Origin of the sequence: Pseudomonas sp. 22085 (genome assembly GCF_052045815.1) — a bacterium.
Taxonomy (GTDB): domain Bacteria; phylum Pseudomonadota; class Gammaproteobacteria; order Pseudomonadales; family Pseudomonadaceae; genus Aquipseudomonas; species Aquipseudomonas glycinae.
This window is the reverse complement of sequence record NZ_JBQEQA010000013.1, coordinates 115,344-171,083: the sequence shown is the minus strand read 5'-3', so window position 1 is coordinate 171,083 and position 55,740 is coordinate 115,344. Positions and strand designations below refer to the sequence as shown.

At 61.1% G+C, this 55,740-nt stretch carries 54 protein-coding genes (2 of these 54 running past the window's edge); 26 read left to right on the top strand and 28 right to left on the bottom strand.

The genetic code is table 11. The features are described from left to right. The 3 genes in view from ACTJK7_RS17780 to ACTJK7_RS17770 are tightly spaced (each overlapping or abutting the next) and all read left to right on the top strand, a layout consistent with a single transcriptional unit that may run on beyond the window. Positions 1–505 carry the final stretch of a COX15/CtaA family protein gene (locus ACTJK7_RS17780; protein ID WP_440779329.1) on the top strand. The gene continues 575 nt to the left of window position 1, outside the view, so the window shows 505 of its 1,080 coding nt (coding positions 576–1,080); the start codon falls outside the window, past its left edge; it ends in the stop codon at positions 503–505. Continuing rightward, the gene (gene cyoE, locus ACTJK7_RS17775; protein WP_007953992.1) at positions 493–1,392 is read left to right on the top strand and encodes a heme o synthase; all 900 of its coding nucleotides are present in this window, start codon (positions 493–495) and stop codon (positions 1,390–1,392) included. The genes ACTJK7_RS17780 and cyoE overlap by 13 nt, the downstream gene beginning before the upstream one ends. Beyond that, on the top strand, positions 1,389–2,024 hold the full coding sequence (locus ACTJK7_RS17770) for an SCO family protein (RefSeq protein WP_007953994.1): 636 nt from the start codon (positions 1,389–1,391) through the stop codon (positions 2,022–2,024). The genes cyoE and ACTJK7_RS17770 overlap by 4 nt, the downstream gene beginning before the upstream one ends. A 157-nt stretch (positions 2,025–2,181) precedes the next feature. On the opposite strand, the gene ACTJK7_RS17765 is transcribed toward ACTJK7_RS17770, so the two are convergent. The 3 genes from ACTJK7_RS17765 to ACTJK7_RS17755 all read right to left on the bottom strand — a co-directional run bounded on the left by ACTJK7_RS17765 (position 2,182) and on the right by ACTJK7_RS17755 (position 4,711). Next, positions 2,182–2,955, bottom strand: coding sequence for a MetQ/NlpA family ABC transporter substrate-binding protein (locus ACTJK7_RS17765; RefSeq protein WP_323150467.1), 774 nt, complete (start codon positions 2,953–2,955; stop codon positions 2,182–2,184). Between the two features lie 74 nt (positions 2,956–3,029). Beyond that, on the bottom strand, positions 3,030–3,704 hold the full coding sequence (locus ACTJK7_RS17760) for a methionine ABC transporter permease (protein WP_011331789.1): 675 nt from the start codon (positions 3,702–3,704) through the stop codon (positions 3,030–3,032). Then, positions 3,704–4,711, bottom strand: a complete 1,008-nt coding sequence (locus ACTJK7_RS17755) for a methionine ABC transporter ATP-binding protein (protein ID WP_011331788.1) — start codon at positions 4,709–4,711, stop codon at positions 3,704–3,706. The genes ACTJK7_RS17760 and ACTJK7_RS17755 overlap by 1 nt, the downstream gene beginning before the upstream one ends. Positions 4,712–4,971: 260 nt before the next feature. On the opposite strand from ACTJK7_RS17755, the gene katE reads away from it, so the two are divergent. Then, entirely contained in the window at positions 4,972–7,113 is a 2,142-nt protein-coding gene (gene katE / locus ACTJK7_RS17750; RefSeq protein WP_108558925.1) for a catalase HPII, read from the top strand. Positions 7,114–7,221: 108 nt separating this feature from the next. Here the strand turns inward: katE and ACTJK7_RS17745 are convergent, their stop codons facing one another. The 4 genes from ACTJK7_RS17745 to zur are packed head-to-tail and all read right to left on the bottom strand — an operon-like array spanning position 7,222 to position 10,021. Further along, complete coding sequence (locus tag ACTJK7_RS17745) at positions 7,222–7,935, bottom strand: PA5502 family lipoprotein (RefSeq protein ID WP_064379567.1); 714 nt, start codon at positions 7,933–7,935, stop codon at positions 7,222–7,224. Between the two features lie 37 nt (positions 7,936–7,972). Then, a complete protein-coding gene (gene znuB / locus ACTJK7_RS17740; protein ID WP_085647186.1) occupies positions 7,973–8,761 on the bottom strand; it encodes a zinc ABC transporter permease subunit ZnuB in 789 nt (262 codons plus the stop codon). Then, positions 8,754–9,539, bottom strand: a complete 786-nt coding sequence (znuC, locus tag ACTJK7_RS17735) for a zinc ABC transporter ATP-binding protein ZnuC (RefSeq protein WP_064379570.1) — start codon at positions 9,537–9,539, stop codon at positions 8,754–8,756. Before znuC ends, znuB begins: the two co-directional genes overlap by 8 nt. Next, on the bottom strand, positions 9,539–10,021 hold the full coding sequence (gene zur, locus ACTJK7_RS17730; RefSeq protein ID WP_064379572.1) for a zinc uptake transcriptional repressor Zur: 483 nt from the start codon (positions 10,019–10,021) through the stop codon (positions 9,539–9,541). Before zur ends, znuC begins: the two co-directional genes overlap by 1 nt. 57 nt (positions 10,022–10,078) lie before the next feature. Here zur and ACTJK7_RS17725 point away from each other — a divergent pair, with 57 nt between their 5' ends. Beyond that, a complete protein-coding gene (locus ACTJK7_RS17725; RefSeq protein ID WP_064379574.1) occupies positions 10,079–11,008 on the top strand; it encodes a zinc ABC transporter substrate-binding protein in 930 nt (309 codons plus the stop codon). Positions 11,009–11,049: 41 nt separating this feature from the next. Here ACTJK7_RS17725 and ACTJK7_RS17720 read toward each other — a convergent pair whose 3' ends face one another. Both ACTJK7_RS17720 and ACTJK7_RS17715 read right to left on the bottom strand, forming a co-directional pair. Then, the gene (locus ACTJK7_RS17720) at positions 11,050–12,003 is read right to left on the bottom strand and encodes a homoserine kinase (RefSeq protein ID WP_064379575.1); all 954 of its coding nucleotides are present in this window, start codon (positions 12,001–12,003) and stop codon (positions 11,050–11,052) included. Between the two features lie 61 nt (positions 12,004–12,064). Beyond that, positions 12,065–12,361, bottom strand: coding sequence for a DUF2782 domain-containing protein (locus tag ACTJK7_RS17715; RefSeq protein ID WP_323150468.1), 297 nt, complete (start codon positions 12,359–12,361; stop codon positions 12,065–12,067). Between the two features lie 74 nt (positions 12,362–12,435). On the opposite strand from ACTJK7_RS17715, the gene polA reads away from it, so the two are divergent. Next, the gene (gene polA / locus ACTJK7_RS17710; RefSeq protein WP_440779333.1) at positions 12,436–15,243 is read left to right on the top strand and encodes a DNA polymerase I; all 2,808 of its coding nucleotides are present in this window, start codon (positions 12,436–12,438) and stop codon (positions 15,241–15,243) included. A 284-nt stretch (positions 15,244–15,527) separates the two neighbouring features. Here the strand turns inward: polA and yihA are convergent, their stop codons facing one another. Then, positions 15,528–16,172 carry a ribosome biogenesis GTP-binding protein YihA/YsxC gene (gene yihA, locus ACTJK7_RS17705; RefSeq protein WP_011331778.1) on the bottom strand — a complete coding sequence of 215 codons (645 nt, stop codon included), beginning with the start codon at positions 16,170–16,172 and terminating at the stop codon, positions 15,528–15,530. 191 nt (positions 16,173–16,363) lie between these two features. Between yihA and ACTJK7_RS17700 the strand changes: the two genes are divergently transcribed. The 7 genes from ACTJK7_RS17700 (at position 16,364) to ACTJK7_RS17670 (ending at position 23,705) form a co-directional block, all read left to right on the top strand. After that, entirely contained in the window at positions 16,364–16,669 is a 306-nt protein-coding gene (locus ACTJK7_RS17700) for a c-type cytochrome (protein WP_045121721.1), read from the top strand. 32 nt (positions 16,670–16,701) lie between these two features. Continuing rightward, positions 16,702–17,313 carry a c-type cytochrome gene (locus ACTJK7_RS17695; protein ID WP_039764863.1) on the top strand — a complete coding sequence of 204 codons (612 nt, stop codon included), beginning with the start codon at positions 16,702–16,704 and terminating at the stop codon, positions 17,311–17,313. A 200-nt stretch (positions 17,314–17,513) separates the two neighbouring features. Continuing rightward, entirely contained in the window at positions 17,514–18,155 is a 642-nt protein-coding gene (locus tag ACTJK7_RS17690; protein WP_039764866.1) for a thiol:disulfide interchange protein DsbA/DsbL, read from the top strand. A gap of 14 nt (positions 18,156–18,169) precedes the next feature. Beyond that, on the top strand, positions 18,170–19,048 hold the full coding sequence (locus ACTJK7_RS17685; RefSeq protein ID WP_064379577.1) for an endonuclease/exonuclease/phosphatase family protein: 879 nt from the start codon (positions 18,170–18,172) through the stop codon (positions 19,046–19,048). Next, positions 19,045–21,135 (top strand): diguanylate cyclase, encoded by a 2,091-nt coding sequence (locus tag ACTJK7_RS17680; RefSeq protein WP_440779335.1) that lies wholly within the window; start codon positions 19,045–19,047, stop codon positions 21,133–21,135. Before ACTJK7_RS17685 ends, ACTJK7_RS17680 begins: the two co-directional genes overlap by 4 nt. Before the next feature lie 101 nt (positions 21,136–21,236). Continuing rightward, positions 21,237–22,016, top strand: coding sequence for an N-acetylmuramoyl-L-alanine amidase (locus ACTJK7_RS17675; protein ID WP_108558917.1), 780 nt, complete (start codon positions 21,237–21,239; stop codon positions 22,014–22,016). 72 nt (positions 22,017–22,088) lie between these two features. Next, positions 22,089–23,705 carry an EAL domain-containing protein gene (locus ACTJK7_RS17670; protein WP_011331772.1) on the top strand — a complete coding sequence of 539 codons (1,617 nt, stop codon included), beginning with the start codon at positions 22,089–22,091 and terminating at the stop codon, positions 23,703–23,705. On the opposite strand, the gene ACTJK7_RS17665 is transcribed toward ACTJK7_RS17670, so the two are convergent. Then, on the bottom strand, positions 23,702–25,492 hold the full coding sequence (locus tag ACTJK7_RS17665; protein WP_064379583.1) for a KinB sensor domain-containing domain: 1,791 nt from the start codon (positions 25,490–25,492) through the stop codon (positions 23,702–23,704). The genes ACTJK7_RS17670 and ACTJK7_RS17665 overlap by 4 nt on opposite strands. A gap of 10 nt (positions 25,493–25,502) precedes the next feature. Then, positions 25,503–26,849, bottom strand: a complete 1,347-nt coding sequence (gene algB / locus ACTJK7_RS17660; RefSeq protein ID WP_007954049.1) for a sigma-54-dependent response regulator transcription factor AlgB — start codon at positions 26,847–26,849, stop codon at positions 25,503–25,505. 427 nt (positions 26,850–27,276) lie between these two features. On the opposite strand from algB, the gene ACTJK7_RS17655 reads away from it, so the two are divergent. The 5 genes from ACTJK7_RS17655 (at position 27,277) to ACTJK7_RS17635 (ending at position 31,735) form a co-directional block, all read left to right on the top strand. After that, positions 27,277–27,561, top strand: coding sequence for a hypothetical protein (locus ACTJK7_RS17655; RefSeq protein ID WP_323150471.1), 285 nt, complete (start codon positions 27,277–27,279; stop codon positions 27,559–27,561). A 67-nt stretch (positions 27,562–27,628) separates the two neighbouring features. Further along, the gene (locus ACTJK7_RS17650) at positions 27,629–27,793 is read left to right on the top strand and encodes a DUF1328 domain-containing protein (RefSeq protein ID WP_003177151.1); all 165 of its coding nucleotides are present in this window, start codon (positions 27,629–27,631) and stop codon (positions 27,791–27,793) included. Between the two features lie 2 nt (positions 27,794–27,795). Then, a complete protein-coding gene (locus ACTJK7_RS17645) occupies positions 27,796–28,260 on the top strand; it encodes an inhibitor of vertebrate lysozyme family protein (protein WP_064379586.1) in 465 nt (154 codons plus the stop codon). A 697-nt stretch (positions 28,261–28,957) separates the two neighbouring features. Beyond that, positions 28,958–30,289, top strand: coding sequence for a glutamate/aspartate:proton symporter GltP (gene gltP, locus ACTJK7_RS17640; protein WP_064379587.1), 1,332 nt, complete (start codon positions 28,958–28,960; stop codon positions 30,287–30,289). 216 nt (positions 30,290–30,505) lie between these two features. Next, entirely contained in the window at positions 30,506–31,735 is a 1,230-nt protein-coding gene (locus ACTJK7_RS17635) for a nucleoside recognition domain-containing protein (protein WP_064379589.1), read from the top strand. Positions 31,736–31,738: 3 nt separating this feature from the next. On the opposite strand, the gene ACTJK7_RS17630 is transcribed toward ACTJK7_RS17635, so the two are convergent. The 9 genes from ACTJK7_RS17630 to ACTJK7_RS17590 all read right to left on the bottom strand — a co-directional run bounded on the left by ACTJK7_RS17630 (position 31,739) and on the right by ACTJK7_RS17590 (position 42,014). Next, on the bottom strand, positions 31,739–32,365 hold the full coding sequence (locus tag ACTJK7_RS17630; RefSeq protein ID WP_064379590.1) for an ABC-type transport auxiliary lipoprotein family protein: 627 nt from the start codon (positions 32,363–32,365) through the stop codon (positions 31,739–31,741). Continuing rightward, on the bottom strand, positions 32,362–33,300 hold the full coding sequence (locus ACTJK7_RS17625; RefSeq protein ID WP_108558913.1) for an MlaD family protein: 939 nt from the start codon (positions 33,298–33,300) through the stop codon (positions 32,362–32,364). The genes ACTJK7_RS17630 and ACTJK7_RS17625 overlap by 4 nt, the downstream gene beginning before the upstream one ends. A 1-nt stretch (position 33,301) precedes the next feature. Next, positions 33,302–34,105 carry an ABC transporter ATP-binding protein gene (locus ACTJK7_RS17620; RefSeq protein ID WP_108558911.1) on the bottom strand — a complete coding sequence of 268 codons (804 nt, stop codon included), beginning with the start codon at positions 34,103–34,105 and terminating at the stop codon, positions 33,302–33,304. Next, positions 34,102–35,250, bottom strand: coding sequence for an ABC transporter permease (locus ACTJK7_RS17615; RefSeq protein WP_064379597.1), 1,149 nt, complete (start codon positions 35,248–35,250; stop codon positions 34,102–34,104). Before ACTJK7_RS17615 ends, ACTJK7_RS17620 begins: the two co-directional genes overlap by 4 nt. A gap of 55 nt (positions 35,251–35,305) precedes the next feature. Beyond that, positions 35,306–36,334 (bottom strand): DUF5924 family protein, encoded by a 1,029-nt coding sequence (locus ACTJK7_RS17610; protein ID WP_085690406.1) that lies wholly within the window; start codon positions 36,332–36,334, stop codon positions 35,306–35,308. Positions 36,335–36,410: 76 nt separating this feature from the next. Beyond that, positions 36,411–37,802, bottom strand: a complete 1,392-nt coding sequence (locus tag ACTJK7_RS17605) for a M16 family metallopeptidase (protein ID WP_064379600.1) — start codon at positions 37,800–37,802, stop codon at positions 36,411–36,413. A gap of 192 nt (positions 37,803–37,994) precedes the next feature. Then, positions 37,995–39,653: a Na/Pi cotransporter family protein gene (locus tag ACTJK7_RS17600; RefSeq protein ID WP_108558906.1), complete on the bottom strand. Its 1,659-nt coding sequence runs from the start codon at positions 39,651–39,653 to the stop codon at positions 37,995–37,997. Between the two features lie 214 nt (positions 39,654–39,867). Then, on the bottom strand, positions 39,868–40,635 hold the full coding sequence (locus ACTJK7_RS17595; protein WP_011331759.1) for a TerC family protein: 768 nt from the start codon (positions 40,633–40,635) through the stop codon (positions 39,868–39,870). A gap of 71 nt (positions 40,636–40,706) precedes the next feature. Then, positions 40,707–42,014 carry a CitMHS family transporter gene (locus ACTJK7_RS17590; protein ID WP_007954069.1) on the bottom strand — a complete coding sequence of 436 codons (1,308 nt, stop codon included), beginning with the start codon at positions 42,012–42,014 and terminating at the stop codon, positions 40,707–40,709. A 416-nt stretch (positions 42,015–42,430) separates the two neighbouring features. Between ACTJK7_RS17590 and ACTJK7_RS17585 the strand changes: the two genes are divergently transcribed. Genes ACTJK7_RS17585 through ACTJK7_RS17575 form a run of 3 tightly spaced genes read left to right on the top strand, consistent with a single transcriptional unit; the run spans position 42,431 to position 44,367 of the window. Then, on the top strand, positions 42,431–43,444 hold the full coding sequence (locus tag ACTJK7_RS17585; RefSeq protein WP_108558904.1) for an AAA family ATPase: 1,014 nt from the start codon (positions 42,431–42,433) through the stop codon (positions 43,442–43,444). Continuing rightward, positions 43,441–43,947, top strand: coding sequence for a hypothetical protein (locus ACTJK7_RS17580; RefSeq protein WP_159085192.1), 507 nt, complete (start codon positions 43,441–43,443; stop codon positions 43,945–43,947). Before ACTJK7_RS17585 ends, ACTJK7_RS17580 begins: the two co-directional genes overlap by 4 nt. A gap of 18 nt (positions 43,948–43,965) precedes the next feature. After that, on the top strand, positions 43,966–44,367 hold the full coding sequence (locus ACTJK7_RS17575) for a GFA family protein (RefSeq protein ID WP_108558900.1): 402 nt from the start codon (positions 43,966–43,968) through the stop codon (positions 44,365–44,367). Here ACTJK7_RS17575 and ACTJK7_RS17570 read toward each other — a convergent pair whose 3' ends face one another. Beyond that, complete coding sequence (locus tag ACTJK7_RS17570; RefSeq protein WP_108558898.1) at positions 44,368–44,694, bottom strand: DOPA 4,5-dioxygenase family protein; 327 nt, start codon at positions 44,692–44,694, stop codon at positions 44,368–44,370. It lies immediately after the preceding gene. Positions 44,695–44,779: 85 nt separating this feature from the next. Here ACTJK7_RS17570 and ACTJK7_RS17565 point away from each other — a divergent pair, with 85 nt between their 5' ends. Beyond that, positions 44,780–45,439, top strand: coding sequence for an NAD(P)-dependent oxidoreductase (locus ACTJK7_RS17565; protein WP_108558896.1), 660 nt, complete (start codon positions 44,780–44,782; stop codon positions 45,437–45,439). A gap of 4 nt (positions 45,440–45,443) precedes the next feature. On the opposite strand, the gene ACTJK7_RS17560 is transcribed toward ACTJK7_RS17565, so the two are convergent. Continuing rightward, on the bottom strand, positions 45,444–46,394 hold the full coding sequence (locus ACTJK7_RS17560; protein ID WP_108558894.1) for a choline sulfate utilization transcriptional regulator: 951 nt from the start codon (positions 46,392–46,394) through the stop codon (positions 45,444–45,446). Between the two features lie 114 nt (positions 46,395–46,508). Here ACTJK7_RS17560 and betC point away from each other — a divergent pair, with 114 nt between their 5' ends. From betC to ACTJK7_RS17545, 3 genes are all read left to right on the top strand, one after another. Then, a complete protein-coding gene (gene betC / locus ACTJK7_RS17555; RefSeq protein ID WP_108558892.1) occupies positions 46,509–48,023 on the top strand; it encodes a choline-sulfatase in 1,515 nt (504 codons plus the stop codon). 16 nt (positions 48,024–48,039) lie between these two features. Further along, positions 48,040–48,957 (top strand): choline ABC transporter substrate-binding protein, encoded by a 918-nt coding sequence (gene choX / locus ACTJK7_RS17550; RefSeq protein WP_108558890.1) that lies wholly within the window; start codon positions 48,040–48,042, stop codon positions 48,955–48,957. A gap of 102 nt (positions 48,958–49,059) precedes the next feature. Beyond that, complete coding sequence (locus tag ACTJK7_RS17545) at positions 49,060–50,628, top strand: SulP family inorganic anion transporter (RefSeq protein ID WP_108558888.1); 1,569 nt, start codon at positions 49,060–49,062, stop codon at positions 50,626–50,628. A 92-nt stretch (positions 50,629–50,720) separates the two neighbouring features. Here the strand turns inward: ACTJK7_RS17545 and aroE are convergent, their stop codons facing one another. Together aroE and hemF are read right to left on the bottom strand one after the other, a co-directional pair. Then, positions 50,721–51,542, bottom strand: coding sequence for a shikimate dehydrogenase (gene aroE / locus ACTJK7_RS17540; RefSeq protein ID WP_108558886.1), 822 nt, complete (start codon positions 51,540–51,542; stop codon positions 50,721–50,723). Between the two features lie 9 nt (positions 51,543–51,551). Next, on the bottom strand, positions 51,552–52,466 hold the full coding sequence (gene hemF, locus ACTJK7_RS17535) for an oxygen-dependent coproporphyrinogen oxidase (protein WP_007954079.1): 915 nt from the start codon (positions 52,464–52,466) through the stop codon (positions 51,552–51,554). A gap of 147 nt (positions 52,467–52,613) precedes the next feature. Here hemF and ACTJK7_RS17530 point away from each other — a divergent pair, with 147 nt between their 5' ends. Continuing rightward, entirely contained in the window at positions 52,614–53,591 is a 978-nt protein-coding gene (locus tag ACTJK7_RS17530) for an NADPH:quinone reductase (protein ID WP_064379618.1), read from the top strand. A gap of 41 nt (positions 53,592–53,632) precedes the next feature. Here ACTJK7_RS17530 and ACTJK7_RS17525 read toward each other — a convergent pair whose 3' ends face one another. From ACTJK7_RS17525 to ACTJK7_RS17515, 3 genes are all read right to left on the bottom strand, one after another. Then, on the bottom strand, positions 53,633–54,190 hold the full coding sequence (locus ACTJK7_RS17525) for an L-threonylcarbamoyladenylate synthase (protein ID WP_011331748.1): 558 nt from the start codon (positions 54,188–54,190) through the stop codon (positions 53,633–53,635). A 54-nt stretch (positions 54,191–54,244) separates the two neighbouring features. Continuing rightward, a complete protein-coding gene (gene dprA / locus ACTJK7_RS17520; RefSeq protein WP_108558885.1) occupies positions 54,245–55,345 on the bottom strand; it encodes a DNA-processing protein DprA in 1,101 nt (366 codons plus the stop codon). Positions 55,346–55,423: 78 nt separating this feature from the next. Further along, a protein-coding gene (locus ACTJK7_RS17515) for a LysM peptidoglycan-binding domain-containing protein (RefSeq protein WP_011331746.1) crosses the window boundary here: on the bottom strand, positions 55,424–55,740 show its 3' end. Its footprint extends 709 nt past the window's final position; only the last 317 of its 1,026 coding nucleotides appear in the window; its start codon lies beyond the right edge, outside the window — the gene reads right to left on this strand; its stop codon occupies positions 55,424–55,426.

Sequence of the window (55,740 nt, the reverse complement as noted above, 5' to 3'; positions counted from 1 at the left end):
TTCCAACTACGCGGCGGTGGCCTGCATCGACTTCCCGACTTGCCACGGCCAATGGCTGCCGCCGGCGGATTTCGCCAACGGCTTTCACCTGGCTCAACACATCGGCCCCAATTACCTCGGCGGGCAACTCGACAGCGATGCACGCACGGCGATTCACCTGACTCACCGCATCGGCGCGTTGCTGGTGACGATTGTCCTGCTCGGTCTGGCCTGGCAACTGAAAGTGGTGGGCATGACCCGACTGGCCGGCCTGGTGCTGATCGCCCTCGCCGCGCAGATCACCCTCGGCATCAGCAACGTGCTGTTCCATCTGCCGCTGCCGGTGGCCGTGGCGCATAACGCCGGCGGTGCCGCGCTGCTGCTGACGATGGTGCTGGTCAACTATCACGCGCGAACCAGTCTGGTTCGGGTCCGGCAGCCGATGATCGCGCGCTGGCGCCTCAGCCCGCGCAAACACTCGGCGGCGCCCATCACTATTAAAGGAGAGACGCCATGGCGATTCTGATCGGCGAACGTCCGGCGCAGGCGCTGTGGCGTGATTACCTGGAGCTGACCAAACCGAAAGTCGTGGTGCTGATGCTGATCACCTCGCTGGTGGGCATGTTTCTCGCGACCCGCGCCGGGGTGCCGTGGACGGTGCTGGTGTTCGGCAATCTGGGGATCGCGTTGTGTGCCGGTGGCGCGGCGGCGGTCAATCATGTGGTGGACCGGCGCATCGATGCGGTCATGGCCCGCACCCATAAACGGCCGCTGGCCGAGGGCCGGGTTTCGCCCACGGGCGCACTGACCTTTGCGCTGGTGCTGGCACTGCTCGGCCAGGCCCTGCTGCTGACCTTCACCAATCCGCTGACTGCGTGGCTGACCCTGGCCTCGCTGCTCGGCTACGCGGTGATCTACACCGGTTTCCTCAAACGCGCGACGCCGCAGAACATCGTCATCGGTGGCCTTGCCGGCGCCGCGCCGCCGCTGCTCGGCTGGACCGCCGCGACCGGCCACGTCAGCGCCGAACCGTTGCTGCTGGTGCTGATCATCTTCGCCTGGACCCCGCCGCACTTCTGGGCGCTGGCCATCCACCGCAAGGAGGAATACGCCAAGGCCGATATTCCGATGCTGCCGGTCACTCATGGCGAGCACTACACCAAGGTGCACATTCTGCTGTACACCTTCGCCCTGCTGGCGGTCAGTCTGCTGCCGTATGTGATCCACATGAGCGGCCTGCTGTACCTGATCTGCGCGCTCGGTCTGGGCGCCAGGTTTCTGCAATGGGCCGTGGTGCTGTACCGTGGCACTCGGCCGCACGCGGCGATCAACACCTTCAAGTACTCTATCTGGTACCTGTTTCTGCTGTTCATCGCCCTGCTCGTAGACCACTACTTACTGTTGAACCTATGACTCGAACCCAGAAAACCGTCTTCATCCTCGTCGCCGTGATCGCGCTGATCCTCGGCCTGACCGTCAACAAAGTGCTGAGCGGCAAGGGCCAGGGCGACCCGACCGCACTGATCGACGCCGGCATCATCCTGCTGCCGCAGAGCCGCAACCTGCCGGACGTGACGATGACCAATCAGGACGGCCAGCCGGTCACGGTCAACGAGCTCAAGGGCAAGTGGAGCCTGCTGTTCTTCGGCTACACCTTCTGCCCGGACATCTGCCCGACCACCCTCGCCCAGCTGCGCCAGATCAAAAGCGAACTGCCGAAGGATGCTGTGGATAAATTGCAGATCGTGCTGGTCAGCGTCGATCCGAACCGCGACAACCCCGCGCAGTTGAAGCAGTACCTGGGCTACTTCGATCCACAGTTCATCGGCCTGACGCCGAAATCGATCGACGAGCTGCAGAAGGTGGCGAACGCAGTGAGCATTCCGTTCATTCCGGCGGACACCAGCAAGCCGAATTACACGGTGGATCACAGCGGGAATCTGGCGGTGATCGGGCCGGACGGAACACAGCGCGGGTTTATTCGCGCGCCGTTGAATAATGCCAAGCTGGTTGCGCAGTTGCCGGTGATGTTGAACCGCAAGTAAGAACAGCACTGTTCCAATGTGGGAGCGGGCTTGCTCGCGAATGCGGTGTGTCAGTCGNCCCACCGCTTTCGCGGGCAAGCCCGCTCCCACAGGGGATGTGTTTTGGGGACAAAAAAGGGGACGCCAGTGGCGTCCCCTTTTCGTTGCGGCGTCCGAATCAGAACGCCGGCAATACCGCGCCTTTGTATTTCTCGGTAATGAATTTCTTCACTTCCGGGCTGTGCAGGGCAGCGGCCAGTTTCTTCATGGCGTCGCTGTCCTTGTTGTCCGCGCGGGACACCAGGATGTTCACGTAAGGCGAGTCGCTGCCTTCGATGACCAGCGCATCCTTGGACGGATCGAGCTTGGCTTCCAGCGCGTAGTTGGTGTTGATCAGCGCCAGGTCGACCTGGGTCAGCACGCGCGGGATGGTCGCGGCTTCCAGTTCACGGATCTTCAGGTCTTTCGGGTTCTGGGCGATGTCCTTGACGGTCGACAGGATGTTGGTCGGATCCTTCAGGGTGATCACGCCGGCCTTGGCCAGCAGCAACAGCGCACGGCCGCCGTTGGTGGCGTCGTTCGGGATCACCACGTTGGCGCCGCTTGGCAGCTCTTCGATTTTCTTGAATTTGCTGGAGTAGGCGCCCAACGGTTCCAGGTGCACGCCAGTCACGGAAACCAGGCTGGTGCCCTTGGCCTTGTTGAACTCATCGAGGTACGGCTGGTGCTGGAAGAAGTTGGCGTCCAGACGCTTCTCGGCCACCTGCACGTTCGGCTGAACGTAATCGGTGAAGACCTTGACCTTCAGATCCACGCCTTCTTTGGCCAGAGCCGGCTTCACGAATTCGAGGATTACCGCGTGCGGCACCGGGGTGGCAGCAACGGTCAGGGTTTCGTCGGCGTGGGCCGAGAACGCTGCAACGGCAGCCAGGGCAACGATCAGTTTTTTCATTCAGCTAACTCCTTTTTACGGCGCCCGTCTGGCGCCTGCCAGCGAATGGCCGGCTCATGTCATTACAAAACCGGTTATTTGCGCGAGAAGTGCACGACCAGTCGGTCGCCGACCATTTGCAGCACTTGCACCAGAATCAGCAGCAACACCACGGTGACGATCATCACGTCAGTCTGGAACCGCTGGTAGCCGAAACGGATCGCCAGGTCACCCAGGCCACCGGCACCGACCACACCGGCCATCGCCGTGTAGGAAACCAGTGTAATCGCCGTCACCGTAATTGCAGCGAAGATGCCCGGACGGGCCTCCGGCAGCAGGGCGTTCATGATGATCTGGCGAGTGGTCGCGCCCATTGACTGGGTTGCCTCGATGATGCCGCGATCGACTTCACGCAGGGCGGTTTCCACCAGCCGCGCGAAGAACGGCGTCGCGCCCACTACCAGCGGCGGAATCGCACCGGCCACGCCCAGTGAGGTGCCGGTGATCAGCACGGTGAACGGGATCATCACGATCAACAGAATGATGAACGGCAGCGAACGCAGGATGTTCACCACCAGCGACAGCAAGGCGTACACGCCTTTGGCTTCGAGCAACTGACGCGGGCTGCACAGGAACAGCAGCACGCCCAGCGGCAGGCCGAGCAGCACGGTGAACAGCAGCGAACCGCCGAGCATCATCAGGGTGTCGCCAGTGGCGAGCCAGATTTCGTACCAGTCGATATTGGTGAAGAAACTCATCAGGTCTTCCATTAGCGCAACACCTCCATGTGAACGTCAGCGGCGGTGAAGCGGGCGAAAGCTGCGTCCATGTCGCCACCGGTGACGGCGAGGGTCAATTGCCCGTAGGGAATGTCTTTGATGCGGTCGATACGACCGGCCAGGATGCTGTAGTCCACACCGGTTTCCCGGGCGACGGTACCGAGCAACGGCGCGTAGGTCGCTTCGCCCTGGAAGGTCAGACGCACGATGCGACCCGGCACGTGAGCGAAGTCATCGCGCTGCTCGCTTTCGTCGATCTGCTCGCTTTCCTGAACAAAGCGCTTGGTGGTCGGGTGCTTCGGATGCAGGAACACATCGGCCACCGAACCTTGCTCGACGATCACGCCGGCATCCATCACGCCGACCTGATCGCAAACGCGGCGGATCACATCCATCTCGTGGGTGATCAGGACGATGGTCAGCTTCAGCTCGCGGTTGATCTCGGCCAGCAGTTGCAGGACCGACGCCGTGGTCTGCGGGTCGAGGGCACTGGTGGCCTCGTCGCACAGCAGGATCTTCGGTTTGGTCGCCAGGGCGCGAGCAATGCCGACGCGCTGCTTCTGACCGCCGGACAGTTGCGCCGGGTACTTTTTGGCGTGATCGGACAGACCGACCCGCGCCAGCAACTCGGCCACACGCTGGTCGATCTCGGCGCGGGACAGTTCACCGGCCAGGGTCAGCGGCAGCGCGACGTTGTCGGCCACGGTCTTGGATGCCAGCAGGTTGAAGTGCTGGAAGATCATCCCGACCTGCTGACGAAAACGGCGCAGGCCGTTGGCGTCCAGCGCGGTGACTTCTTCACCGTCGACGATGATCTTGCCGCCACTGGATTGCTCCAGGCGATTGATCAGACGCAGCAGGGTACTTTTTCCCGCGCCGGAATGGCCAATCAGGCCGAACACCTGACCGTTCTCGATGGAGAAGCTGGTCGGGTGCAGCGCGGTGATGTCCTTACCGGCGACGCGGTAAGTCTTATGGACGTTTTGAAACTCGATCACGTAGCGAACCTTGTGGGGCGCGTTGGAAAAGGATCAGCGGTTAGCCGGGCGCGCATTTTAGCCTGTCCGTATAGAGGTTCTTAGCATTTATTTCGCGAATAACCTTCGATTTGGCAATAACAGGATCAAAGGTCATAAAAAAGGAACGCCCGAAACCCTCATCAGTCACTAATTAAGCGACTTGAAAACCCTGGGTGCCGTGCCTGGGAAACACTCAAGCGTTCCGGGGCAATCCCGGGACAAACAGGAGTTCATGACTGATGAGTACCAAGAAACCTGCCAATGACAAAAGCCAACTGGCCGGCACCGATACCCCGGATCGCGCCAACACCAATGCCAAACTCGACAGCCTGGAGAAGTTTCGCTCCGACGCTACCGGTCAGGCCCTGCGCACCAACCAGGGCGTGAAAATTGCTGATAACCAGAACACCCTCAAGGCCGGAGCTCGCGGGCCGTCGCTTTTGGAAGACTTCATCATGCGTGAAAAGATCACGCACTTTGACCATGAACGGATTCCCGAGCGCATCGTCCACGCCCGCGGCACCGGCGCCCATGGTTTCTTTCAGAGCTACGAGAACCATTCGACGCTGACCAAGGCCGGTTTCCTGCAGGATCCAGGGAAGAAAACCCCGGTGTTCGTGCGTTTTTCCACGGTGCAGGGGCCGCGTGGTTCCGGCGACACCGTGCGTGACGTGCGTGGTTTTGCCGTGAAGTTCTTCACCGACGAAGGCAACTTCGATCTGGTCGGCAATAACATGCCGGTGTTCTTCATTCAGGACGCGATCAAGTTTCCTGACTTCGTCCACGCGGTAAAACCCGAACCGCATAACGAGATCCCTACCGGCGGCTCGGCTCACGACACGTTCTGGGATTTTGTGTCGCTGGTGCCGGAATCGGCGCACATGGTGATCTGGGCGATGTCCGACCGGGCGATCCCGAAAAGCCTGCGCAGCATGCAGGGCTTCGGCGTGCACACCTTCCGGCTGATCAATGCCGAGGGCAAATCGCGCTTCGTCAAATTCCACTGGCGCCCTACCGCCGGCACCTGTTCTTTGGTGTGGGACGAGGCGCAAAAACTTGCGGGCAAAGACACCGACTACCATCGGCGCGATCTCTGGGAAGCCATCGAAATGGGCGACTACCCGGAATGGGAACTCGGCGTTCAGGTCATCGAAGAGGAAAACGAACACGACTTCGATTTTGACATCCTCGACCCGACCAAACTGATTCCCGAGGAAATCGTCCCGATCACGCCATTGGGCAAGATGACCCTCAACCGCAACCCGGACAACTTCTTCGCCGAAACCGAGCAGGTCGCGTTCTGCCCCGGCCATATCGTGCCGGGAATCGACTTTTCCAATGACCCGCTGCTGCAAGGTCGGCTGTTTTCCTACACCGACACGCAGATCAGCCGACTCGGCGGGCCGAACTTTCATGAGTTGCCGATCAATCGCCCGGTCGCACCGTTCCACAACGGCCAGCGCGATGCCCAGCACCGTACGGTGATCGACAAGGGCCGTGCCTCGTATGAACCCAATTCCATCGATGGCGGCTGGCCGAAAGAAACCCCGCCGGCCGCGCAGGACGGAGGTTTCGAGAGTTATCCGGAGCGTATCGACGCCAACAAGATTCGTCAGCGCAGCGAGTCGTTCAGCGACCACTTCTCCCAGGCGCGGTTGTTCTTCAACAGCATGAGCGCGCACGAGAAAGAGCACATCATCGCCGCCTACAGTTTCGAACTGGGCAAGGTTGAGCGTGAGTTCATCCGGGCGCGGCAAGTGAACGAGATTCTCGCCAACATCGATCTGGAGCTGGCCAAACGCGTGGCGGCCAACCTGGGTCTGCCAGCGCCAGGCAAAGGCACCGTCGACGTACCGAAAACATCACTGGATCGCTCTCCATCGTTGAGTCAGGCCAACCTGTTGCCGGAGAACATCAAGACACGAAAAGTCGCGATCCTTGCGGCCAATGGTGTCGACGGTGCGGCAATTGATGCGATGAAGAAGGCGCTGGCGGCAGAAGGTGCGCACGCCAAACTGCTCGGCCCGACCTCGGCGCCGGTGAAAACCGCCGATGGCAAAAGCCTGGCGGTGGATGCGTCGATGGAAGGTTTGCCTTCGGTGGCGTTCGATGCGGTGTTCGTGCCGGGTGGCGCGGCGTCGGTCAAGGCGTTGAGCGGTGACGGCGTGGCGTTGCATTACCTGCTGGAGGCATACAAGCACCTGAAGGCGATTGCGCTGCAGGGTGAGGCCAAGCAGTTGCTGGACGTGTTGAAGCTGGAAGCGGATGCCGGGTTGCTGGAGGGCAAGGATGTTGGCGCGCTGACCAAGCCATTCTTTGCTGCGATCGGGCAGCATCGGGTCTGGGATCGCGAGCCTAAGGCCAAGGCCATTCCCGCTTAAGGATGTTGGTTGACTGACAGGACGCCTTCGCGGGCAAGCCCGCTCCCACAGGACTGCACTGTACCTGTGGGAGCGGGCTTGCTCCGGGCGGCGTTCCGACGATGCTTTTTAAGGTTTGCGCGGGCTCAGAACCATCTGCGCCGGTACCGTGCGCAGAATCTGTTTCTCGATCTTCAGAGCGAAATCCGGATCAAGCTTCTTCACGCGCTTGGTGATCAACGTCGCCAGCCACGGGTAATCATTGGTGCGTGGAGCCTGAATGCTCACTGCACAGTCGTAATTCACCACATCGGCGGCGATCGCATCCAGTTGGCGGCGAAGTTTGCGGCTATCGGTGATGTTCAGCGCGACCGTGGTGCTCTCGGCGGTCGGATCGATTACCTTGGCTTTCGGCTTGGCTTCAGCGGCTTGCAGCGCCGCTTCGGCTTTCTCCAGCTCGGCCTTGCGCGCTTCAGTGATCGCGCCGTTGACGCCACCGGTCAGTGCCGGGGCCTTGGGCATCAGCACACGGGCACGGGCCAGCGCGGTCGCGGCCGCATTGACATCGCCCTTTTGCAGGACGATCTGGCTGCGGCGCAGATAGGCTTCGGCCAACTGGCGCTGGTATTGCTCAAGGGATTGATCGTTGGGTGTTTCGGCCTGCAAGGCTGCCAATTGGTCTTCGGCAGTGGCCAGTTCGCTGCTGGCCAGGCTTTGCTCCAGCTGTGCGATGGCCGTGGCCCGCGCATCGGGGACTTCGGCCACCGGCGGCGTGCTTTGGCAGGCGCCCAGCAGCACTGAAAAGGCCACAAGGAGCAGATAACGGGAGGCGAACGGCTTCATTCCTGCGACTCTCTATTTGCGCAAAAAACGAGCAAGTCTACACCCCTCGACGGGGCAGAACAAAACTCAGCAGAAACAGTGCGGCGGCCGTCACAACGATTGACGGACCGGCCGGGGTGTCCTTGAACCACGACAACGCCAGCCCGCCACACACGGCGAGCATGCCCAGCACGCTCGCGCCCAGTGCCATCTGCTCCGGAGAACGGGCGTGACGCTGTGCCGCAGCCGCCGGAATGATCAACAGCGAAGTAATCAGCAATACACCGACGATTTTCATCGCCACTGCGATCACCACCGCGATCAACAGCATCAGCGCCATGCGCAAACCGGCTACCGGCAGGCCTTCGACCCTGGCCAGCTCTTCGTGCACGGTGATCGCCAGCAATGGGCGCCATAGCGTCACCAGCAACACCAGCACGGCTGCGCTGCCACCGAGGATCCACGCCAGATCGGTCGGGCTGATCGCCAGCAGATCACCAAACAGATAGGCCATCAGGTCGATCCGCACTTCATGCATGAAGCTTAGTACCACCAGCCCGAGAGAGAGCGTGCTCGGTGCGAGAATTCCCAGAAGCGTGTCGGACGCCAGTGGCTGACGCTGCTGCAAGGTCACCAGCAACACCGCCAGCAGCAGGCAGCCCACGGTCACCGCCACGGTCGGGCTGACATCCAGCAAAAAGCCCAACGCAACGCCGAGCAATGCGGCGTGGGACAGCGTATCGCCGAAATAGGCCATGCGCCGCCAGACCACGAACGAGCCCAGCGGCCCCGCGACCACCGCCAGCGCCAGACCTGCAAGCAGGGCGTAGAACAGAAAATCAGCCATGCTTGCAGCTATCTCCGTGAACGTGAGGTTGGCCTGTCACAGGCCCTTTGACCACCGAACCGTGCAGGTCGTGGGCGTGGTCATGATGGTGGTGATAGATCGCCAGGCTCGGCGCGTTGTTGCCGAACAGCTCGACAAACGCCGGATCGCCGCTGACCTGCTCGGGATGCCCGGAGCAGCAGACGTGACGGTTTAGGCACACCACCTGATCGGTGGTGCTCATCACCAGATGCAGATCGTGGGACACCATCAACACGCCGCAGCCATGCCGATCGCGCAGCCGGGTGATCAGGCTGTACAGCTCGGCCTGCCCGGCCACATCGACGCCTTGCACCGGCTCGTCGAGCACCAGCAGCTCCGGCTCGCGCAACAAGGCACGGGCCAGCAGCACGCGCTGCATCTCGCCGCCGGAAACGCTTTGCACCGGGCTATCTATGACGTGCTCGGCGCCGACTTCCTTGAGTGCCGCCAGCGCACGCGGGCGATCGACGCCCGGCACCAGCCGCAGGAAGCGCAGCACCGACAGTGGCAAGGTCGGATCGACATGAAGTTTTTGCGGCATGTAGCCGACGCGCAGTTTCGGCTTGCGCCATACGCTGCCGCTGTCGGGCTTCAGCAGCCCGAGCACGGCGCGCACCAGCGTGGTCTTGCCGGCGCCGTTGGGGCCGATCAGGGTGACGATCTGCCCCGGCTCGACGCTCAGGTGAATGTTGTCCAGCACGTTCTGCCCGGCAAACCGGACCGCCACCTGCTCCAGACGGATCAGCGCATCGCTCATCAAGCCCCCCGGCAACCGGAGCAGAGACCGACCACTTCGACGGTCTGAGCCTCGACGATGAAGCCGACATCCCTGGCGCTGTGGACGATGGCGTCGCTGATGGTTTTTTGCTCAAGTTCGATAGCGGCGTGGCATTCACGGCAGATCAGGAACTGGCCCTGGTGCGAATGTTTCGGGTGAACGCAGCCGACGAAGGCGTTGAGCGAGGAGATGCGGTGCACCAGACCGTTTTCCAGCAGGAAATCCAGCGCCCGGTACACGGTTGGCGGCGCGGCGCGGCGGCCGTCCTGCTCGCTGAGCACCGCCAGAATGTCGTAGGCACCCAGCGGCTTGTGGCTCTGCCAGACCAGTTCCAGCACGCGCCGGCGCAACGCGGTCAGGCGCAAGCCTTTCTGTGCACACAGGGCATCGGCCTCGGACAGCGCGCTGTGAACGCAGTGCGAATGGTCGTGGGGACGGCTGGCAATCGGTGTAATAGGCATGAGCGGCGACGAGTTTGGTTAGAGACGTTATTATGTTACCCGTTCTCGCCTCATTGAGTGGTCATCGTGTCCCGACTTTTTTCTGTTTTTGTCGTATTCATCACCGGTTTCCTGCTGATCGGCCCGGCTCAGGCCGAGGTCAGAGTCCTCACCAGCATCAAGCCCCTGCAACTGATTGCCGCTGCGGTGCAGGACGGCGTGGCGATTCCGGAAGTGCTGCTGCCGCCGGGGGCTTCGCCGCATAACTACGCGTTGCGTCCGTCCGACGTACGCAAGGTGCAATCGGTGGACCTGCTGTACTGGATCGGCCCGGACATGGAAGGTTTCCTGCCTCGCGTGCTGAACGGTCGTACGTTGCCGAGCGTTGCCGTGCAGGATCTGCCGGGCATGAAACTGCGCCGCTTCGCAGCAGACAGTCATTCCCATGCCGAAGAAGCCGACGAACACGATCACGACCATCGCCCGGGCAGCCTCGATGCGCATTTGTGGCTATCGCCGGTGAACGCGCGGGTTATTGCCGACAAAATGGCCGCCGACTTGAGCGCTGCAGACCCGGCCAACGCCGAGCGTTATCAGAGTAACGCCAAAGCGTTCGACGAGCGTCTGGATGCACTGGATCAGCGTTTGAAGAAACGCTTGGCCAGTGTTGAAGGCAAACCCTACTTCGTCTTCCACGAAGCCTTCGACTACTTCGAAGAGGCTTACGGCTTGAAACACACCGGCGTGTTCAGCGTTGCAGCAGAAGTGCAACCCGGCGCCCAGCATGTGGCGGCGATGCGCGCGCGGTTGCAGGAAGTCGGCAAGACCTGCGTGTTCAGTGAGCCGCCGCTGCGTCCACGTCTGGCCGAGACCCTGGTGGCCGGTTTGCCGGTGAAACTGGCAGAACTGGATGCGCTAGGCGGGTACACGCCAGCGACGGCTCAGGGTTACGAGCAAGTGCTGGAGAAGCTCGGGAATGATCTGGCGGGTTGTCTCGAATCGCTCTGATACAAAAAAACCGCAGCCTGCACAGGCTGCGGTTTTTTCTTTTACAGGGCGAAAGGTAGCGGCGTACTGACCGTCTGACGCTGCGCCAGCCGCTGCTCGAACTCTTTCGGATCGTGAATCAGCACGTCCTGCCCGGCGAACGATTCCGCCGCAATCAGGCGCGACAGCCAGAACCGCACGCACGCCACTCGCAGCATGGTCGGCCACAGCTCGGCCTCGGCCGCCGTGAATGGGCGCAGTGCCGCATATGCACCGAGGAAGGCCCGAGCACGCGGGCCGTCAATCAGGCCGTCGTCATCGGAACACCAATCGTTCAGGGCAATCGCCACGTCATAGAGCATCGGCCCGGAGCAGGCGTTGTAGAAGTCGATCAACCCGGTCAGGTGCGTGCCTTCGAACATCGCGTTGTCGCGAAACAGGTCCGCGTGGATGTTTGCCCGAGGCAGCGCGAGAATTTTCTCTTTCTGTTGGGTGATTTCATCCAGAGACTTTTGCAGCAACGCGCGCGGCTTCTCGCTAAGGTGCGAAAGGAACTGCGTGCCCTCTTCCAGCATCCAGTCCAGGCCACGATCAGTCTTGCGCTTGATCATGTTGTCGCCCTGGGTCGCCAGGTGCAGGTGCGCCTGCAAGTCACCGACCTGCGCGCAATGCTGGGCGTTGGCCTGCTTGATGTGCTTGCCGGCCAGGCGCGGTTGCAGCAGCGCCGGTTTGCCTTTCAGCTCGCGCAGGGCCACGCCGTCGGTGGTGCGCAGTGCGTAAGGCACCGGCAGATCGGCCTCGTGCAGCACGTCGAGCAGGTCGATGAAGAACGGCATTTCCTGCACCGGGCCGCGTTCGACCAAGGTCAGGACGAACTCGCCCTTTTCCATGCTGATGAAGAAGTTGGTGTTTTCACTGCCGGCGGCGATCCCCTGGAAATCGAGCAGACGGCCGAGCCCGTACGGGGCGAGAAAGGTTTCCAGCTCGGGCCGAGCCAGGGGGGTGAACACAGACATGGTTAAAAACTGCTCAGTTCTGGCGCCGCCATCAAACGGCGCCGATTAAAAGTCAGGAAACTTACTTCCAGGTAAAGATTTCCCACGACGGAATCAGCATATCCGGCTGGTCGGACCGGATGTAGTTCGCGTCCGAACCATCGGCGCGCACCAGGAAATAGGGTTTACCGCCCTTCGGTGTGACCTTGATCGCGTAGACGAATCCACTGCGGCTGTATTCCTGAATGACCTTGTCGCCTTCCGTGTGCGTGCTAATGGTAACTTCCGGCTCCGACGATGGCGCATCATCCGCCGCGGTCGCGGCCAGCGGTGAGACAGCAATCAGACTGACCAGCAGCAAGCGATTTAACGTACGCATGATAACCTTGTCCCTTTGTCGTCAACGGTCCCGCTATTCTAGCGCCGGGCCCGCCGAAAAGGTTGATTCTGCTCATGAGCCAAGCCCCCCTCGTCCTGGTGGACGGTTCGTCTTACCTGTACCGCGCCTTTCACGCGCTGCCACCGCTGACCACCTCCAAAGGCCTGCCGACCGGTGCGGTCAAAGGCGTGCTGAACATGCTCAAGAGCCTGCGCAAGCAGTATCCGGACAGCCCGTTCGCCGTGGTGTTCGACGCCAAGGGTGGGACATTTCGCGATGAGATGTACGCCGAATACAAAGCCAACCGCCCAAGCATGCCCGACGACATGCGCGTGCAGATCGAGCCGCTGCACCAGAGCGTGATCGCCCTCGGTTTCCCGCTGCTGTGCGTCGAAGGTGTCGAGGCCGATGACGTGATCGGCACCCTGGCCCGCAGCAGCGCGGCCGCCGATCGCCCGGTGATCATCTCCACCGGCGACAAAGACATGGCGCAACTGGTCGACGGCCACATTACCTTGGTCAACACCATGTCCGGTAGTTCGATGGATGTGGAGGGCGTGAAGGAGAAATTCGGCGTCGCTCCGGAGCAGATCATCGATTATCTGGCCCTGATGGGCGATTCTTCGGACAACATCCCCGGCGTTCCCGGCATCGGCCCGAAAACCGCGTCTGGCCTGCTGGTGGGGGTCAACGGCGGCCTGACCGAGCTGTATGCGCAGCTCGACATCGTGCCGACCCTGCCGATCCGCGGCGCCAAGACCCTGCCGGCCAAGCTCGAAGAGCACAAGGAGATGGCGTTCCTCTCCTATCAACTGGCGACCATCAAGGTCGACGTGCCGCTGGACATCGGCCTCGAGGACCTGCAAATGGGTCCGGAGGACCCGGCCAAACTTTACGAGCTGTACACCCTGCTGGAGTTTAAGAGCTGGCTGAATGACCTGGATCGCGATGCCAAGCGCCAGGAACTGAGCGCGGCCGCCGAGCCTGCGCCGGCCGGTGATCTGTTCAGCGCGCCTGCCGAAGAGGAAGCGCCCGCCGCTCCGGCTGAAGCCGCGTACGAAACCATCCTCGATCAGGCGCGATTCGACGTTTGGCTGGAAAAGCTGAAGAACGCCAAACTGTTCGCCTTCGACACCGAAACCACCGGCATCGACGCGCAGCAGGCGCAACTGGTCGGCTTGTCCTTCGCGGTGCAGGCCAACGAAGCGGCCTACATCCCGCTGACCCACTCCTACATCGGCGTGCCGGAGCAGCTGGATCGCGACACTGTGCTGCGCGCACTCAAGCCGATCCTTGAAGACCCGAACAAGCTCAAGGTCGGCCAGCACGCCAAGTTCGACATGAACATCCTGGCCAACTGCGCCATCGGTGGCGATCAGAACGAAGGCATCACCGTGCGCGGGATTGCCTTCGACACGATGCTTGAGTCCTACGTGCTCAACTCCACCGCCACCCGTCACGACATGGACAGCCTGGCGCAAAAGTACCTGAATCACACCACCGTGAGCTTCCAGGACATCGCCGGCAAAGGCGCCAAGCAACTGACCTTCGACCAGATCGCTCTGGAACAGGCCGGGCCGTATGCCGCCGAAGATGCCGACGTGACCCTGCGCCTGCACCAGACCCTGTTCGAAAAACTCAGCGCCATCCCGAGCCTGGCCAGCGTGCTGACCGACATCGAGATCCCGCTGGTGCCGGTACTGGCGCGCATTGAGCGCCAGGGCGCGTTCGTCGACGCTGACCTGCTCGGTATCCAAAGCATTGAGCTGGGCAACAAAATGGTCGCGCTGGAGCGTGAAGCCTTCGAGATTGCCGGTGAAGAATTCAACCTCGGCTCGCCAAAGCAACTGGGCGTGATCCTCTACGAAAAACTTGGCCTGCCGGTGTTGAAGAAGACCGCCAAGGGCCAGCCATCCACCGCCGAAGAAGTGCTGGCGAAACTGGCCGAAGACGACCACCGCTTGCCGAAAGTGCTGATGGAACACCGTTCCATGAGCAAGCTGAAGAGCACCTACACCGATCGCCTGCCGGAGCAGATAAACCCGCGTACCGGGCGTATTCACACTTCGTACCATCAGGCCGTTGCGTCGACCGGTCGCTTGTCGTCGAGCGATCCGAACCTGCAGAACATCCCGGTGCGCACCGCCGAAGGCCGACGCATCCGTCAGGCGTTCGTTGCGCCGAAAGATTACAAACTGCTGGCAGCGGACTACTCGCAGATCGAACTGCGGATCATGGCCCACCTGTCCCGCGACGAAGGCCTGATGAATGCTTTCCGCAATAACCTGGACGTGCACACCGCCACCGCAGCCGAAGTGTTCAAGGTCGAGCTGAACGAAGTGACGTCCGACCAGCGCCGTGGCGCCAAGGCGATCAACTTCGGTCTGATCTACGGCATGGGCGCGCAGAAACTGGGCAAGGACATCGGCGTCGATACCAAGACCGCCAAGGCCTACATCGACACCTACTTCGCGCGCTACCCGGGCGTTCGCGAGTACATGGATCGCACCCGCGCTCAGGCAGCCGATCAGGGCTTCGTGGAAACGATCTTCGGTCGTCGCCTGTATCTGCCGGACATCAATTCCAACAAGCCGCAGGAACGCGCGGCCGCCGAACGCACGGCAATCAACGCGCCGATGCAGGGCACTGCAGCGGACATCATCAAGAAAGCCATGGTGGCAGTGGATAACTGGCTGTGCGCTTCCGGGCTGGACGCCAAAGTCATCCTGCAGGTGCACGACGAACTGGTGCTGGAGGTCCGCGAGGATCTGGTCGATCAGGTTCGCGAAGAAATTCGCGTGCACATGAGCGAAGCGGCAAAACTGGACGTGCCGTTGCTGGTGGAAGTGGGAGTTGGCAACAACTGGGACGAGGCACACTGAGGCCTGTGGGACGGGATTTTGCCGCGACAGTGCGTCGCGGCAAAGGCATCGAGTGGGGCTTAGGTCGGATTGTTCTTGAGATTATTCCAAAGTTTTTTGAAAAGAATCTGAACTAATCTTGCGCCAGGGTACTCAGAGATACTGAATGGCTGGTGAAGCCCTTCGATGCTCCTATGTTGTGTTAAGTGTTGGCAGATATCTGAACCCCGCCCTAGCGGTTCGGAACTTGAACCCCGGAACTTCTCCCTCCCCATATGAAGTCCGGGGCTTTTTTTGCCTGCGATTTACTCAGCAGGCAATTCAGCGCCTTTGTCTGCCAGTTCCATCCAGCCCGCCAACACAGTGTAGGCCTCTTCCAGGCCCATGCGTTTCGGGGCGGAGAACAGCTGGATCGTTACCTGATCGCCCCAACCCTTACGGATTTCCGACTGCACCTTGAGCAGCGTGTTCTTGGCTGCGCCGTAGGTCAGTTTGTCGGCCTTGGTCAGCAGGATGTGCATTGGCATGCCGGCGGCAACGGCCCAGTCGAGCATCAGCAGGTCGAAGTCGGTCATTGGATGACGGATGTCCATCATCAGAATCAAACCCTTCAAACTCTCGCGGCCACCGAGGTAAGCCTCGAGGTGACGCTGCCAGTGCTGCTTCAGCGGGATCGGTACTTTTGCATAACCGTAGCCCGGGAGGTCGACCAGACGCCGTTCATCGTCTAGCTTGAAGAAGTTCAACAGCTGTGTGCGACCCGGGGTTTTCGAGGTGCGCGCCAGGCTGGCGTGAGTCAGAGTGTTCAGCGCACTGGATTTACCGGCGTTGGAACGACCGGCGAACGCCACTTCGAAGCCTTCGTCGTCGGGGCACTGATCGACTTTGGCGGCACTGAGCATGAACGTGGACTGTTGGCACAGGCCGAGGATGGGATTCTTGAGTTGCATGGGATTTCCGATGTGGGCGGCGCCGGGATTGGGCGCGGAACGCGGTGTCGCTTCCGTTTCAGTGACGCCAGTATATAATGCCGCAGATTTTGTGTGTGCTTTGTCCCAGCGAAGGATGAAGTTCACGAGAGCGACAGACCTTGATTGCGCATTAGAACGCAGAACGCTCTCAACCCTGAAAAGGTCGTTTTATGACGAAATGGCTGCTGGCTGCCGGAGTCTTGATGCCGCTTTACAGCGCACAGGCTACACAGGATCCGGAAGCCGTGTACAACCGTGTTTGTGGAGCCTGTCATTCCGGCCAACTACCCATGGCGCCCAGAAGAGGCGATCAGGAAGCTTGGACGCCGAGGTTGGCGAAAGGTATGGAGACGCTGGTGCAACACGTGACCCAGGGTTTCAAGGCGATGCCGCCGCGTGGTTTGTGCATGGACTGCAGTGCCGAGGATTACCAGGCCCTCATCCTCTGGATGAGCGAGAGTAAGCCCGGTCCATAACTCTTAACCCTTAGCCGTAGTTGGATTAGCTGATGAACAAACTGATCGTGAGTCTGCTGTTGACCGTGGGAATCTCAGGCTTCGCCCATGCTGCCGGTGATGCAGCCGCAGGCCAGGCAAAAGCCGCCGTATGCGGCGCCTGCCATGGCCCGGATGGCAACAGCATGGCGCCAAACTTTCCAAAGCTGGCCGGACAGGGTGAACGCTACCTGACCAAGCAATTGCACGATATCAAGTCGGGCAAGCGCACCGTTCTGGAAATGACCGGCCTGCTGACCAACCTGAGCGATCAGGACCTGGCCGATATCGCCGCCTACTTCGCCAGCCAGAAAGGCAGCGTCGGCGCCGCCGATCCGAAGATCGTCGCTCGCGGTGAAGCCCTGTTCCGTGGCGGCAACCTCGAGAAAGGCCTGCCAGCCTGCACCGGTTGCCACTCGCCGAACGGTGCCGGCAACGCAGCCGCCGGCTTCCCGCACCTGGGTGGCCAACACGCTCAGTACATCGCCAAGCAACTGACCGATTTCCGCAAGGAAGAAGCCGGCCGCAACAACGACGGCGACGCGATGACCATGCGTACCATCGCCCGCAAGCTGAGCGACGAAGACATCGCGGCAGTCTCCAGCTACATTCAGGGTCTGCACTAAGACATGCGATTCGAGCGGTGCGTGCAATGGCCAACGCCTGCCACGTTAACGCTCGATTAATCCGTCGCAGGAAGTATAAAAAGGGTGGCTTTGGCCGCCCTTTTTTGTGGCCGCTGCCGTTACACTACAGAACTCATGCCCGCCAGGATCTGTCTGAAAACAGGTCGCGCGAGGCGACCAAAATTGTCCAGGAGTAAAGCATGCGTAATCTGATCATCAGCGCCGCCCTCGTCGCTGCCAGCCTGTTCGGCGTCACCGCCCAGGCCGCCGAAGCCCCTGCTGCCCCTTACGTCGAGCTGAGCAACCCGGTACCGGTCGCCGTGCCTGGCAAGATCGAAGTGGTCGAGCTGTTCTGGTATGGCTGCCCGCACTGCTACGCGTTCGAGCCGGTGATCAATCCGTGGGTTGAAAAACTGCCGTCCGACGTCAACTTCGTGCGCATTCCTGCGATGTTCGGTGGCCCGTGGGACGCTCACGGCCAGATGTTCCTGACTCTGGAAGCCATGGGCGTCGAGCACAATGTGCACGCGGCCGTGTTCAACGCGATCCAGAAAGAACACAAGAAGCTGACCGACAAGAACGACATGGCCGACTTCCTCGCCACTCAAGGCGTGGACAAGGACAAGTTCCTGGCCACCTTCGATTCGTTCGCCATCAAGGGTCAGATCGTGAAAGCCCGCGAGCTGGCCAAGAAGTATGAAATTTCCGGCGTTCCAACCATGATCGTCAACGGCAAGTATCGTTTTGACATCGGCTCTGCCGGCGGGGCCGAACAGGCGTTGAAACTGGCTGACCAACTGGTGGCCAAAGAGCGAGCGGCCAACAAGGCAGCCGCCAACTAAGCGCGGCAATCGCCATGCGCCGCTGGGGAGCCGAACGCGTCGTTGGCCTGCATGAACCGCAGGTCAACGAGCATCACCTGGAATCGACGGGCCTGCCCGCAGACAGCCGTCTGCGCCTGCTCAGTTTCAATATTCAGGTCGGTATCAGCACCGAGCGCTATCGGCACTACCTGACCCGCAGCTGGCAGCATCTGCTGCCGCACCCCGGGCGCTCCAGCAATCTGCAAAAGATCGGCAATCTGCTCGGCGACTTCGATCTGGTCGCCCTGCAGGAAGCCGATGGCGGCAGCCTGCGTTCAGGCTACGTCAATCAGGTCGAACACCTGGCCCAGCTCGGCGCCTTCCCCTACTGGTATCAACAACTCAATCGCAATCTTGGCCGACTGGCCCAGCACAGCAATGGCGTGCTCAGTCGCCTGCGGCCGTGGGCGATCGAAGACCACCCTTTACCGGGTCCGAAGGGGCGCGGGGCGATTCTGGTGCGCTTCGGCGAAGGCCCGGAGGCACTGGTGGTGGTGATGATGCACCTGGCGCTCGGCGCCCGAGTTCGCAGCATGCAACTGGCCTATATCCGCGAGCTGATCGGCGGCTACAAGCATCAGGTGCTGATGGGCGACATGAACACCCACGCCAGCGATCTGCTGCAACACTCGCCATTGCGCGACCTCGGCCTGCTGGCCCCGCAACTCGAAGCGACATTCCCCAGCTGGCGCCCCCAACGCTGCCTGGACCATATTCTGATCAGCCCGACCCTGACCCTGGAAAAGGTCGAAGTGCTGGCGCAACCGATTTCCGATCACCTGCCGGTCGCGGTAGAGATTCGTCTGCCGGGTTCGCTCACGGCCGATGCATTGCCCGCGTTGAGCACTGCCCTTCGCGGAACCCCTGAATGAGCGACGAAGCCCAGCGCTGGAAAGAGAAATACCTCAAAAGCATCGAACAACAGGAAAAGCTCGAACGTCGATGGGACGCCCGGCTCGATCTGCTGCGCCGCGGCCTGGTGCGCAGCACCCTGGCGGCGGAAGGCACCGACCGGGTGGTCGATCAATGCATGAAAGAGATGCGCGACGTGGTGCGCACCGATGACATGGACGCCGGCCTCGCCGCCCTGCTCCCTCGCCTGGAAAAAGCCGTGCTCGATTCCGAGCAACGCCGGGAAACCCGGATCGAACAGGTCAGCACCGCACTGACTGCGCTGGTTACTCAATTGCAATCCCTGCCGCTGCCCCGAGAAGTGGCCCAGCCGCTGAAGAAGTTCGCCAAGCAGCTGGACGGCCGGGTGAGTCAGGCAAGGGAAATGCCGCTGCTGCTCAGCGAACTCAGCGGCCTGCAGGGCAAGGCCTTGAGTCAGCTGGCGACGCCGGCGGAACCGGGGCGTCCCGGGTTGTTGCAGCGCCTGTTCGGCAGCCGCGACAGCGAGGAAACCCCTGCTCAAGTGGCCCAGGCTCCTGCGGTGACCCCGTCAGTGCAGCCAGAGCAACCACCCGTCACACATGAAGCTGTGCCAGCGCCGCAAGCGCCTGTTACAAGCGCTGAACAGGTCGCCACTGCGCCCGTCAGCCCAGCGCTGATCGCCGCCCCCGTGGCCGAACCATCCAAAGTTCCAGAGCCAATCCCAGAAGACTTTACAGAGCCGGAGGTGGTCGCATTTGAGCCGGCCAGAATCCTCACCGAAGCGCCCAGCGCTCCCGGCGAACCAGAACCCGTCGAGCCGGAATCAAAGCTGCAACCCTTCACGCCTCCTCCGGTTTTCGCGCCGGCAGTGCCCACGGCCATCAACCCCGACGAGTTGATCCTCCCCGGCGATACCCCTCCGCCCGTGATCCTCGACAGCCTGCCCCTGCCCGAACCCATCGCCCAGGCATTGGCCGCCATCGATCCGGAACAATCCGAGCATGACATTCTCTATGCCCTGCCGGACTCGCCAGAGCCGTCCTACAGCTCGGTCGCCCGACACATTGAAGACACGCTGATTGGCTTGCTGGATGACCTGACCCTGCCGGAGCGCCACCGCCCGCAAGCCGAGGCGATGCGCGACCGGCTGAAAAATGGCCTTAACTGGTACGAACTGCTACCGATCCTCGACGATCTTGCGACATTGATGCTGGCCATCACAGACAGCGGCCAGCACGAGTTCGAAGCCTATCTGCAGCAACTCAATGAACGCCTCGAAGCATTCCAGAGCAACTTGCAGGCTGCCAGCGAAGGACACGCCGACAACAGCTCCGCCGCGAGAGCAATGGACACGCAGATCCGCGAACAGGTCGACGGCTTGCAGACCAGCGTCCAGGAGGCGGCCGATCTGGACGATCTCAAGCAGGTGCTGGAAAACCACCTCGAAGGCCTGCTTGGCACGATGGATCAGCACCAGAAGCAGCGTGACGCCCGGGAACAGGAAGTCGCCGGACGCCTGAAAAGCCTGGCCGAGCGTGTCGCGCACATGGAACAGGAAGCGCTGGGCTATCGCGAACACCTGGAAGAGCAGCGCCAGAAAGCCCTGATCGATCCGCTTACCGGCCTGCCCAACCGCGCCGCCTGGACCGAACGACTCGAACAGGAAATCGCCCAGTGGCAGCAACACGGCAATACTCTGAGCCTGGCCATGCTCGACCTCGATCACTTCAAACGGATCAACGATAACTACGGGCACCTGGCAGGCGACAAGGTGTTGAAGATCATCGCCACGGTCCTGCGCAAGCGTATGCGTGGCAACGACTTCATCGCCCGTTTCGGCGGTGAAGAGTTTGTCCTTCTGCTTCCCGCCACCTCCCCGGCGGTCGGGGCCAAACTTCTGGAAACCCTGCGCGCCGCCATCGAGGCCTGCCCGTTTCACTTCAAGGGCGAGCGCGTCACGATCACCGTTTCCATGGGTCTGGCGACGTTCCGGGCGGGAGAACACAGCGATCTGGTGCTTAAAAGAGCCGATCAGGCGCTTTATCGGGCGAAAAACGCAGGACGAAACCGGGTGGAGCTGGGCTGAGGCAATTGTTCCATATTGTTTAAAACAGCCCTTTAAGCGTCGAAGCGCAAGGCGATACGTTACACTGTTGCATTATCGTCTTGCGTGTACTGCCTCCTGCCATGAAATTTTTTACCCTGCTCGCGTCGCTGCTCTTACTGGCCGGTTGTGCCAGCGGCCCGCGTTTCGACACCAGCCATCCTTCGATCAATCACGACAGTCGCGTGCAGTTTGTGATCGTGCACTACACCTCTGCCTCGCTGGAGCGCTCACTGCAATTGCTGACCCATGGTGAGGTGAGCAGCCATTACCTGATCGGCGACGACAAGAACGCCACCATCTATAAGCTGATGGACGAAAACCTGCGTGCCTGGCATGCCGGCGAAAGCGAATGGCAAGGTCGTACCTGGCTCAACTCCAGCTCGATCGGCATCGAAATCGTCAATCCGGGTTTCAAGGACACTCCGACCGGTCGCCTCTGGTATCCCTACAGCGAAGCCCAGGTGCAATCGCTGATCGTTCTGCTCAAGGACATCAGCAAACGCCAGGGCATCAGCCCGCGCCACATCATCGGCCACAGCGACATCGCCCCGCTGCGCAAGCTCGACCCGGGGCCGCTGTTCCCGTGGAAACGCCTGGCAGACGAAGGACTGGGGCTGTGGCCCGACGAGCAAGCGGTGGCACGCCAGCAGGCGCAATTCAACGCCGAACTGCCGAGCATCACCTGGTTCCAGAGCCAACTGGCGCGCCTGGGCTACTCGACGCCGCAAACCGGCGAGCTGGATGTGGCGACCCGTCATGTGCTCGCAGCGTTCCAGATGCACTACCGCCCTGCGCGCTTTGACGGCACGCCGGATGCGCAAACGGCAGCGTTGCTGCTGGTGTTGAATCAGACAAAATAATGACGCCCGCCCGACGGTCAGGGCGAATTCGCAATCAGCAGCTATAACTCATTGGTAATTCTTCGGATATCCATGATGGTTGCTACCCGAGAGACGCTGCGTAGCTGGTTTTATCGCCCCTGGTTTCTGGCGATGATCGCGGCTGTCCTCAGTGCGAGCCTGCTGATCACCGGTGGGCTGTTCGTGGCCATGCGCCAGGTCGAACAAAGCGAAAGCCAGGAAATGAACGCTCAGGGCGAGCGGTTCCTGGCGCGCCTTGAGCAACTGTTCGGCCAGTTGCGCGAAAGCCTCGACGACCTCGAAGCCCAGCCCTTGCGCAGTTGCGACGACGAAATGATCGCCACGTTGCAGCAAGTGACGTTCAACTATCGCTTCGTCTACGAAGCCGCTTACATGGACGCCACGCGGATCTGCTCCAACCGTCCACGCCAGGAAGGCCTGTCGGTGATCCGCCCTCCGGACATCAAAGGCCCGACCTACAGCTACTGGCTGAACACCACCACCGAACCCGATGAAAACCGCGCTGCCCTGATGCTCGGGCGCGGCAACTTTCGCGTGGCCACCTCACGCGGGCATCTGACCGACATGGTTGATCTGTCGCCCGGCAGCAGTCTGCTGGTGGTGCTGGATCATGGAACCCGAGCGATTCCGGTACTTGGCGTGCCACAGGCCTGGCCACCCACCGAGCCCTGGCCGCCGAAAACCCCGAATGCGCTGCAAGTTACCCAGTCGCACCTGATCTATCGCATGCCCACCGACAACCCGGAATACCAACTGGTGCTGATCAGCCCACGCACGGGCATGCACATTCCGGAGCTCTGGTGGTGGATGGTGCCGTTCTGCCTCGTGCTTGGGGCGTTTGTCGGCGTTCTGGTGTTCTGGATCGTCCGCCAGCGCCAATCGCTGGACGCCGAGCTGCACGGCGCAATCCGCCGGGGCGAGTTGCAGGTGCTTTATCAACCGATCTTCGATCTAGACAGTCGCAACTGCGTCGGCGCCGAAGCCTTGCTGCGCTGGCGCCGGCCGGACGGCACGCTGACCAGCCCCGACCTGTTCATCCCGATGGCCGAGAACACGGGGCAGATTCGCCAGATGACCGACTTTGTCCTGCAACGCTTGCTTGAGCAGTTAGGGCAGTTGCTACGAGCCAACCCGCAGCTGTACATCTCGGTGAACCTGGCCGCCTGCGACGTGATGGTGCCGCGCATCGGCCAGGTCATGGCCCGGCTGTTGACCCTGCACCGGGTCGCGGCGCGGCAGATTGCTTTCGAGGTGACCGAACGTGGCCTGATCGATGTGGTAGTGGCCCGGGAGAATCTGCAGGCGCTGCGTGATGTCGGACACCAGGTGCTGATCGACGATTTCGGCACCGGCTATTGCAGCCTGGCGTACCTGCAAACCTTGCCGGTGGACTGCCTGAAGATCGACAAGGCATTCATCGACGCACTCGGCCATGACGCCGCCAGCAGCGGTGTCGCGCCGCACATCATTCACATGGCTCAGGCGCTGGATCTCAAGGTGATTGCCGAAGGGATCGAATTCGAGTCACAAGCGGCGCTACTGAGCAGCGAAGGGGTGAAGTTCGGTCAAGGCTGGCTGTTCGCTCATGCCCTGAGCGCCGTGCAATTCATTGAACTGATCACCCGTGGACGGCGACTCGCCGGACGCCGGCTCGACGACGAGGCCTAGACCGCCAGCGCCATGTAGAACTGCGTACCCTGCCCCGGCCGCGAGTAAACGCCCATCCGCCCACCGTGCAGCTGGACGATCTCCTTGCACAGCGCCAGGCCAAGCCCGGCCCCGCCCTTCTTCCTGCCGACCTGGACGAAGGGTTCGAAGATACGCCCTTGCTGACCGTAGGCAATCCCTTCGCCGTTGTCTTCGACGCTGATAATCACCCGCTCGCCGTGCCGCCGGGCCTGCAAACGGATCAGCCCGTCGCGCGCGGTGTGGCGCAGGGCGTTGTCGATCAGATTGTCGAGGACACGATCGAGCTGCGCCTGATCCGCCTGCAAGCGTGGCAGCGGGCCCTGCGCTTCGACATTCAGGGCAACGCCCTTCTGCGCTGCTGAATCGGCGAAACGCAAACGCGCCCGCTCCAGCAGTTCCTCGATGGAGCAAGGCGCCAACGTGAGTTTTTGCAAACCACTCTGATAGCGCGAGAAGTTCAGCAGATCGTTGATCAGCTGCATCAGGCGCTGCATTTCCTCATTAACCGTGTCGAGCAGGTCGGACTCCCGAGACTCCTCAGGAAACTTGGCCCGTTCGCGAAACAGCCCGAACGCCATGTGCATGCCCGTGACCGGTGTGCGCAATTCGTGAGACGCACGCAGGACAAACTCGCTGCGTACCCGCTCGAAGGCGCGTTGCTCGGTGACGTCATGCAAGACCATCACAGCACCGAGGATATGTCCCTGGGTATGACTGACGGGCGTCAGGCTGTAGGTCAGCAGGCGCGATTCGCCATCAACCTCGATGCTCAAATCTTCCGGTGCCCGTTCAAGGGTACCGCCGCGCAGTACCAATTGCAGTTGTGCATCCAGCTCGGGTCGCTGAAGCGCCGTGCCGAGGCCCTCGCCGAAGCGATCGCTGTCCCAGCCCAGTTGCCGCTGGGCCACCGGGTTCAAGTGTTCCAGTCGCCCCTGACGGTCGATCATCAACAAGCCGTCATCGATGCTGTCGAGTACCGCTTGCAGACGCTGCTGGCCGGCGAGCAATTCGTCGACGTTGGTCGCCTGATGTTCGCGCAGGGCTTCGGCCATGAGCCCGAAGCGCCGGGTCAGCAGGTTGATTTCCATGGCCGAGGACACCGGCAGGGTCACCTCGAAATTGCCTTGGCCGATATTGTCCGCCGCTTTGGCCAGCGCTTCGATCGGCGCACCAAAACGCCGGGCAATGCCTTGGGCGGTAACGAAGCCAATGATCAGCACTGCCAGCCCCACCAGTCCCAACAGGCCGGCGATCAGCAACGCGCGGTCGCGAGCGGCGTGCTGGACCGAATTGATGTTGTTCAGCGCGTGTTTGTGTTCGGTGATCAACCCGTTGCGCAGGGTGTTGAACCGTTCACGCAAATCACCCCCACCACTCAGGGCGGCGGCCGGGTCTCGGGTGATGTCGAACGCCTCGAGAAAGCTCAGGTAATCGGCTTTGGCCTGACTGAAACCATACTGACGGTCATCGTCTTTCTGTTCCTGAGCGATGCCTTCATCGAGCAACTGGAAGTAATGCTGCTTGGACGCTTCGAACGCTACGGGATCGGGCTTTTCGGCGAGCATCATGATCAGTTGATCGCCGAGTGTCTGGCGCAGCTTGAGCCCCAGATCCAGGGTGACAAAGTTGTTGCGGATCAGCGCCTCCTGAGTGCCGGCCATCTGCATCACACTGACCAGCCCGAGCATCAGCCCGAGCAAGGCCACGGTGATCAGCGCGGAAATGCTCAGGAACAAGCGAGTCCGCAACTTCATCGCCAGTTTCATCGGCGGATGCTCACAGGTTGTACTGCTTGCGCTTGCGATACAGGGTCGAGGCGTCGATCCCCAGAGTCTTGGCAGCCTGATCGAGGGTCCCGGCGGTCGCCAGTACTGCGCCGATGTGAGCCTTTTCCAGCTCGTCGAGGCTCAGCGCGGCGCCGACCCGTGGCGCGTTGTTGGCCGGTTGCTCGGCCATGCCGAGGTGGCTGATTTCCACGCGCTCCTGCGGGCAAATGATGCTCGCCCGCTCGACCACGTTGCGCAGCTCACGGATGTTGCCGGGCCAACGGTAGCCCAGCAGTGCTTCGCGAGCCTCGTCGCTGAAGCCCCGTGCCGGACGCGCATACTCCTTCACGAAACGGGCGAGGAAACGGTCGGCCAGGGTCAGGATGTCTTCGGCCCGCTCACGCAGCGGCGGCAGATGCAGGGTGATGACGTTCAGGCGATAGAGCAGGTCTTCGCGGAAACGTCCGTCGCGCACCATGTCCTCAAGGTTAAGGTTGGTGGCGGCAAGGATGCGCACATCGGCGCGGCGGGTGACCGGATCCCCTACCCGCTCATATTCCTTGTCCTGAATGAAACGCAGCAACTTGGGTTGCAATGTCAGTGGAAAATCGCCGATCTCGTCAAGAAAAAGCGTACCTCCATCGGCTTGGTTGACGCGACCCAGGGTGCTTTCGCTAGCCCCGGTGAAGGCGCCACGACTGTGACCGAACAGCTCGCTTTCCATCAGTTCGGCGGTCAGCGACGGGCAATTGATGGTGACGCAGGATTTCTTCTCGCGCTTGCTCCAGCCGTGAATGGCTCGGGCCAGTTCACCTTTACCCGTGCCCGACTCACCCAGGATCAGGATGTTGGCGTCGGTGCCCGCCACTTGCCGCGCTGTTTCCAGTACGACTTTCATCGCCGGGCTGTGGGAATCGAGGCCGTCCTTGGGTTTGCGGATCTCGCCTTCGAGGGCTTCCAGACGCGCCGACAGCTGGCGCACTTCAAGCTGCTTGGCTGTTGCAAGGCGCAATTGATCCGGGCTGCACGGTTTGACCAGATAATCGGCAGCGCCGGCCTGAATCGCGTCTACCGCGGTATCGACGGCCGAATGCGCGGTGACGATCACCACCCGCATCCACGGCGCCTGAATGCGCATCTGCGCCAATACATCCAGGCCGTTGTCTTCACCCAGGCGCAAATCAAGGAAGCACAGGTCGAACACCTGGCGTTGCAGCAGCGCGTCAGCCTGAGCCGCGCTGTTGGCGGTGGCGACGGTATAACCTTCGTCTTCGAGGCAATAACGAAAGGTTCGCAGGATGGCGGATTCATCGTCCACCAGCAGAATGCGGCCTTGGTGCTCAGTGGCTGATTCCATTTTTCCTACGCTCCATAAGTGAATGTCTTGGGTTAGTCCCGGAAAAATCGGGCAAGTTGCATGGTTGATTCTGATCGATTCGAGTCATTGCAGGGTAGCTCTCTCCTGCCCTAACGGCTAATCAACTGATTTCATTGGTTTTTTAAACATCGCACAGTTTCAGGTCGGTTTCCTGCCTACTTTTCTGACATCCGTACCCTGTCCTCAATTCAAAAATAATGATTTCTCCTACGAAATAATCGTGCATTACGCACGACCCTATGCGGACCATCGTGCAGGATGCGTCGTCAGGAATTTTCACACCGTTTGTAACTAGCTGATTTTATTGGTTTTTTTCAAACAAAAAAGCTGGCACGCAGGCTGCAATACCTCTTTCAGCCCGGGCAGATATGCACTGCCCCAATCGAACAAGAGTGAGGAACCCAGGATGACTCGCCCACGTGCCGCCCAAATGCGTATCTCGCCACTGCACTTGCAGCAGGCCCTGTTTGGCGCACTTGCGCTGCTGATCACTTTGATCGCCTGCCAGCAATATCTGCGCTGGGAGCAGAGCCAGCAGACTGAGCCCCTGATTTCCATGCAACACGCGACGCAGACGCACTTCAGCGCCGTCAGCAGCAGCCAGGCCGACAACGGCGCGATGCGCATGATGGACGTCGACCAGCCACAGCCACTGGGCGACATGCCCCGTGAAGAACGCTGGGTTTTCTGATCAACGAATCTGGGCGCCGCTGCGCCGAGACCGGCAACATCCCTAAATAGAAGCAAGGAGAATCACCATGTTGAGCTGGGCAATCACATTCCTGATCATTGCCATCATCGCCGCAGTACTGGGCTTCGGTGGTATCGCGGGCACCGCCACGGGTATCGCCAAGATTCTCTTTGTCGTGTTCCTGGTGATGTTCATCGCTTCCTTCTTCTTTGGCCGTCGCGGTCGAGGTTGAACATGAAGGGTTTAAAGACATTGGCTGCCGCCCTGCTTCTGGGCGGTAGTGCCTTGGCGATTGCGGCCAATGACGGCCAGACGCGGGTCAACGAACTGTTGAGTTCAGACCCGCAATACAGGGAAACCTGGGAAGGCGTGGTGAAGAAGGAAGAACGCCTGCCGGAATGGGTGATGAACCTGTCCGGCACGCCTGACCAGCAGATGAATGCCGTGACCGAAGATGGCGACAAGTATCTGGTCGGCCCGCTCTGCGAATCCGCAGACAAGTGCATGAACCATCGCTTGATCGTCGCCTTCAGCTTCGACAAGAAAGACGCTTACGCCATGCTGGTCGATGTGCCCGAAGGATTGCCGGCCGACAAGTCGCCCACGCGACATGCCACTTACCGCTTCCTCGGCAAACCCGATCAGGGCATGCAGGATCTTCTGATGGAAACGCTGAAGAAAGATCCGAACTGGTATTGAACACGAGGACAGCCGAAAGGCTGTCCTCCATTGCGTCGGCCCGAGGAAGGCCGGCGCATGACCAGGGGGCCGGGATGTTCTGACTGTTGCAGGGTCGGAGTGACCTACGGGTACAGGGAGTGCCTGCGATGAGGGCCGGGTCAGGGTAAAAGCTGCGACGCAAGTTCGCCAGCCGAAGCGGTTTGACGGACTTGCGCTGAGTTTTCAACGTGACAAAACGTTGATCCAGAGCGTTCTGCTCTTCATTTTTATCGCCCACACTGCGTGCGAAAGCATTTCGCGGTGTTTCCTGGCGACCGTATATCGAGAAAGAGTCGATCCACCAAGTCGGACATTTAGTTTCCGAACGTAGGCTTTTTCCTAAATTTTTCGTCGAAATCACTCGTTCAAAAAATAACCAACCTACGCTGTAATGGCCGGTTCACGGCACTTATGCCTGCCGAAATGTCGTATTCGAACCGGTTGGGACGCCAGTTTCATTTAAAAAAGCTCATGCCGATTCGGCATAGGGTAGGCGTTTACGGCATTAGACGGCGCAACCTTGCATCGGAATAGTTGCGCCTTTTTTCGCCTGCCGGAGAGCCGTAAACACGCGCTTCGGGGCACCTTATACGGAGGCAGATGCACAGACTTTTCCGCTGATGAGCGTTCCAGTTCCTGCATGTGCCTGAGTCAAACGCAAGTAAGGGTAAAGATAATGAAGAAGGCAAAGCTTAGCCTCGCCTGGCAGATCCTCATCGGTCTGGTATTGGGAATTGCAATCGGTGCGTTGCTCAACCACTTCAGTGCCGAAAAGGCCTGGTGGATCAGCAATGTCCTGCAACCGGCAGGCGATATCTTTATCCGTCTGATCAAAATGATCGTGATCCCGATCGTTATCTCTTCCCTGATCGTCGGCATCGCCGGCGTGGGCGACGCCAAGAAGCTCGGGCGCATCGGCCTGAAGACCATCATCTACTTCGAAATCGTCACCACCATCGCCATCGTTGTCGGCCTGCTGCTGGCCAACCTGTTCCACCCGGGTGCCGGCATCGACATGAGCACCCTGGGCACTGTGGACATCTCCAAGTACCAGGCGACCGCCGCCGAAGTGCAGCATGAACACGCGTTCATCGAGACCATCCTCAACCTGATCCCGTCGAACATCTTCGCGGCCATGGCCCGCGGCGAGATGCTGCCGATCATCTTCTTCTCCGTACTGTTCGGTCTCGGTCTGTCGAGCCTGCAGTCTGACCTGCGCGAGCCGCTGGTGAAGATGTTCCAGGGCGTCTCGGAAAGCATGTTCAAAGTCACCCACATGATCATGAACTACGCCCCGATCGGCGTATTCGCCCTGATCGCGGTGACCGTGGCCAACTTCGGTTTCGCCTCGCTGCTGCCGCTGGCCAAACTGGTGATCCTGGTTTACGTTGCCATCGCCTTCTTCGCCTTCGTGATTCTGGGCTTGATCGCCAAGATGTTCGGTTTCTCGGTGATCAAGCTGATGCGCATCTTCAAGGATGAGTTGGTGCTGGCTTACTCCACCGCTTCCTCGGAAACCGTGCTGCCACGGGTGATCGAGAAGATGGAAGCCTACGGCGCACCGAAAGCCATCTGCAGCTTCGTAGTACCGACCGGCTACTCGTTCAACCTCGACGGCTCGACCCTGTACCAGTCCATCGCGGCGATCTTCATCGCTCAGCTGTACGGCATCGACCTGTCGATCAGCCAGCAACTGCTGCTGGTCCTGACCCTGATGGTTACCTCCAAAGGTATCGCCGGCGTACCGGGCGTGTCCTTCGTGGTACTGCTGGCCACCCTGGGCAGCGTGGGTATTCCGCTGGAAGGCCTGGCGTTCATCGCCGGTGTCGACCGTGTGATGGACATGGCGCGTACCGCCCTGAACGTGATCGGCAACGCCCTCGCCGTACTGGTCATCGCCCGTTGGGAAGGCATGTACGACGACGCCAAGGGCCAGCGCTACTGGAACTCGCTGCCGCACTGGCGCAGCAAGGAAAAACTGCCGGCCGGTGAAATCTCCAAAAACTGATGCAACACCCTGTGGGAGCTGGCTTGCCAGCGATGAGGTGCGCACATTCAACAAATTCGCTGAATGAACACCGCCATCGCGGGCAAGTCGAGTCGTCGCACCGCCGCTCCCACAGTGGTTGATGCAAGCCTTACCAACAAACCCCGGAGAAATCCGGGGTTTGTCGTTTCTGGCGACCCCGCTATCATTCGCCGCATCTTCCGGGGGATTTGACTGATGCTTAATGGCCTGTGGCTTGGCTTCTTCGTCGTGGCAGCCGTTTCGGCGCTGGGGCAATGGCTGATCGGCGGCAACGCCGGGATCTTCGCGGCGATGGTGGAAAGCATTTTTGCCATGGCCAAGCTGTCGGTCGAAGTCATGGTGCTGCTGTTCGGCACGCTGACCCTGTGGCTGGGTTTCCTGCGCATTGCCGAAAAGGCCGGCATCGTTGAATGGCTGGCCAAAGTGCTCGGGCCACTGTTCCTGCGGCTGATGCCGGAAGTTCCAGCCGGACATCCCGCGCTGGGCCTGATCACCCTGAACTTCGCCGCCAACGGCCTGGGCCTGGACAATGCCGCCACGCCGATCGGCCTCAAAGCCATGAAGGCGCTGCAAGAGCTCAACCCCAGCTCGACCATCGCCAGCAACGCGCAAATCCTGTTCCTCGTACTGAATGCCTCGTCCCTGACCCTGCTGCCGGTGACGATCTTCATGTACCGCGCCCAGCAAGGCGCGCCGGACCCGACGCTGGTGTTCCTGCCGATCCTGCTGGCCACCAGTTGCTCGACCATCGTCGGCTTCCTGTCGGTGGCGTTCATGCAGCGCCTGCGCGTGTGGGACCCGGTGGTGCTGGCTTACCTGATTCCCGGCGCGCTGATCCTCGGCGGCTTCATGGCGTTGCTCGCGACAATGTCGGCCACTGCGCTGGCGGGGCTGTCGTCGATCCTCGGCAACCTGACGCTGTTCGGCCTGATCATGCTGTTCCTGATGATCGGCGCCTTGCGCAAGGTGAAGGTCTACGAGGCCTTTGTCGAAGGTGCGAAGGAAGGTTTCGACGTGGCCAAGAACCTGCTGCCGTATCTGGTGGCGATGCTCTGCGCGATCGGCGTATTGCGCGCATCGGGCGCGCTGGACTTCGGCCTCGACGGCATCCGCCATCTGGTGGAGTGGGCAGGGTGGGACACGCGCTTCGTCGATGCGCTGCCGACCGCCATGGTTAAACCGTTCTCCGGCAGCGCCGCCCGGGCGATGCTGATCGAGACGATGAAGACCTCGGGCGTGGACAGCTTCCCGGCGCTGGTGGCCGCAACGATCCAGGGCAGCACCGAAACCACGTTCTACGTATTGGCGGTGTACTTCGGCGCGGTGGGCATCCAGCGCGCCCGGCATGCCGTAGGTTGCGCGCTGCTGGCCGAACTCGCGGGCGTGCTCGGCGCTATCGGTGTCTGCTACTGGTTCTTCGGTTAAGCCTCAAGGCCGGGCAGGTGGGGCAACCTTCTGCCCTTGCTCCACCGCCCACGCCACCACCTTCGCGGTTAGACGATCACTGGCCTGCCCGAATCCGGCCACCACCGCCGGAACCTTCACATCACTGAGCGGCTGACGCTCTTCAAAGCGGCGACTGGCGAGAATCCGCTGGTCGTAACCGCGCACCAGCAACGCATCGACACGCACCACCACGCTGGCCTGTGTGCCCTGATACTCGGTCTGAAACGCCTGCAGGCTGCCGCCCAGTTCCAGGTCTGCCTGGAAATTGCTGTCGTCGGTGCTCAACAGCGATACCCGGCCATCGCGCTGAAAACCATCGAGCAAGCGGTTACGCACCAGCACCGGCGCCGGATCGCTCCAGCGCGAGGCCTTGTAGCTGCTGATCACATCGCCCTGAGGAATCACCGCGATGCTTGGTCGGTTCAGCGCTTCGCTGGCCTGCAGTTTGTTCAGGCGCAGCGACCAGTGCTGCGTAGATGCCGAACCGGCCGAGGCGGGCGCCTGTGCGGCCGGCAAACGGTAGACGTCCAGCGGTTCGGACTTGGGCAGGATCGAGCACGCGCCGATCAGCGTGAAGCCGGCGAGGAGGGCGAGGCGAGTCAGCTTCATGGCGTGAACTCCTTGTTCTTGTCACTGCCCAGCAGGTAACCGCTGGGGTTGGCCTCCAGGCGTTGGGAAATGGCGCGCAGCGAGTTCAGGGTTTCGCGCAGTTCGCGGATCGCCGGGGCCAGGCCGTTGAGGCCCTGCATGCCGCTGTCGAGGGAATTCTGATTCTTGCTGAGCAGGCCGTTGATGGTGACGCTGCTTTGCTCCAGGGATTTCATCGCCTGTTCGGCACTGCCGAGCGCCTGTTTACCCTGATCGTTGAGCAGGCCGTTGGCGTTGCGCATCAACGCGGACGTCTGTTCAAGCATGTTGCCGGCCTGTTTGCCGACCGTCGCCAGTTGCTGCATGGCCTGACGCAGGTCGCCGCGCTGATCGTTGATCGAGCCGGTGGTCTGCTCCAGATGCTCGAGGGTTTTGCTCACGCGCTCAATGTTGTCGGCAGAGAACATCTGATTGGCATTATTGAGCAACGTCGTGACCCCGCTCATCAAATCGTTGCTGTCGCTGAGCAGCCGCGAGATGGGCGAAGGCGAGGCGACGATGGTCGGCAGGTTGCCGTCATGGCCCTTGAGTTTCGGGCTTTGCGGCGTGCCCCCGCTGAGCTGGATGATCGAGGTGCCGGTGATCCCGGCCAAGGCCAGTTTGGCCTCGGTGTCTTCCTTGACCGGCGTGTCGCCAGCCAGGCGAATCCGTGCCAACACTCGACGCGGGTCCTTCGGGTCGAGGCGCAGACTGACCACGTCGCCGACCTTGATCCCGCTGTACTGCACCGGGCTGCCCCGGGACAGACCGCTGACCGCCTCGTTGAAGACGACTTCGTAATCCTTGAACTCGGTGTCGACACTGGACTTGGCCAGCCACAGACCGAAGAGCAGGGCGCCTGCCACCACAATCACCGTGAACAGGCCGATCAATACATGATGGGCTCGGGTTTCCATGTCAGACCTCGTTGAGCTGTGTGGCGGCGTCCAGCGCCGAGCGGCCGCGAGGGCCGTGGAAATATTCGTGAATCCACGCGTCGTCGGTTTCCGAGACCACGTCGATGGGGCCCGCCACCAGCACTTTCTTCTGCGCCAGTACCGCGACGCGGTCGGTGATGGTGTAGAGCGTGTCGAGGTCGTGGGTCACCAGAAACACGCTCAGGCCCAGCGCGTCGCGCAGGGTCAGGATCAATTGGTCGAACTGCGCCGCGCCAATCGGATCGAGGCCGGCGGTGGGTTCGTCGAGAAACAGGATGTCCGGATCCAGCGCCAGCGCCCGGGCCAGCGCCGCGCGCTTGATCATGCCGCCGGACAGTGAGGCCGGGTACTTGTCCGCCGCCGACAGCGGCAGCCCGGCCAGCGCCAGCTTCACTGCCGCCAGATGTTCGGCGTCGTCGCGGCTGAGCCCGGCGTGTTCGATGAGGGGCAGGGCGACGTTCTCGGTGACGGTCAGCGACGAGAACAGCGCGCCCTTCTGGAACAGCACACCGAAGCGCCGCTCGATCAGCGAACGCTCATGCTCCGGCAGGCTCGGCAGGTTCTGGCCGAACACCTTGACCATGCCTTCGCTGGGCCGGCGCAGGCCGACGATGCTGCGCAGCAGCACCGACTTGCCGCTGCCGGAACCGCCGACCACGGCCAGGATCTCGCCTTTGTACAAGTCGAGGTCGAGGTTCTCGTGCACGCTCTGGTGGCCGAAGCGATTGCACAGGCCACGAACTTCGATCACCGCCTCGGAGGGCGCGCGGGGTAGACGACTCACCAACCCATCTCCATGAAGAACAACGCGGCGACCGCATCGAGCACGATCACCACGAAAATCGATTGCACCACGCTGGAGGTGGTGTGGGCGCCGACCGATTCGGCGCTGCCGCTGACCTTGAAGCCTTCCAGACAGCCGATGGCGGCGATCAGGAACGCAAAGATCGGGGCTTTGACCAGGCCCACCAGGAAATGTTGAATCCCTATGTCGCTTTGCAGCAGCGACAGGAACATCGCCGGCGAGATATCCAGCGACACCGCGCAGACCACCGCGCCGCCGACAATCCCGCAGATCATCGCCAGAAAGGTCAGCATCGGCAGCGCCACCAGCAGCGCCAGCACCCGCGGCACCACCAGCAATTCCATGGGATCGAGACCGAGGGTGCGAATCGCGTCGATTTCCTCGTTGGCCTTCATCGAGCCGATCTGCGCGGTGAAGGCACTGGCCGTACGACCGGCCATCAGGATCGCTGTGAGCAACACACCGAACTCGCGCAGGAAGGCGAAGCCGACCAGATCCACGGTGAACACGCTGGCGCCGAAACTGGCCAGTACCGTCGCCCCGAGGAACGCCACCACGGCCCCCACCAGAAAGGTCAGCAACGCCACGATGGGCGCGGCGTCGAGGCCGGTCTGTTCGATGTGCGCAATCATCGGCGTGATCCGCCAGCGCTTGGGGCGGAACAGGCTGCGGGCGATGGTTTCGAGGATCAGGCCGACGAAGCCGAGCAATTGCAGGGTGTCCTGCCAGACCGTGTCGACGGCCCGACCGATGCGCGTCAGCAGTTGCACGCTGACGCTGATTTCCGGTTCCTTGATCGGCACGCAGAAGTCGGTCAGCGAGCGATACACGGTTTGCAGCAAGGCGCGGTCGGCGCTGGAAATCGTGCAGTCGGGGTGTTCGGCGGACTTGCCCAGCCGCTCGGAGCCGAGCAGTTCCACCAGCAGCGACGCGCCGGCGGTGTCGAGGGCGCCGAGGCCGTTGAGATCGATGGGGGTGTTGGCGTCGTACTGGCCGTGGAGCGTTTCGCTCAGTTGCTTGAGCTCGGCGTAATGGGCAAGCGTCCAGTCCCCGGTCACCCGCAGGCGGGCAGGGGTGATCGAGGTGTCCAGGCGGGCACTGCCGGTCGTTGGGCTGCTGGTCATAAGCTCCGTGCTTGTTCGGCTTTTGAGACGAACCTACGTAATAGCACGAACCCGGTTACTTTTCTTTGGTCGGTGTGCTGTCCGTGACCTCGAAGCGCAGCACGCCGATCACCTGTCCGTCCTCGGTCAACACCCGCACCTGCCACTTGCCCGCCGGGTTGCCGGGGAAATTCTGTTTGTGGGTCCAGGCCCGGTAGCCTTCCTTGCGCCCGCCGTGAATGTCGAGGGCGATGCGGTCGACCTCTTTGCCGTTGAACTGCCAGACGTGATAAATCCGCTCATCGAGCCCGCGCGGTGCGTTGATCGCGGTGTACGCATAGAGCCCGCCGCCACGAATCTGTTCGGCGCTGACTTCCTTGAGGCTGGCGCCCGGAACCCGGTCCTGCACCTGGGTGCTGATCGCCACGTCGGTCATCCACAGCGTCGCTGGCGGCACCCATGAACGCAGGACCCAGCCCACGCCGCCGATCCCGATGGTGATGCTGAGGATCGCCAGCGCGTTGCGCACGGTGCGGATCGGGAAGATTGACGCCAGGCTCGGGAACGACAACACCACCGCAATCCCCAGCGCCCATTTGAAGCTCTGCGAAGTGGTCAGGTGCATGATCACCGGCAGCGCCGTGAGCAGAGCGGCGAACAGTGTCAGGGTGTGCAGCGCGAGGAACGCCCAGCGCCGTGGCGCCAGCCACTTGTAGTAGAGCGGGTCGACGATCGAGATCAGCGCCGCGATGCACAGCAGCCCGGTGAAAAACAGCTGGCCGCTGTTCCAGGTGGTGGTGATGAAGAAGAACGGCAGGACGAAAAACAGGCTTTCCTGGTGGATCATCTGCGTCGCGTAACGCAGCAGCGGCTGGGGGATTTCCCGTTTGAAGATCCGCGTGAACAGTTTGGTCAGGCTGTTTTCCAGCATCAGCCAGATCCAGCTCAGCAGCATGATCGTGGTGATCCAGCTCGCCAGCCCCTGTTGCCGGTCGACCAGAATGAAACTGCCGACCCCGGAGATGAAACCACCGAGCGCAATGACCCCGGGGTAGCGCTTCATCAGTTCGAGAATGCGCTGGATCAGGAGGGTCAATTTAGACATGGGGGCGGTTCACGACTGGATAGGAAAAAAACCTCGACAGAGTACCGCCCGCCGGGCCCCATGGCGAGGCTGCCGGTCAGTCTGGATCCACGGGCTTGCGCCGATGCAGGCGCCAGCCCAGCAGAATCAGCACCAGCACGCCCAATCCGCCCGCCAGCAGCCACAACACCTGATCGTCGCTGAGCAGCGGTTTCTCGATCCGCAGATAGCCCGGTTGCAGCAGCAACTCGCGCATGGCCTTGTTCGCCGCCTCCAGCGTCACGCCTTGCAGCTCCCGCGCAGGATCGGCAAAGCGGCCATCCTCGTAGTCGCCCAGCGCGCTCCAGTAGTAATCGGCCAGGGCACTGGTGCCTTGCACGGCCCAGGCCTGGTGGGCGATGGCGGCTTGTTTCAAGCGATTGAAGGTGTCGGCGTCGAGGCCGTTTTTCAGCAGGTCGGCCTTGAGGTCTTCCAGCACCTGTTCGGCTTCGGCGATGTCACCGCGATCCAGGTCGGCGTTGAGGCTCATGAAGCCGACGCCACCGAACACCTCGCGTTCGGCCCACGGCCCGTAGGACAAACCGTGGTTCAGGCGCAATTGGCGGTACAGCGCCCACTCCAGGTATTCCTTGAGCAGGTCGAAGGTTTCGTCATACTGATCGTCCAGCACCGGCTCCGGCACCAGCCAGTGCAGCTTGGCGCTGTTGCCGATGAAGCCGCGAGTGATCGTGCGTTCGTGGGCGGCGCTGGCGCGGATGTCCGGCAACGGACGGTGTTCGCTCGGATCGACCGCTTCCAGCGTGCCCCACGCCCGTTCCAGATAGGCCGGCAGCAGTTTGTCGAGGTCACCGACGACGATCAGGGTCATGTTGTTCGGCGCGTACCAGGCCTTGCGCACCTTATCCAGCTGCTCGCGGGTCAGGCCATCGACTTCGGCCCGCTGCGGGCACTTCAGGCCCAGCTCGACCGCCAGTTGATTGCTCGCGGTGTGGCCCAGATCCTGCCGGTCGAGGAAGCGTTGCAGGCGGGTGTAATGGCCGCCGTCCTCACGCTCGACCACCCGCTTGGCGGCGTTGATCGCGTTGTCGTCGAAGCGGGTCTGGGTCAACAGAGCCAGCAGCAGGTCGAGGACCTTACGCTGGTTTTTCGCCGGGGCTTCGATGACGAACGTGGTGTCGGCGTTGCTGGTGAAGGCATTCCAGTCACCGCCGAGGGCCTGCATGCGCTCTTCGAGTCCACCTTCACCGGTGGCGTCGATACCGCTGAACAACAAGTGTTCGAGCAGGTGCGGCAGCTCCTTTTCATTGCAGTCGAAATCGTCCAGACCGACGCCGATCACCAGCCGGATCGCCACGTGCCCACGCTCGGTGCCGGGCTTGAGCAGCAATTGCAGACCGTTGGGCAGCGCATAGCCTTCGACCTGAAAACGATCCAGGGCGAAGGCGGGCAGGGAACCGAGCAGCAGACAGGCGAACAACAGGCAACGCATAACGAGCTTCCATACGGCTGAATTGGAGATCCGTGTCGTCAGTCCGGGCCCCATCGCTGCGATGCGGCGACCCGACAAGCCAGCTCCCACAAGGATTGGCGGCGCTCACAAAACCCTGTGGGAGCTGGCTTGCCAGCGAAGGGGGCCTCAAGACTGAACTATGAGTTACTGACTGACCACAACCCCAGACGTTCAAGGCGAATGCGTGATGTCCGCCATATCGTCCGCCGCCAGCGCGCCGGTATCGGAAGTTTCCAGCACCACATAGGCGCTGCTGCAGAACAGCGAGTTCAGGCGTTTCATGTCGGCAATCAACTCCAGGTGCAACGAACTGGTCTCGATACTCTGCACGATCTTGCGTTGCAACCGGCTGACATGAGCATGGGCCAGACGCCGCTCCTGGGCGCGAAAGCGCCGTTTCTCGCGCAGCAACTGGCGGGCGCTTTCCTTGTCGCCGCTGAGGAACACCGATAGCCCGAGCCGCAGGTTGGCGATCAATTGCTGTTGCAGGCCGGCCAGTTCTTCCAGCCCGTCTTCGGAAAAAGACCGGCGTTGCGAGGTCTTCTGTTGCTGCACTTTACGCAGCATGCGTTCGATCAGGTCGCTGGCGAGTTTGAGGTTGATCGCCAGCTCGATGATTTCCGCCCAGCGCCGACTGTCCTGCTCGCCGAGATCTTCGCGGGGCATCTGCGCCAGGTACAGCTTGATCGCGCTGTACAGCGCTTCGACATCATCGGTCAGCTTGCGCATTTCCTGGGTGACGGCGGTCTGCTTGCCGCGCAGCACGTCGAGGGTCGCGTCGAGCATGTTGTCGATCAGGTCGCCCATGCGCAGGGTTTCCCGGGCGGCGTTGGCCAGCGCCAGACTCGGCGTGACCAGCGCGGTGGGATCAAGGTGACGGGGCTTGGCGGTGCCATTGACCTCGGGGCGCTCCGGCAGCAGCCAGGCACACAGCCGCGCCATCGGGCCGACGCTCGGGAGCAGGATCAGGCAGCGCGCGGTGTTGTAGAGCAGATGGAAGCCGATGACCATTTCCTGGGGGCTGAAATCCAGGCTGTCGATCCAGTGCACCAGCGGGTCGAGCACCGGGATGATCAGCAGCAGCCCGATCAGTTTGTACAGCAGGCTGCCCAGCGCCACCTGCCGGCCGGCGGCGTTCTGCATGCTGGTGCTCATGAACGCCAGCACACCACTGCCGATGTTGGCGCCAATCACCAGACCGATCGCCACCGGCAGACTGATCACCGCAGCGCCGGCGAGCGTCGCGGTCAGCAGCACAGCCGCCAGGCTGGAATAGGAAATCATCGCGAACAGCGCACCGACCAGGGCGTCAAGCAGGATATCGCCGGTCAGCGAGGCGAAAATTACCTTCACCCCTTGGGCATGGGTGATCGGCGCGGCGGCCTCGACGATCAGTTGCAGCGCCAGAATGATCAGCCCCAGCCCGATCGACACGCGGCCCATCTGCCCGAGCCGGGTCTGTTTGCGCGACAGAAAGAAAATCACCCCGATAAAAATCAGCAGCGGCGACAGCCACGACAGGTCGAACGTCAGCACCCGCGCCATCAGCGCCGTACCGACGTCGGCGCCGAGCATGGTCGCCAGGGCCGGTGTCAACGCCATCAGGCCCTGACCGACAAAGGACGTCACGAGCATGGCGGTGGCGTTGCTGCTCTGCACCATCGCAGTGACAACGATGCCGGCGACAAAGGCCAGCCAGCGCCTGGACATGTTCTGGCCGATCACGTGGCGCAGATTGGTGCCGTACACCCGCAGGATGCCGGTTCGAACGATATGCGTGCCCCAGATCAGCAGGGCCACGGCAGACAGCAAATTGAGCAGGGTGAGCATGCAGACCCCCTGTAATGGCAGCGCCCCAGAGGGGCAAGTTGACGGTACCGCGCAATTTCTACGTTCTGATACTTAAGCTGTAGTTGGCTAACGGTCTGGGCGCCAGCATTGCACAGCTAAAGCGGGGATTGAAACAAAAGTGTCATGAAAACAGGTTCATGCGGCCATGAAAAAAGGGCCCGGAGGCCCTTCGATCTGTTGCGCAGCGTTCGGATTACTGACCCGGAATATCCTTGCGCAGTTTCACCGGATCCTGCTGTTTGCGTTTTTTCGCGATGGCGGTGCGCATCTTGATGTTGATCGCCTCGACCGCCAGCGAGAACGCCATGGCGAAGTAGACGTAGCCTTTCGGTACGTGCACGTCGAACGATTCGGCAATCAGCACGGTACCGACCACCAGCAGGAACGACAGCGCGAGCATTTTCAGCGACGGGTGCTTGTCGATGAATTCGCTGATCTTGCCCGAGGCCGCCATCATCACCAGCACCGCCACGATGATCGCCGCGACCATCACCGGTACGTGGGACACCATGCCGACGGCGGTGATCACCGAGTCCAGCGAGAACACGATGTCGATGATCGCGATCTGGATGATGGTGTAGAGGAAGTTGCCGCCCTTGCCCGAAGGCTCGTCGTCGCTTTCGTCTTCACCTTCCAGTGCGTGGTACATCTCCTGGGAGCTTTTCCACAGCAGGAACAGGCCACCGAAGAACAGGATCAGGTCGCGGCCGGAAATGCCCTGGCCGAACACTTCGAACAGGTCGGCGGTGAGGCGCATGACCCAGGTGATCGACAGCAGCAACAGGATCCGCGTGATCATGGCCAGGCCAAGACCGAAGATCCGGGTGCGCTGCTGCATGTGTTTGGGCATGCGGCTGACCAGGATCGAAATCATGATGATGTTATCGATGCCCAGAACGATTTCCAGGGCGGTCAGGGTGAAGAAGGCAACCCAGATCTCAGGGTTGGTCAGCCATTCCATGTGTATTCCTTTGAGCGAGTGTTAAACCAGGACGCCAGCAATCAGCTGGCGTCCGGGTGAGTTTGGTGCCGTTACAACGTGCTGAACAGCGGGAAAGTCCCCAACAGCAAGGCTGCGACCAGTATGCACAGGCAGACCAGCACTGCCCACTTCAGGGTGAAACGCTGATGATCGCCGAACTCGATCCCCGCCAGTGCCACCAGCAGGTATGTCGACGGCACCAGGGGGCTCAGCAGGTGAACCGGCTGGCCGACGATCGAAGCGCGGGCCATTTCCACTGCGGTAATGCCGTAATGGCTGGCCGCTTCGGACAACACCGGCAACACACCGTAGTAGAACGCGTCGTTCGACATGAAGAACGTGAACGGCATGCTCACCAGCGCCGTGATCACCGCCAGGTACGGGCCGAGGAAATCAGGGATCACCGCCAGCAGGCTTTTCGACATCGCGTCGACCATGCCGGTGCCCGACAGGATACCGGTGAAAATGCCCGCCGCGAAGATCAGACTGACCACCGACAGCACGCTGCCGGCGTGGGCCGCGACGCGATCCTTCTGCATCTGCAGGCAAGGGTAGTTGACGATCATGGCAATACTGAACGCCACCATGAACAGCACCGGCAGCGGCAGCAGGCCGGCGATCAGGGTGCACATCAGGGCCAGGGTCAGCAGGCCGTTGAACCAGATCAGTTTCGGACGACGGGCATCCGGGAATTGCGAGACGCTGATTTCGCTGTGATCGATTTCGTCGCCGATCAGGTGCAGCTCACCCAGACGCGCACGCTCACGTTTGCCGTAGAAGTAGGCAATGATCAGGATCGCCACCACACCGGCAGCCATCGCCGGGATCATCGGTACGAAAATGTCCGACGGGTCCACGTGCAGCGCACTGGCGGCACGGGCAGTCGGGCCACCCCATGGGGTCATGTTCATCACGCCGCCGGCGAGGATGATCAGACCGGCCATGATCCGCGGGCTCATGCCGATGCGACTGTAAAGCGGCAGCATGGCGGCCACGCAGATCATGTAAGTGGTCGCGCCGTCACCATCGAGGGAAACGACGAGCGCCAGTACGGCGGTGCCGACCGAAACTTTCAGCGGGTCGCCCTTGACCAGTTTGAGGATCTTGCGCACGGCCGGGTCAAACAGGCCGGAGTCGATCATCAGGGCGAAATACAGAATCGCGAACATCAGCATCACGCCGGTCGGCGCAAGCTTGGTAATACCTTCGAGCATCATCGGGCCGATCTTCGGGGCGAAACCACCGAACAGGGCGAACAGGATCGGGATGATGATCAGAGCGATCAGCGCAGACAGGCGCTTGGTCATGATCAGGAACATGAACGTGATGACCATGGCGAAGCCAAGGAAAGTCAGCATGGGAATACTCCAGGCGTAGCGTGGCTAGGTAAATGAGCGGATCGGGCGGGATCAGCGCAGAACGGGAAGCACGAGGCGTACGGGCGGAGTTGCAGCGAGGAGGCGGGTTGCAGAGGACATCAGAATCACCATTGTTGTTGTTAATTGGGCCTGTCGTGCGAGCAATCACACGCGTTGGCCAACCGGTCTGTTGCCGGCAGTGGGGGCGATCCTAATCGGGGAACCTTTCAGCTACCTTTCGCGGATGAAAGGTCTGACGGGAGGCTCGGACAGTTTCGTGCAACAAGTGAATCTCCAGTGGAACTTGATCGTAAGACCCTTCCGGAGATTTTGAAGGGCCATGTCCACCGCTGTATGGAAGGCATTCCCAATGCTAGGCTTGCGACCATTGCAAAGTTTGAGAGGAGCTCCAACCAATGCTCAACAGCGTTGATTTAGACAATTTCGGCCCATTAAAGAAAATTCGCTGGAGCAAGCTCTCAAACCTGAATCTGATCATCGGTGCAAACAGCGCTGGCAAAACCTTTTTGCTCAAGGCGCTGTATTGCACGATGCGAACACTCGAAGAGTATCAGCGGGGAAATGATCAGCGTTCGGCAGCAGAAATCCTGACTGACAAGCTTTATTGGACATATCAGGCCGACAAGATTGGCGATCTGGTAACCAAAAGTGCAGACGGCCCTTTGTCCTGCAGAGTCAAGGTGGATGCGCGTGAATTTCGTTACAGCTTCGGCAAAGATACGACGAAGAACATCACTTCTTTAGAGAACCATGTCCCACCTCGGAGCAGCAATTCAATTTTTCTTCCTCCCAAGGAAGTGCTTTCGCTGCAACACATCATTCTAAAAAGCCGCGATATTGATAAGGACTTCGGATTCGACGACACCTACTACGACTTGGCCAAAGCCCTGCGTCTCCTTCCTACGAAAGGAAGAAACCACGCGCACTTCGCAAAAGCCCGAGAAAACCTGGAAGAGATGTTCGGGGGAAAAGTCGAATTCGATAGCAGTGCAAATCGCTGGCAATTCAAGAAGGGCAACCAGAAGTTCCAGATCGGATCAACGGCAGAGGGCATCAAGAAAATTGCCATTCTCGATACCTTGCTGGGCAACCGTTTTTTGACGAAAGACTCGATGGTATTCATTGACGAACCGGAGTCAGCTCTTCACCCGGTTGCCATTACCAAACTGGTAGAAATCATCGTATCCCTGGCCGGAAGTGGCATTCAGTTTTTCATTGCCAGCCACTCGTATTTCGTCATCAAAGCTTTGTATCTGGCGGCTCAAAAACAACAAATATCCATTCCGGTCTTGTCGTCTATTGATGGTGAATGGATGGGTGATGATCTGCTCAAAGGCATGCCGACAAATCCGATTGTTGATGAATCAATTCGACTCTATGAGGAAGAAGTGGAGTTGGCATTGGGATGAGCATTTCAATCCAGGAATCCGGAATGAATTTCGGACCTTACCCTAAGGACAAGTGCTTCCCAATTGAGACCAGCCCAATTTTCACCAGATTGGGAGAAGGGTTAAAGGTCTCTGAGTTTGTTCTGTTGCGAGATGCACCAAATAATACTCAGGCAGCCTGGTTCATAGAGGCAAAATCAAGCGCACCACGAGAGCATGCGATCTACGTTGAAGAAATCCGACAGAAATTTACAAACTCGGTACAACTGACATTTGCTGCCTGCCTCAAGCGCCACGATGATGCAGAGGATCTTCTTCCTGCAGAGTTCAGGGAGCTGAATCTTGGCAGTTGCCCGGTAAAGTGTGTTCTGGTGATCCGAAATTTTCGTAAAGAATGGATTGCCCCTCTGCAGGAATCATTGAGCAGAGAAATGAGAACACTGGTAAAGACTATGGGCTTCAGCCCTACGTCGGTCGTAGTCATCAACGACGAGAAGGCGCGAGAACTCAACTTGATCACCTGACGCGACGATGGAATCTCTATGACTGACTTGCACAGCGGTGGCTGCCATTGCGGACATATCCGCTATCAGTTCAGCGGAGCGTTGCACGACATCGCCCACTGTCATTGTTCGATCTGTCGAAAGGTCAGCGGCGGCATCGTCACCACCTGGATCACGTTGCCGGCGGCGAACTTCCAGTGGCTGACAGGGAAACCTTCGCGCTATGACTCCTCGACCAGTTGCGCTCGGTTCTTCTGTCCGAACTGCGGCGCACACCTGGCGCTAGTGACGTTGCTCAGCCCCGAGAGCATCGATCTGACCGTCGCCACGCTGGATCACCCGGAGCACGCCGCCGCCGAGCGGCATATCTGGACCGACAGCCAGTTGCCATGGCTGCACCTGGATGAACATTTGCCGGGCGAACCCGAAGAAACCATCTGATTAAAAAATAGACAGATCCAGCGGCCGCATCGCACCCATCCAGATCGCGTGTTCGGTGTGATCGAGCAAGTCATCGCCGGTGTCCGGGTGCAGGAACACCACCAAACCTTTGCGATTGAGCGCCAGCCACGGCAGCACGTCGCCGATCAGCTCCGGGCCGAAGGCCAGCTGGCAGCTCCAGTCCGGGTGCGGGCCCACCGGGCGTTCGTGCACGCGGCCCATCTTCAATGGAAACAGCGCTGCTGCCTGCTCACAAAGTGCCCGCGCCTGTTTGATCGTGCTGGCGTCGTAATAAACGTGGGCGTGATAACCCTTGATCGTCTGCATCGCAAACCCTCTGAATCGGTTCGAACCCTCGCCGTTGACCGTATGTCACACGCCATACAAGGGGAAAATAAAAGGGAACTCAGCCATGAAAAATGCCGAAACCCCGGCGGTGAAAGTGGTGCTCTATGGTGCCATGAGTAGCCTGGGCAGTGCGTTGATGGCTGAACTGCTGCGTCGCCAGCACGAAGTCATCGCGATCCTCGACGATCTGACGGCGCTCGCCCCACGGCCGGGGCTGCGCACCAAAAGCGGCGATCTGCTCGATGCCGAGCGGGTCAACCAGAGCGTGGCCGGCAGCTCGGCAGTGATCTGCCTGCTCAATGCGCCGGGCTTGCCGCTGAGCAGTGATCATGTCGAGAAATCCGTGGTGTTGGGGCCGGTGGAGCAGGTGCTGGCGGTGGACGCGCTGATTGATGGACTGCAGGCGGCGAACGTCTCGCGGCTGTTTGTCATCGGCGAATTCGAAGCACTGGACGATCCGGAAAACGCCGACCCGTTGCAACGCCACGCCGCTCAAGAGGTTCGCGAAGCCCTGCAAAGCAGCCCGCTGCACTGGACGCTGGTGAATGCACCGCGCGGCGTGGCCGGGCTGACGATCGAGCATTTCAGTCAGGTCGGCCGCACCCTTGAACCGGGTCTGGCAGAACCGCTGGAGCGCCTGAACCGGGTGGCGGTGGGCATTGCCGATGAGCTGCGGCTGAATTTGCATCTGCGTCAGCACGTGGATTTTGTTGCTGCTTCCTGATCCGTTACACCGCAATAGACGGCAGCGGGAGTCCGGCAAGGGATTCGGCGCTGCTGGCCTGTTCGGCCATCAGCCAATCGACGAAGGTCTGGATCAACGCGCCCCGGCGTTTGCGTTGCGGCAGCACCACGTAATAACCGAGGCGCGACAGGGTGGTCTCAGCGATCGGCCGGCACAACAGACCCTGGGTGAGCAAGTTATCCACAAGGTGCCGCCAGCCGATGGCTACGCCCTGACCGCCAATCGCCGCCTGAATCAACAAGGTGTAATTGTCGAAGCGCAACTGGCCCGGGGCCGGCGGCGTACTGATGTTCAGCGCGCGGAACAGACCGCTCCAGTCGAACCAGTTGCTGCTGTTTTCCCCGCGCAGGTGCAGCAGCGGAAACTCCATCAATGCCTGGGCCGGCAAGGGCAGGGAGCGATCCTTGAGCAGTTGCGGGCTGCACACCGGAAACACTTCTTCGCTGAACAACCAGTGACTTTCGCCCTGTTTGAAGCGACCGTCGCCGAACAGAACGGCAACGTCGATATCCGGGCGCAGCATGTTGTGATTGCGCTCGCTGGTGACCAGGCTCACGTCCACCTGTGGATAAGCTTCATGGAAGCGGTGCAGGCGCGGCATCAGCCAATACGCGGCGAAGGCGAAATCGGTGGCGACCTGCAGCACTTCATGTTGCTGTTGCGTGCTGATCGCGCTCAATCCTGCGTCGATATTCTGCAAACCGAGGGTAACTTGCTCGAACAGGATCGATCCGACCTCGGTCAGTTCGATGCCCCGGTAGATGCGATCGAACAGCCGCGTGCCGAGTTGTTCTTCAAGCCGCTTGATCTGCTGGCTGATGGCCGGTTGCGTCGTGCCAAGCTCCACCGCCGCAGCGGTGAAACTACGATGACGGGCCGCCGCCTCGAAGGCGCGCAGCAGGTCCAGCGACAAATCACCGAGGGCTTCATACATAAGCTGTGCTTATCCTAGTCATTGTCCGGCGCGGGCTTTACTGGATATTGCGTGGAATCCATGCTCGATCGCAGCAATGTCGCATAAATATTCACTATGGAATGCCGCGATCACATGAAGCGCAAGAACATTCTTTTCATCATGGCCGATCAAATGGCCGCGCCAATGTTGCCGTTCTACGGCCCGTCGCCGATCAAACTGCCAAATCTCAGCCGCCTCGCCGAACAAGGCGTGGTGTTCGATGCCGCGTACTGCAACAGCCCGCTGTGCGCGCCTTCGCGTTTCACCCTGGTCAGCGGCCAGTTGCCGAGCAAGATCGGCGCCTACGACAACGCCGCCGACTTCCCCGCCGACATTCCCACTTACGCGCATTACCTGCGCCGCCTCGGTTACCGCACCGCGCTCTCGGGCAAGATGCACTTCTGCGGCCCCGATCAACTGCACGGTTACGAAGAGCGCCTGACCAGTGATATCTACCCGGCCGACTACGGCTGGGCGGTGAACTGGGACGAACCCGACGTGCGGCCGAGCTGGTATCACAACATGTCCTCGGTGTTGCAGGCCGGCCCGTGCGTGCGCACCAACCAGCTCGACTTCGATGAAGAGGTGGTGTTCAAGGCTCAGCAATACCTGTTCGACCACATCCGCGAGGATGGCGACCAGCCGTTCTGCCTGACCGTGTCGATGACTCACCCTCACGATCCGTACACGATTCCCAAGGCTTTTTGGGATTTGTACGACGATGCGGATATCCCGCTTCCGACGACGCCGGATCAGCATTCACTCGATCCGCATTCCCAGCGTTTGCTCAAGGTCTACGACCTTTGGGACAAGCCGCTACCTGTGGATAAGATTCGCGACGCGCGCCGTGCCTACTTCGGTGCATGCAGTTATATCGACGCCAACGTCGGCAAACTCCTGCAAACCCTCGAGGATTGTGGGCTGACGGACGACACCGTCATCGTGTTCTCCGGTGACCATGGCGACATGCTGGGAGAGAAGGGCCTCTGGTACAAAATGCACTGGTACGAAATGGCCGCTCGTGTGCCCCTGTTGATAAGTGCACCCGGTCAGTTCAAATCGGGCCGTGTCAGCGCTGCCGTCTCCACCGCCGACCTGTTGCCGACCTTCGTCGAGCTGGCGGGCGGCAGCCTGGAACCGAATCTGCCGCTGGACGGCCGCTCGCTGGTTCCGCACCTGAACGGGCAGGGCGGTCACGACGAAGTGTTCGGTGAATACATGGCCGAAGGCACCGTCAGCCCGCTGATGATGATCCGGCGTGGCGCCTACAAATTTATCTACAGCGAAACCGACCCTTGCCTACTCTTCGATGTGGATAACGATCCACGCGAGCAGGAAGAACTCAGCCAATCGCCACAACATCGCCAACTGTTCGACGATTTTCTCGCCGAAGCGCGGGCCAAGTGGGACATCCCGGCCATCCACCGCGACGTCCTCGAGAGCCAGCGCCGTCGGCGTTTCGTCGCCGAGGCGCTGACGATCGGCAAACTGAAGAGCTGGGATCACCAGCCGCTGGTGGACGCCAGTCAGCAATACATGCGCAACCACATCGACCTCGATGACCTGGAGCGCAAGGCCCGTTATCCACAACCCTGCCAAAACCAATAACGTTAAGGGGAAGTCCATGGTCAAGTTATCCACAGTCGTGACGGTCAGTCTGCTGGCACTGGGCAGCGCATCCGCGTTCGCCGAGAGCTGCGACACGGTGAAAATGGCCGATCCCGGCTGGAGCGACATCGCCGCGACCAACGCCATCACCGGGTTTCTGCTGGATGGCATGGGCTACAAGGCCAAGGTCGACACCCTCGCGGTGCCGATCACTTTCGGCGGCTTGAAGGATGGCCAGGTCGACGTATTCCTCGGCAACTGGATGCCGGCGCAGCAGGGTTTCTACGACAAGTTCGTTGCCACGGGTGACGTCACCCAATTGGCGAAGAATCTCGACGGCACCGAATTCACCCTGGCCGTGCCGGATTACGTGTGGGACGCGGATGTGCATAACTTTGCCGACCTGAATAAGTACGCCGATAAATTCGAGAAGAAGATCTACGGCATCGGCTCCGGCGCGCCGGCGAACATCTCGCTGCAAGAGATCATCAAGAAGAACGACTTCGACCTGGGCCAGTGGAAGCTGATCGAGTCCAGCGAACAGGCGATGCTCGCCGAAGTGTCGCGGGCGGTGAAGAAACAGAAATTCGTCACCTTCCTCGGCTGGACCCCGCACCCGATGAACGTGCAGCTGAAAATGCATTACCTCAAGGGTGGCGAGAAGTACTTTGGCGACACGGGTAGCGTCTACACCCTGACCCGCAAGGGCTACGCCGAGGCCTGTCCGAATGTGGGTAAATTGCTGACCAATCTTGCGTTCACTCAGGAGATGGAGAACAGCATCATGGCCGAGGTGGTGAACAAGAAGGTCAGCAATGCGGAGGCGGCGAAGGCTTGGATCAAGGCGAATCCGGCGGTGTTGGACAAGTGGCTTGATGGTGTGAAGACCGTGGACGGCAAAGATGCGTTGCCGGCAGTTAAAGCCAAACTGTAACTGCGCGGGCCGATCGTTCCCACGCTCTGCGTGGGAATGTCGCAATGGACGCTCCGCGTCCCGGGCTGCGTACAATGCGCAAAATTTCACCCGCGAGGATCCATGGCCCTCCCCAGCCGTCGCTCACTTTTCCCCTTCCTGACCTGGCTGCCCCGGCAGACCCGCGCCAGCGTCGGGCGGGACCTGGTCGTCGGGCTCAGCGGGGCGATTCTCGCGTTGCCCCAGTCGATTGCCTACGCCCTGATCGCCGGTCTCCCACCGGAATACGGGCTCTACGCCGCCATCGTTCCGGTGTTGATCGCCTGCCTGTGGGGTTCGTCGTGGCATCTGATCTGCGGGCCGACGGCAGCGATTTCGATTGTGCTGTTCGCCAGTGTCAGTCCGTTGGCCGTGCCTGCGTCACAGGACTACATCACCCTGATCCTGCTGCTGACCTTCCTTGCCGGGATTTTCCAGTGGCTGCTCGGCCTGTTGCGCTTCGGCGCGCTGGTGAATTTCGTCTCACATTCCGTAGTGCTGGGTTTCACCCTCGGCGCGGCGGTGGTGATTGCCATCGGTCAATTGCCGAACCTGCTGGGGCTGGATCTGCCGGCCAAGGCCACGGCGCTGGCCAGTCTGATGGATCTGCTGCGCCATCTCGGGGCGGTGGATAAACCGTCGCTGGTTCTTGGTGTGGCGACGGTGGTGGTCGGTGCGTTGCTCAAACAATGGCTGCCGCGCTGGCCGACGCTGTTGATGACCTTGGTGCTCGGCAGTCTGGTGGTGTGGCTGTGGCCGGCGATGTTTGGCCATGTTCAATTGGTCAGCGCATTTGTCGGACGCTTGCCGCCGTTCAGTGGATTGCCGCTGGATATGGACCTGATCCTGCGCCTGCTGCCCAGCGCCGTGGCGGTGGGCATGCTCGGGCTGGTCACCAGCCTGTCGATTGCCCGTTCGATATCCGCACGTTCGCAACAGTTGCTCGACGCCAATCAGGAAGTCCGCGCGCAAGGTCTTTCGAACATTGTCGGGGCGTTCTTTTCGGGATCGCTGTCCGCCGGCTCGTTCACCCGTTCCGGGCTGAGTTATGAGGCCGGGGCCTGCTCGCCGCTGGCCGGGGTGTTCTCGGCGTTGTGGGTGGCGTTGTTTGCGATTTTCGGTGCCGGGCTGATCGCGCACATTCCGATTCCGGCCATGGCCGGCAGCATTCTGCTGATCGCCTGGGGACTGGTGGATCATCGCGGCATTCGCGCGTTGCTGCGGGTCAGCCGGGCGGAATTCGTGGTGATGAGCCTGACCTGCGTTGCCACGTTGCTGCTGGAGTTGCAGACGGCAATCTACGCCGGCGTGCTGGCCTCGCTGTTTTTCTACCTCAAGCGCACCTCGCAGCCGAGAGTGCAGCACTGGCGCGATGGCGAAGACGATGTGTTGAGGGTCGGCGGCTCGATCTTTTTCGGCGCCAGCCACTATCTGCAAGTGCGCTTGCAACGGATGCAGGGCGCGCGGGTGGTGATCGAGGCGCAGCAGATCAACTTCATCGACTATTCAGGCGTGGAAATGCTCCATCAGGAAGCCCGGCGCCTGTTGCGCCAGGATCGCAGCTTGACCTTGCGTCAGGCGCGACCGCAGGTGGTGGAGGAATTGCGCAAGCTCGAAGGGCCGGAGAAGTGCCCGATCCGATTTGAGGATTGATCTGATATTCAGTGTCGACTTCCATCGCTGGCAAGCCAGCTCCCACCAGGATCAGCTGAGTCCCTGTGGGAGCTGGCTTGCCAGCGATGCTTTTAAAGTGCCAGTTGGCGGCGTAGCTCAGCCAGCACTGGCGCCGTGTCGGGACGCACGCCACGCCACAGGAAAAACGCCTCGGCAGCCTGCTCCGCCAGCATCCCCAAGCCATCCATCACCACGCCTGCGCCGTGCTCGCTGGCCCAACGGCAGAACGCGGTCGGTTCCTTGCCATACATCATGTCGTAGCACAGGGTCTTGCCCGGCTCGATCAGGCTTGGGGCAATCGGCGGCACGTCGCCGGTGAGGCTGGCAGACGTGGCGTTGATGATCACGTCCACCGGCTCGCGCAACCAGTCGTAACCACTGGCCGACACCGGTCCCAGATCGCAGAACAGTTCGGCCAGCAGCTCAGCCTTGTCCACCGTGCGGTTGGCGATGATCACCGAGGCCGGTTTCTCCGCCAGCAACGGCTCCAGTGCACCGCGCACCGCGCCACCGGCACCGAGCAGCAGAATGCGTTTGCCGGCGAGGCTGAACCCGGCGTTGACCGTCAGGTCCCGCACCAGCCCGGCGCCGTCGGTGTTATCGCCGAGCAGGCTGCCGTCAGCCAGTTTGTTCAGAGTGTTCACCGCACCCGCGCGTTCGGCGCGGGCGGTCAGGCTGTTGGCCAGGCGATAAGCATCTTCCTTGAACGGCACGGTCACGTTGGCACCGCGACCTTCCTGGAAAAACGCCGTGGCGCAGCCGGAAAAATCGTCGAGCGGCGCCAGCAGGGTGCTGTAGTCGAGGCTTTGCCCGGTCTGTTCGGCGAACAGTTTGTGAATCATCGGCGACTTGCTGTGGCCGATCGGGTTACCGAAAACGACGTAACGATCCATCAGAAGTCCTCAGGCCTGGGCCAGCCAGTCGCGGTCTTGCAGGAAGTACTCGGTCAGGCGCGCTTCTTCGCTGCCCGGCTCGGCTTTCCAGTCGTAGGCCCAGCGCACTTGCGGTGGCAGCGACATCAGGATCGATTCGGTACGCCCGCCCGATTGCAGGCCGAACAGGGTGCCACGGTCGTAAACCAGGTTGAACTCGACGTAGCGGCCACGGCGGAATTCCTGGAACTCGCGCTGTTTGGCGGTGAAGGCGTCGTTCTTGCGGCGCTGCACGATTGGCAGGTAAGCGTCGATGTACGCATCGCCGATGGCGCGCATGAAGGCGAAACTGGTGTCGAAATCCCACTCGTTCAGGTCATCGAAAAACAGGCCGCCGATGCCGCGCGGTTCGTGGCGATGCTTGATGTGGAAGTAGGTGTCGCACCAGGCCTTGTAGCGCGGGTAGACGTCCGGGCCGAACGGCGCGCAAGCCTGCTCTGCGACGCGGTGCCAATGGATGCAGTCTTCTTCGTTGCCGTAATACGGGGTCAGGTCAAAGCCACCGCCGAACCACCAGACCGGCTCTTCACCTTCCTTCTCGGCGATGAAAAAACGCACGTTGGCGTGGGACGTCGGTACATGCGGATTGTGCGGGTGAATAACCAGCGACACGCCGAGGGCTTCGAAACCACGCCCGGCCAGCTCCGGCCGATGGGCGCTGGCAGACGGTGGCAAACCGCTGCCGAAGACGTGGGAAAAGTTGACGCCGCCCTTTTCGATCACTGTGCCGTTCTCGATCACCCGGGTCCGACCGCCACCGCCGGCCGGACGGGTCCAGGCGTCTTCGACGAAGCGCGTGCCGCCGTCTTCAGTTTCCAGCGCGGCGCAGATGCGGTCTTGCAGGTCGAGCAGATAGGCCTTTACGGCGTCGGTGCGGGTCGTCATGGCTTCACCTTGGATCGGGCGGAACTGCGCGGCGCCCCGCGCAAATGGGCGCGTAGCATACCATCGCAAACCGGCACGCCGCAGTTGACGAAGATCAAGCATGAGCGTTCGATAGGGACCTTCCCGAATGACCCAAGGAGTAGGCAGATGGCCAAGCGAATCCAGTTCCGCGCCCACGGCGGCCCCGAAGTGCTCGAGTACGTTGACTATCAACCGGCCGAACCCGGTCCGCAGCAGGTTCGCGTGAGCAACAAGGCCATCGGCCTGAACTTCATCGATACCTACTACCGCAGCGGCCTGTACGCGCCACCGGCCTTGCCGTCGGGCGTGGGTGCGGAAGGCGCCGGTATCGTCGAGGCCGTGGGCAGCGAGGTCACCCGGTTCAAGGTCGGTGATCGTGTGGCGTACGGCAGCGGCCCGTTGGGCGCGTACAGCGACGTCCACGTTCTGCCGGAAGCGAATCTTGTGCACCTGCCGGACGTCATCAGCTTCGAAACCGCCGCCGGCGTGATGCTCAAGGGCCTGACCGTGCAGTACCTGCTGCGCCAGACCTATGAACTCAAGGGTGGCGAAACCATTCTGTTCCACGCAGCGGCCGGCGGCGTCGGTTTGCTCGCCTGCCAATGGGCCAAGGCCCTGGGCGTGAAGCTGATCGGCACCGTCAGCTCGAAAGCCAAAGCCGATCTGGCCAAGGCCCACGGCGCCTGGGAAACCATCGACTACAGCCACGAAAACGTCGCCCAACGGGTACTGGAGTTGACCGACGGAAAAAAAGTCCCGGTGGTCTACGACGGCGTCGGCAAGGACACCTGGCCAGCGTCGCTGGACAGCGTGGCGCCCCGTGGCCTGTTGGTGAGCTTCGGCAACGCCTCGGGTGCGGTGGACGGGGTGAACCTCGGTATTCTCGCGGCAAAAGGTTCGCTGTACGTCACCCGGCCGACGCTGGCGACCTACGCCAACAACGCCGAGAACCTGCAACGCATGGCGGATGAGCTGTTCGGGATGATCACCAGCGGCAAGCTGAAAGTGGACATCAGCCAGCGTTATCCACTGGCTGACGCGGCGAAAGCGCAAACCGAGCTGTCGGCGCGGCGCACGACAGGTTCGACTGTTTTACTGCCTTAAGGCGTCATCGCCGGCAAGCCGGCGATTGAAAGCACCCGACCTCAGGCCGGGCGCACGATATTGCCGGTGGCCAGATCCCGAATCAGACTCGGGTTCTTGCGACCGCCAAGCGCTCCGCCGAGCACCAGATCGACCTGACCACGGAAATACTGCTCGACCCGCAAGCGCGTGCGCGCTGCCGGCCGCCCTTGCGGATTGGCCGACGTCGAAATCAACGGTCCCACCAGCGAGCACAGATCCCGCACCTGCGGATGATCGCTGACCCGCAGCGCCACGGTGTCATGCACCCCGGTCACCCACTCCGGCAGCAGGTTCTGGTGCGGCACCAGCCAGGTGTTCGGGCCGGGCCAGGTGCTGGCCATGCGGTCGATCCAGTCCTGGGGGAAATCCTCGAACAGAAAATCGAACTGACGAATGTTGTCGGCGACCAGGATCAACCCCTTGTCCACCGAACGGTTCTTGATCGCCAACAGACGATCCACCGCTTCTTCATTCCAAGGATCGCACCCCAGCCCCCAGACGGCTTCGGTTGGATAGGCAATCACCGCCCCGGCGCGAATCTCTCGTGCGGCTTGTTGCACACGCCAACTGTTGACCATGAAAAACTCTCCGCAAACAGGTTTCGCGCAGTTTACCGATCTTCAATGTAAAACCTAGCTTGCGCGTGCAAACCAGCGGCCGTTTTCGCAAACGGCGCGGCCATCCATCTCCAGTTCGGTCAATGCCGCCAGCACTTTGGGCAATGCCCAGCCACTGCTGTCGGAGAGGCCCTCGCTGGTGTGCGGCGCGGCGTGCAACAGATCCAGCAGAGGGTGATCGGGATCCGGCGCGGAGGCGGACAGCGGCAACTGCTGCCAGCCGCGCAGGGCTTCGAGAATATGCTCAATGGTTTCCACCAAAACGGCTCCGTCACGGATCAGTTGATGACAGCCGCGAGCGCCTGGGTGATGAATTGAACCCGGAATGGCGTACACCTCGCGGCCCTGTTCCGCCGCCAGCCGCGCGGTGATCAACGAACCGCTGGCCACGCTGGCCTCGACCACCAGCACGCCGAGGGACAAACCGCTGATGATCCGGTTGCGTCTTGGGAAGTTGCTGGCCGCCGGCCCGGTGTCCAGAGGGAATTCCGAAACCACCGCACTGCCGGACGCAATCATCACGTCCGCCAACCGCCGATTGCGCTGTGGATAAAAGTTTTCCAGGCCAGTACCCAGCACGCCGACCGTCTGCCCGCCGACGTCGACAGCGGCTTGATGCGCCGCCGCATCGATGCCCAGCGCCAGACCGCTGGTGATAACGAACCCGGCCCCGGCGAGGCTGCGGGAAAACGCAGTGGCGGTGTCCATGCCAGGGCGTGAAGCACGTCGACTGCCGACCATCGCCAGTTGCGGTTTTTCCAGAATCCGCGGGTCGCCAGCGACAAACAGCAGGGGCGGCGGGTCGGGAATCTGCGCCAGCAAGGCCGGGTAATCCGGGTGATCCCACATCAGCAAATGTTGACCCGCACGCTCTAGCCAGCGCAATGCGTGGCTGGCGCCGTCGCGAACTTCAGGACAGCGCCGGGCCTCGGCACAAGCCGCCGGCAAACCCAACGAGCGCCAGGCGCTGGCCGGCGCGCTGATTGCCTTGGAGGCAGAGCCGAAGGCTTCGAGCAGTTTGGCAAAACGTTTGGGACCGATTTCCGGCAAGCGGTGCAGGCGCAGGCGCGCTTCCAGTTCCGCCGGGGAAACCGACGCAGAGACAGGCATCATCATGGATCATCCTTGATCGTTATAAGGCCCGAACCTTTCGGAACAAGCTGTGGATAACTCTGTTGGTAACTTGTGAAGCAGCTAAGGATTTCGCACCTTGTCCAGCACCGCGAGCGAGCGCGATGCGTTCAGCACGAGGCCGTAACTGAGTTTGTCGTAGGTGCGGAACACCATCAGCAAGCCGGCGCGCTCATCGGGGATTTTCAGGGGTTGGCCGGTGATCCGGTCACGCACGGTTTCCCCGGTTTTCATCACCACCAGTACGTTGCCCTCGGCCAGGCCGTCGCGTTTGCCCTTGTTCAGGGTCACCACGTCCATCGCGCCGATTTGTGTGACGCCGCGCGGCACATCGATGATCAGGCCGTTGATGTCAGTGGTGGGAGCGCTGGGCATGAAGG

Excerpts from the sequence above, each read along its gene's own strand:
- cyoE (WP_007953992.1), top strand. The coding sequence starts at position 493 with ATGGCGATTCTGATCGGCGAACGTCCGGCGCAGGCGCTGTGGCGTGAT.
- ACTJK7_RS17770 (WP_007953994.1), top strand. The coding sequence starts at position 1,389 with ATGACTCGAACCCAGAAAACCGTCTTCATCCTCGTCGCCGTGATCGCG.
- ACTJK7_RS17765 (WP_323150467.1), bottom strand. The coding sequence starts at position 2,955 with ATGAAAAAACTGATCGTTGCCCTGGCTGCCGTTGCAGCGTTCTCGGCC.
- ACTJK7_RS17760 (WP_011331789.1), bottom strand. The coding sequence starts at position 3,704 with ATGGAAGACCTGATGAGTTTCTTCACCAATATCGACTGGTACGAAATC.
- katE (WP_108558925.1), top strand. The coding sequence starts at position 4,972 with ATGAGTACCAAGAAACCTGCCAATGACAAAAGCCAACTGGCCGGCACC.
- ACTJK7_RS17745 (WP_064379567.1), bottom strand. The coding sequence starts at position 7,935 with ATGAAGCCGTTCGCCTCCCGTTATCTGCTCCTTGTGGCCTTTTCAGTG.
- znuB (WP_085647186.1), bottom strand. The coding sequence starts at position 8,761 with ATGGCTGATTTTCTGTTCTACGCCCTGCTTGCAGGTCTGGCGCTGGCG.
- znuC (WP_064379570.1), bottom strand. The coding sequence starts at position 9,539 with ATGAGCGATGCGCTGATCCGTCTGGAGCAGGTGGCGGTCCGGTTTGCC.
- zur (WP_064379572.1), bottom strand. The coding sequence starts at position 10,021 with ATGCCTATTACACCGATTGCCAGCCGTCCCCACGACCATTCGCACTGC.
- ACTJK7_RS17720 (WP_064379575.1), bottom strand. The coding sequence starts at position 12,003 with ATGTCTGTGTTCACCCCCCTGGCTCGGCCCGAGCTGGAAACCTTTCTC.
- ACTJK7_RS17715 (WP_323150468.1), bottom strand. The coding sequence starts at position 12,361 with ATGCGTACGTTAAATCGCTTGCTGCTGGTCAGTCTGATTGCTGTCTCA.
- polA (WP_440779333.1), top strand. The coding sequence starts at position 12,436 with ATGAGCCAAGCCCCCCTCGTCCTGGTGGACGGTTCGTCTTACCTGTAC.
- yihA (WP_011331778.1), bottom strand. The coding sequence starts at position 16,172 with ATGCAACTCAAGAATCCCATCCTCGGCCTGTGCCAACAGTCCACGTTC.
- ACTJK7_RS17700 (WP_045121721.1), top strand. The coding sequence starts at position 16,364 with ATGACGAAATGGCTGCTGGCTGCCGGAGTCTTGATGCCGCTTTACAGC.
- ACTJK7_RS17695 (WP_039764863.1), top strand. The coding sequence starts at position 16,702 with ATGAACAAACTGATCGTGAGTCTGCTGTTGACCGTGGGAATCTCAGGC.
- ACTJK7_RS17690 (WP_039764866.1), top strand. The coding sequence starts at position 17,514 with ATGCGTAATCTGATCATCAGCGCCGCCCTCGTCGCTGCCAGCCTGTTC.
- ACTJK7_RS17685 (WP_064379577.1), top strand. The coding sequence starts at position 18,170 with ATGCGCCGCTGGGGAGCCGAACGCGTCGTTGGCCTGCATGAACCGCAG.
- ACTJK7_RS17680 (WP_440779335.1), top strand. The coding sequence starts at position 19,045 with ATGAGCGACGAAGCCCAGCGCTGGAAAGAGAAATACCTCAAAAGCATC.
- ACTJK7_RS17675 (WP_108558917.1), top strand. The coding sequence starts at position 21,237 with ATGAAATTTTTTACCCTGCTCGCGTCGCTGCTCTTACTGGCCGGTTGT.
- ACTJK7_RS17670 (WP_011331772.1), top strand. The coding sequence starts at position 22,089 with ATGATGGTTGCTACCCGAGAGACGCTGCGTAGCTGGTTTTATCGCCCC.
- ACTJK7_RS17665 (WP_064379583.1), bottom strand. The coding sequence starts at position 25,492 with ATGAAACTGGCGATGAAGTTGCGGACTCGCTTGTTCCTGAGCATTTCC.
- algB (WP_007954049.1), bottom strand. The coding sequence starts at position 26,849 with ATGGAATCAGCCACTGAGCACCAAGGCCGCATTCTGCTGGTGGACGAT.
- ACTJK7_RS17655 (WP_323150471.1), top strand. The coding sequence starts at position 27,277 with ATGACTCGCCCACGTGCCGCCCAAATGCGTATCTCGCCACTGCACTTG.
- ACTJK7_RS17650 (WP_003177151.1), top strand. The coding sequence starts at position 27,629 with ATGTTGAGCTGGGCAATCACATTCCTGATCATTGCCATCATCGCCGCA.
- ACTJK7_RS17645 (WP_064379586.1), top strand. The coding sequence starts at position 27,796 with ATGAAGGGTTTAAAGACATTGGCTGCCGCCCTGCTTCTGGGCGGTAGT.
- gltP (WP_064379587.1), top strand. The coding sequence starts at position 28,958 with ATGAAGAAGGCAAAGCTTAGCCTCGCCTGGCAGATCCTCATCGGTCTG.
- ACTJK7_RS17635 (WP_064379589.1), top strand. The coding sequence starts at position 30,506 with ATGCTTAATGGCCTGTGGCTTGGCTTCTTCGTCGTGGCAGCCGTTTCG.
- ACTJK7_RS17630 (WP_064379590.1), bottom strand. The coding sequence starts at position 32,365 with ATGAAGCTGACTCGCCTCGCCCTCCTCGCCGGCTTCACGCTGATCGGC.
- ACTJK7_RS17625 (WP_108558913.1), bottom strand. The coding sequence starts at position 33,300 with ATGGAAACCCGAGCCCATCATGTATTGATCGGCCTGTTCACGGTGATT.
- ACTJK7_RS17615 (WP_064379597.1), bottom strand. The coding sequence starts at position 35,250 with ATGACCAGCAGCCCAACGACCGGCAGTGCCCGCCTGGACACCTCGATC.
- ACTJK7_RS17610 (WP_085690406.1), bottom strand. The coding sequence starts at position 36,334 with ATGTCTAAATTGACCCTCCTGATCCAGCGCATTCTCGAACTGATGAAG.
- ACTJK7_RS17605 (WP_064379600.1), bottom strand. The coding sequence starts at position 37,802 with ATGCGTTGCCTGTTGTTCGCCTGTCTGCTGCTCGGTTCCCTGCCCGCC.
- ACTJK7_RS17600 (WP_108558906.1), bottom strand. The coding sequence starts at position 39,653 with ATGCTCACCCTGCTCAATTTGCTGTCTGCCGTGGCCCTGCTGATCTGG.
- ACTJK7_RS17595 (WP_011331759.1), bottom strand. The coding sequence starts at position 40,635 with ATGGAATGGCTGACCAACCCTGAGATCTGGGTTGCCTTCTTCACCCTG.
- ACTJK7_RS17590 (WP_007954069.1), bottom strand. The coding sequence starts at position 42,014 with ATGCTGACTTTCCTTGGCTTCGCCATGGTCATCACGTTCATGTTCCTG.
- ACTJK7_RS17585 (WP_108558904.1), top strand. The coding sequence starts at position 42,431 with ATGCTCAACAGCGTTGATTTAGACAATTTCGGCCCATTAAAGAAAATT.
- ACTJK7_RS17580 (WP_159085192.1), top strand. The coding sequence starts at position 43,441 with ATGAGCATTTCAATCCAGGAATCCGGAATGAATTTCGGACCTTACCCT.
- ACTJK7_RS17575 (WP_108558900.1), top strand. The coding sequence starts at position 43,966 with ATGACTGACTTGCACAGCGGTGGCTGCCATTGCGGACATATCCGCTAT.
- ACTJK7_RS17570 (WP_108558898.1), bottom strand. The coding sequence starts at position 44,694 with ATGCAGACGATCAAGGGTTATCACGCCCACGTTTATTACGACGCCAGC.
- ACTJK7_RS17565 (WP_108558896.1), top strand. The coding sequence starts at position 44,780 with ATGAAAAATGCCGAAACCCCGGCGGTGAAAGTGGTGCTCTATGGTGCC.
- ACTJK7_RS17560 (WP_108558894.1), bottom strand. The coding sequence starts at position 46,394 with ATGTATGAAGCCCTCGGTGATTTGTCGCTGGACCTGCTGCGCGCCTTC.
- betC (WP_108558892.1), top strand. The coding sequence starts at position 46,509 with ATGAAGCGCAAGAACATTCTTTTCATCATGGCCGATCAAATGGCCGCG.
- choX (WP_108558890.1), top strand. The coding sequence starts at position 48,040 with ATGGTCAAGTTATCCACAGTCGTGACGGTCAGTCTGCTGGCACTGGGC.
- ACTJK7_RS17545 (WP_108558888.1), top strand. The coding sequence starts at position 49,060 with ATGGCCCTCCCCAGCCGTCGCTCACTTTTCCCCTTCCTGACCTGGCTG.
- aroE (WP_108558886.1), bottom strand. The coding sequence starts at position 51,542 with ATGGATCGTTACGTCGTTTTCGGTAACCCGATCGGCCACAGCAAGTCG.
- hemF (WP_007954079.1), bottom strand. The coding sequence starts at position 52,466 with ATGACGACCCGCACCGACGCCGTAAAGGCCTATCTGCTCGACCTGCAA.
- ACTJK7_RS17530 (WP_064379618.1), top strand. The coding sequence starts at position 52,614 with ATGGCCAAGCGAATCCAGTTCCGCGCCCACGGCGGCCCCGAAGTGCTC.
- ACTJK7_RS17525 (WP_011331748.1), bottom strand. The coding sequence starts at position 54,190 with ATGGTCAACAGTTGGCGTGTGCAACAAGCCGCACGAGAGATTCGCGCC.
- dprA (WP_108558885.1), bottom strand. The coding sequence starts at position 55,345 with ATGATGATGCCTGTCTCTGCGTCGGTTTCCCCGGCGGAACTGGAAGCG.